Source organism: Alteromonas sp. S005 (assembly GCF_036864475.1).
Lineage (GTDB): Bacteria > Pseudomonadota > Gammaproteobacteria > Enterobacterales > Alteromonadaceae > Alteromonas.
Window position 1 is genome coordinate 576,716 of sequence record NZ_JAZETN010000002.1, and the last position, 48,809, is coordinate 625,524.

The following is a 48,809-nucleotide window of genomic DNA, read 5'->3' on the forward strand; positions in this document are numbered from 1 at the left end:
GGGTAAAACGCGCAAGCATGATTTAGCTATTAATAACGATTTGCTCTATGCACCAGAGCCACTTTTAAAAGCACTAGTAGTACATGAGCTGGCGCACTTTAAAGAAAAGGATCACAACAAAGCTTTTTATAAACTTTGCTGTTATATGGAGCCAGATTATCATCAACTTGAATTAGATTTGCGATTGTTTTGTATAGCTGTTGCTATGGGAGATAACCCATACGTTTAATTTTTGTTTAACCTTTGGTTAGCTAAATTTATGGTGCGTTGAACTACTGAGATAATTTTCCCAGCTGATGCCCTGAGTTGATATACCGAGTTAACAAGCCGAGCTAATGTCCTGAGTTAGGGCTATTATTGATACTCGTAATAATGCTAAGGCAGGGCAGTAAATTGAAAGTAAAAAAGGAGACTTGATGAGCATTGCTAAAATAATGTCTACACGGGTAGTTAGCGTGCACATGGATGATAGCTTGCAGTCGTTACGCGAGCTTTTTGCTGCGACAGGGTTTCATCATTTAGTGGTGGTTCACGATAACAAGCTTCAGGGTATTATATCTGACAGAGACCTAATGAAATCTATCAGCCCCTTTGTAGATACGGTAAGCGAGAGAAGCCTAGATCGAGCCACATTGGACAAGAAAGCGCATCAAATCATGACCCGCGAAGTGATATCATTAAATCCAACAGATTCTGTATTTTCCGCCATAGAGCTATTTAATTCACATAAAATTTCTTGTATCCCCATTATCGACGAAAATAGTCACCCAATAGGCATGGTGTCATGGCGCGATGTTATGAAGTTTATGCAAAGCCGGGTAGAGGCAAAGCGTTAGGGCTTGCTCTACTTGCTCGATTTATTTGACTCGGGTTAGTTGTATCAAGTTAGGGATGCATTGCAACCTCTAGGCATAGAGGCCTTCCTAGTGGAGCAAGAAACGCTTCTCAGTAGAAAGGCCAACTATGATGAATGGTTAACTTTTGCGATAGCTCACTCTAAACATCAGGCTATAAAGCACGGGAACAGCGATTAGTGTAAGCACTGTGGCAAACGCCAAACCGCCCATGATCGTCACAGCCATGTCGGCAAAGAACGCGTCGAACAGCAGCGGCGCCATACCTAAAATAGTCGTGACCGCTGCTAAAGAAACCGGGCGTACACGACTGATAGTAGCGTCAACAATGGCTTGTCTTATTGCTAAGCCTTCTTCTATCTGAAGGTCAATTTCTTCAATAAGTACTATGGCGTTCTTAATAAGCATTCCAAATAAGCTCAAAAAGCCGAGTAGTGACATAAAGCCAAAGGGCATATCAGTACTAAGAAGGCCTGTAACAACACCGACCACGGCCATGGGTACCACAAGCCAAATGATAAGTGGTTGGCGCGCATGACCAAATAGCAATACCGAGATAATAAACATAACTAAAAAGCCGGCGGGCAACCCGGCGCCTAGTGCTTTTTGTGCGTCACTAGAGCTTTCAAACTCGCCGCCCCATTCTAGTGAATACCCTGCCGGTAGCTCAATATCTTCAATAAGAGGGCGAATTCTAGCCAAGGCTTTAGCTGCGGTTTCATGGTCGCCTGGTTCAGCTTCTACGGTAATGTTGCGTACACGGTCGCGGCGATGAATACGCATTTCTTCGGTCATTAGCTCTAAGCCTTGCGACACCTGTGTGAAAGGCACGTACTGTCGCTGTTGAGTAGACCATACTTGCGATTCGCGTATTGACTGAAGTTCAGTATCTTCTGCCTTGCCCATTTTCGCAATAATGTTGTAGGCATAGTCGCCATCTTGTACTGTACCTAGCTGAACGCCGCTGCTTGCATACTGTATGGTTTGGCTAAAGTCACTATGTGAAACCCCAGCAATGCCCGCATTGTAATTGTCAAACTGTGTATTAATAGCAAAGCCTTTCTCACGCCAGTTGTGACGTACGTCTTTAACTTGTCCGTCAGCAAACAATAAGGCTTTAGCTTCTTCAGCTAATTTGCGAAGCATCTCAGTATCAGGGCCTGAGAAACGTGCTTCTAATTTAGCCCCCGAACCGGGCCCAAATTGCATGCGCTCCATGTAAAAGCTCGCGTCGAAATCGAGGTCGGTGAGTTTGTTGGCTAACGCCGACTGAATAGCCGGAATATTGTCCAGTTCGTTGGCACGAACCATGAAGAAGGCATAGTTTTCATTTGCGCTTTTAGGCGCATAAGTGAGGGTAAAACGATCGGCACCTTGCCCGATAAAGGTGGTGACAGCCGCTACGTTTTCCATTTCTAAGATGCGAGCTTCTGCCTCTTTGGCAATAACTTCAGTAGCGCGTATATCTCTATCTTGCGGGCCCCAGTAATGCACAAAAAATAGCGGTGCATTTGATGGCGGGAAGAAGCCTTGTTTAACCATGCCAAAGCTTCCGTAAGCCACAATGGTGATAATAAATAGCACACCAATAGTAACCCAGCGAAGTTTAAGTGCGCCAAGTAACGTGCGTTTAAACCAGCGCTGTGATGCAGAGAGCTCGTTGCCAGTAGTTTGGCCAATACCTTTGCGATAAAAGTAAGCCCCGAGTACTGGTACTAAGGTAACGGCCAATACCCAACTTATCATCAATGAAACCAACACAACGGCAAATAAAGAGTAGAGGAACTCACCGGTAGCGTCGTTTGAAAGGCCGATGCCTGAGAACGCCGCAATACCAATAATGGTTGCGCCAAGTAATGGCCACTGAGTACGTTTTACAATAAAGCTTGCAGATTCCTTTGCTGTAGAGCCGGTGGCCATGCGCAGCATCATACCTTCGGCAACAACAATGGCGTTATCAACCAGCATTCCCATGGCGATAACCATAGCTCCAAGGGATATTCGCTGAAGCTGGATATTCATTAGCCACATAACGAGGATTGTACCTAGCACGGTAACAAGCAGCACAGAGCCAACTACTACACCTGAGCGCCACCCCATGAATAAACACAGGGTTAAGGTAACAACGGCCACTGACATCACGAGGTTATTAATAAAACCTGTTACAGACTCATCGACCACAGAAGCCTGATCATAGATAGGGGTGAGCGTAATACCTACGGGCAGCTCTTGAAGTAGCTTTTCCACCTTTGCATTTACTCGTTCGCCTACATCAACAATATTTACGTCAGTGAGGGCTGAAACAGAGAGTGTTAAGGCTTCTTCGCCATTGTAGCGCACATGTACAGGCTGTATGTCAGCAGGCTCTAATTTCAATGTGGCAATATCAGCAACTCTAAGTGAACGGTTAGTGCCCGGCACTACTACTGAGAGGTTTGAGATTTCTTCAAGCCTGTCTGGTGCGCGCTCAACAATTAAGCGTACATTCTTTTCGTCCACTTTAATCCGACCGCCGTTAAAGGGCCGTAAGTTATCTTCAAAAAGGGCGGCAAGATCGGGGAAGGAAATGCCTAAGCCTGCCAGCTGATAGGGGTTGATGTACGCCACTATCTGCTCTTTTTGAACACCAGTTACATTTACTTTGGCAACCCCTTCTGTAGTAAGTAAGTCACGTCGGATAATACGTGCAAACTCGCGAAGTTCACGAGTGTCAAAATCTGGTGCACTCAAGGCATAGTAAAGACCGTACACATCACCAAAATCGTCGTAAACAATGGGATCTTGTGCGCCGGTGGGAAGTGAACTTGCTGTGTCGCGAAGACGCTTTCTTAGCTCATCCCAAATCTGCGGCAACAAATTACTGTCGTAAGTACTTTTGACTTCAACCGTAATTTCTGAAAGGCCGGGCGATGAAATCGACGTCACTTCTTTTAACTGCGGCATTTGTTGGATGGCAATTTCTAAGCGTTCGGTGACTTCGCGCTCTACTTTTTCGGCACTGGCTCCAGGGTAGCTGGTGTATACCTTTACTTGTTTTATAGTAAATGCAGGGTCTTCCAAGCGGCCTATCTTGCTCATAGCTAAAATGCCGCCTAAAAGCAGAATGACCACCATAAGCCAAATGTTGACGGGCTTATCAATTGAATAACGTGCGATATCCATAAATTACTTCTCTCCTTGGTAAGGAAGTACTTTCATGTCTGCACGCATTTGTGTTGCTCCGGCGGCAACGACCTGGAGATCTAGTGATATATCGCCTTGGCCTTTACTCTTGATAATCGCGAGTTCGTTTTCTATATGTTTTACGTCGACAGGTGTTTTTGCCACCGAACTTGTTTCGTCGTTGTATACCCAAACTGCAAAACCTGAATCTTCGTCGCCTACAAGGGATTTTACCGGCACAACGAAGCCCTCAGGATATAGGCTACCTTGTAAGCTTACTTTTACCACTGCGCGCGCCCCCGGCGTTAACGGCAGCTCTGCGCGAGGTTCCATCGCAAACACCACTTCATAGGTTTGCGACACAGGGTCGGGCTGTGTAGAGTGCTCTACATAATTTACGGGGTACCACTGGTTGCGATTGGTAGCTAAGGTCGCACTAGCTTGTTTGATCCCACGACCAATATTGGCCGTTAGAAGGCGCTCAGGCACATTGATATTAAAGTAGATTTTTGACACATCTTGGAGGCGAGCGATGGGGGTACCCGCAGCAACGAAGCTGTTGTTTTCAACTAGGCGTTGAGACACTTTTGCGTCGAACGGGGCATAGAGCTGAGTGTAACTTAAATCTTGCTCTGCATTTTTTAGGTCGATGACCGCAAGCTCATAAGATGTTTTCGCAGTATCTAGTGCGCTTTGAGCAACTAGCTTTTGCGCAAACATTTTCTCAATTCTATCTAGTTCGCGTTTTGCTTGGTCTAGACGTGTTTTAGATTCATCAACGCGACGTTCAAACGGTTTACGGTCGATAGTGGCCAGCAACCGTCCTTTCTCTATATCGCTACCTGTCACTAAGTCGGTTTGAATAAGTCTACCCGAAACTTCGAAGCTTAAATCCACGGTCTTAACCGCCGAAACAACGGCAGGAAAGGTGAATTCATCAAAATCAGGTATATTGCTAACTGTAGCAAGCTTCACGTAGCGAGGAGTAGCGTTTGACTGCTGCTTTGCAGGCTCTTCTTGCGAACATGCAGTTAAGGTTGAGGCCGATAGAACGCTTAAAAACAGAATGTGAGAGAATCGCATTATGGACATAGGTGTGTGTAATCCATTGTCAGGGTAAATAAAGTATAGAAATGAGAACGTTAAGTAATAACGCTTAAATACGTGAGCGATGAAGCTGTTATTACCTAAAGTAAACTGGTGAGTGCATTTTAGTGCGGTCGCATTGAAAAGTAAACTGTTCGGTGTAAAATGGGAACACACGCGGTCTTGCAAAATGACGGGCAAGACATAGGGGATTTATTTTGAGACTTTCAACATGGTAGGCAATACTAGAACGCGTAGTGATATAAAACGCGAAGCCATCATTCAGGCTGCAACTCAGGCGTTTCAAGAGTTTGGCGTAAATGGCACCAGTATGGATAAGCTGGCCGAACTGGCGAATGTGTCAAAGCGCACTGTGTATAACCATTTTTCTACTAAGGAAGAATTGGTGATGCACTTGGTTACAGAGCAGTGGCAATCGGCTATTCTCAACATTAATAAAGCATACGATAGCGCGCTTGCGCTCGATGAGCAGCTTGAAGACCTTATCTTGCAAGATATAGAGTTTATGGTGAGCGAGTCGCATTTAGACCTAGCGCGGGTGGCTATTGGCCATTTCTTTTACGAGCCGGAAAAGCTAAAAGACGAAGTAGCACAGCTAAAAGCCCAAGAAACGGCAATGCATCGTTTCTTGAAAGATGCTAAAGCAGATAACAAAATTGCTTTTGATGATTTAGACCGGGTCGTTGAGGAAATTGACAGCTTAGTAAAAGGGAAGTGCTTTTGGCCTCAGCTTTTTAAAATTGAAGATACCCTAAGCGATAATGACAAAAAAAATGTAGCGAAGAATACTGTCGCGCTCATTCTAAGCCGTTATGCTACTGCCTAGCGGCTAGTTTTTATTGTAAATACCCTAAAGTTAGTACTCGTTATAAATACGTTAACTAGGTTTCTCATTATCTTATCTGTTACTTCCCAATTCCCTAACTGCTCGCATCACAAAACGTTATAGTAAAAAAATTGATGGCAGCAACAGGCTAAAAGATGCCATTTCAACGTTACCTTCCTCCCATGGCGTCATCAGTTCAGTAGTCCACACGATTTTGTTTATTTATTGCCCTTTTATTGACTGGGGAGCCGATTTTTTAGCCGTTGATTAAGAAAAGTTATAAAGAGTTTTAAAATTTTACTGTATTTGCTCTCGTCATCTTGTCATTTTTTCTATATTATCCAAACCACAAATAGCAACTATTATTATTTGCAATTGCAAAGCGAACTGAATGTTAAGTAGTTAGATGAAACTAGCTACTTAAAAACATCGCGAAAAATAAGCTTCTTGGTTGCCAATAAACACACAACACTTTGAGAACACTTGGAGAGTAGTTTTGAAATTTAAACTTACGAGTATTGCTACTGCGATAATATTAAGCCCAGCTGTGCTAGCTGCTGATATGGAAGACATCGAAAGACTAACAGTAGAAGGTAAGTACCTTTCAGTTAACCAGTCGAACTCTATTAAGAGCCCTACGCCTATCATCGACGTACCGCAAAGCTTGTCAATTGTCACTGCTGAAGAAATTACGGCTCGCGGTATTACAAGTATTGGGCAAATTATCGACTACGCACCAGGTGTTAATACGTCTCAAGGTGAAGGTCACCGCGATGCAGTGGTATTTCGTGGCGTACGTTCAACAGCTGACTTCTACTTAGATGGTAATCGCGACGACGTTCAGTACTACCGTGCACTTTACAACGTTGAGCAAGTAGAAATTCTTCGTGGACCGAATGCATTGTTATTCGGCCGAGGCGGTACAGGCGGTATCTTAAACCGTGTATCTAAAAAAGCGAAAACGGGCGAAAAATTCGTAAATTATAACGTTTCTGCTAACACCTTTGGCGCCTACAACCTTCAGCTAGACACTAATGTTGATACGGGCGACAAGTCTGCGCTTCGCATTAATGCTATGTACGAAAGCCTTGATAACCACCGTGACTTCTACGATGGCGACCGCTATGGTTTTAACCCAACTGCACGCTTTGAAGTAAGCGACGATACAATTGTTGATGTGTCATACGAATATATCGATCATGAGCGCTTCATTGACCGTGGTGTACCAACGGCTAACGGCGAGCCAGTAGAAGCATTTGAAGAAATCGTATTTGGCGACCCAGAAAATAACTACCAAACTCTTGGTGCTGACGTATTTCGCGCAAACGTTGAGCACACGTTCTCTGACAACTTAAAAGGTAACTTCAACGCCTTTTACGGTGATTACGACAAAGTTTATTCAAACTTCTACGCTGCGGCATATGACGCAGACACGGAAGTAGTAACCCTTGATGGTTATGTAGATACTACTCAGCGTGAAAACCTTATCTTGTCTTCAAACTTAGTAGGCGAGTTCGCAACGGGCAGCATTGAACATACGGTTATCTTTGGTGGTGAGGTTATCAACACCAAGTCGAATCAAGACCGTTATAACCCTGTATTTGATTCAACAGATGGCGATAGAGAAGCGTTTAATGTATCTCGTCCACTTAGTTTCAGAGGTCTAACTGGCACTAACTCAGTTGGCGAAACGGTTACTGCTACTTTTAGTGATGTAAACGACGATACACACGTAGAACTTGACGTTTACTCTTTCTACGTGCAAGACGAAATTGCGCTATCAGACAACTTTGACCTAGTGCTAGGCGCACGTTTTGATAGCTTCGATATTGAAGTGTTTAATATTGTAGCGGCTGAAACGCGGAGCAGAAAAGACGAAGAAGTATCGCCACGTGCGGGCCTTGTTTACAAGCCACAAGAGAATATCTCCATCTATGCAAGCTACAGTGAGTCATTCCTACCACGCAGTGGCGAGCAGTATGCGAATATCAACGGTGATGCTGACGCGCTTGACCCAGATACCTTTACCAACCAAGAAATTGGTATTAAGTGGGACTTCAATGACAGCATGAGCTTTACAGCTGCTATTTTTGAAAATGAGCAAACGTCACTTGATAACGATCCTAATGACATAGAAAGCTTCATCGAAGTTGACTCAGATGTATCTGGTTTTGAGCTTCAGCTTCAAGGCTACATTACTGACAAATGGTATGTTACTGCTAACTACAGCAACCTTGATGGCGAAAATGCTGATGGCGTAGCACTTCGCGAGCTACCTGAAAACACTATGTCAGTATGGACAACGTATGAAGTGAATGACGTGTTTGGTTTTGGTATTGGCGCAACTTATCAAGACGAAAGCTTTGTCATTAACGATGAGGACTCGCCCGTACTACCTAGCTATACTCGCGTGGATGCATCAGCGTACTACACGCTTAGCGACAAAACACGTCTTCAGCTTAACGTAGAGAACTTAACTGATACGCTTTACTTCCCTAATGCACACTCTACGCATCAGGCAACAGTAGGTGCGCCTATCAATGCACGTTTATCATTGATTGGTTCTTTCTAAACAAGATTGAAACTATCTTTGATGTAGAGTTTGAAAGCCATTCGCGAAAGCGAATGGCTTTTTTATTTAGCTGACAAGTTGTACCAGGTGCCGTTGATGTTATAAGCGTATTTGCAGCTAATTCTGTTTTACTTTCATACTGACTTAGTTAGCAAGTTAGCAAGTTAGCAAGTTAGCAAGTTAGCAAGTTAGCAAGTTAGCAAGTTAGCAAGTTAGCAAGTTAGCAAGTTAGCAAGTCAGCAAGTCAGCGTTAAGCCTGTTTTGCGAAGTCGATAAGTGTCTGTCCATCCATGCGATAGCCTAGCCATTCACTCTTGGGTTTAGCGCCAAGGGATTCATAGAAATCAATAGCAGGCTTATTCCAATCTAAAACACTCCACTCAAACCGGCCGCAGTCGTTTTCTACCGCTGTTTTCGCTAAATGTTGCAGCAGCGCTTTCCCCGCACCTAGGCCACGGGATTTAGGTGAAACATAAAGATCTTCAAGATAAAGCCCGTTGCGACCCTGCCACGTTGAGTAGTTGAAGAAGTACACAGCAAAGCCAATAGGAGCGCTGTTATTCTCGCAAATAACACAGTGTGCGGTGGAACCTTCTCCAAATAGTGTTTTTAAAAGCGCTTCCTCTGAGGCCTCTACTTCATGCTCAGCTTTTTCATAAATGGCAAGTTCTAAAATAAACTGGCGAATTTGTGAAATATCGCTAGGTGTTGCTGGTCTTATTGAAATTGCGTTGTTCATCGTGTTTTCCTTTCAATAGGCTCGAAAAAAATGAGCCTCGAAGGCTCATTTTTAAAAGTTAAGTGCGCTTATAACGCGTACTTGTGAATGGCTACATAGAAAGTGCTCGTCACTATTCAGCCGAACCCGAAGGGTCAGTCGTATATGCTTCATTCACACCGCTACTTACCACGCCGATGCTTGACTTTTTGCGTGTGATCAACCCTTTTATGTAAGAGAAAGGGCCACGCAAATCTATCAGTATCAGGTACAAACAAGGTACTAAAATTAAAGTCACCAAAGTGGCATAAAGTACAGCAAAGCCAAGTGCTGCCGCCATGGGCACAACAAATGCTGCCTGCAGGCTAGTCTCAAACATAATGGGCAGTACACCCACAAATGTAGTAATTGAGGTTAGCGTAATCGCTCTAAAGCGCGCGGTACCAGCCTCAGTAACTGCTTCTTTAACACTGTAGCCTTGTGCACGACGCTGGTTTACGAAGTCAGTCATAACCAGCGAGTCGTTAATTACCACCCCGGCAGCCGCGATAAGGCCAAAGTTAGACATCATAGATAAGTCTAAGCCTAGTACAAAGTGTCCAAAAACCGCGCCGGTGAAGCTAAACGGAATAACCGACATAATGATAAGCGGTTGCCCATAGCTTTTTAACGGTACGGCTAAAAGGATATACACCATGATCATGGCCGCAATGAAGAAGAGTATTTGCTCATTTTGTTGTGCCTGCTGCTCTTCAATATCACCGCCAAGCTCTGTCATCACAGAAGGAAACGACTCTTTAAGCTGAGGGAGTAGTTTATCTTGAATTTCTGTGACGACCTCATTAGGTTCAACTTTTTCTTCATCAATGTTGCCCCAAACATAAACGCTGCGGTAACCACCTTCTCGGCGAATGTAGCTAATACCTGGCTTTTCTTCTAACGCCACCACGTCACCAAGCATCACTTCTTGGCCGTTAGGCGTTTTGATTAAAGAGTATTTCAAGTCAGCAAAACGTTCGCGGGTAAGTTCAGGGTAGCGAACCATGACCCTAACTTCTTCGCCGTTGCGGATAACACGCTGTGCTTCGCCGCCGTAAAAGCCCGCGCCAACCTGAGAGGCGATATTAGAAAGGGTAAGCCCTAGATCATAGGCAACCGGAAGTAACGTCATTTGCACTTCTTTGCTCGGCGGGTCAATAGTTGAGCTTACGTCAAACAGGCCTTCTTGCTGCTGCAGCATTTCAATGAACTTAAGGCCAGCTGCGTTTAAGGTGTCAATGTCTGGGCCAAAAAGTAGATAACCGAATTCACCGTCGTCACCGTCACCGTTTACATCATCAACCACGGTAAAAGACTTCATACCGGTAATTTCTGGAATGGCTTCGCGCCAGCGTCGTGCAAGCTCAAAGGTGTCGATAGGGCGATCTTCTTCATTAACCAGTGGTGTGAGTATGCGCCCTTCAGTTCTATCTTCGTTAAAAGCCAGACGATCGCGTATCATGCCCTGGCCGAATTCATCTATGATCTGCTCTTCAACGTCCAGAATCGTTTGTTCCACCACTTTAAGCGCATTAATAGTAGCCATATCAGAGACGTTTTCGTTCATCTCTATTTTTACACTAGGGAAGTCGTGTGGCACTTTAGGATTTGGCACCATGCGTACATAGTTTGCGCCAATCAGGCCCATGCTAAGCATTAGCATAGCCACGAACATCATAAGTACAGCCCAGCGCCATTCAATCGCTTTCGTAACAGTTCGCTTATATGGACCATTAACAAAAGCGAAGAAGCCCTTGTTAAAGCGTGCACGCCAGCTGTCTTGGCGCACCGGAGAGAACTTAGTGTGGGCTAAATGCGCGGGTAAGATTAGTTTTGACTCAATTAAACTAAATACCAAACACAAAATAACTACCACGGCGATGTTATAGAAAAATGCGCCTTCAGGGCCGCTACTTAGTGTAAATGGAGCAAATACCGCGATAGTAGTTAATACACCGAAGGTAGCAGGGGTTGCCACGCGTTTAGCGCCGCGAACCACGTTATCGACGCCGCCGCCCTTGCTTTCAATTTCGGTGTAGGCACTTTCTCCAATAACAATGGCGTCATCAACCACAATACCCAGCACCATGATAAACGCAAAGAGCGAAAGAATATTGATGCTCACGCCGAAAACCGGCATAAGCATCATTGCACCTAAGAAACACACCGGTAAGCCGACCATAACCCATAGCGCCAAACGAAAGCGCAAGAAAAGGGTAAGCATAAACGCGACGAGTACAGATCCTTGAACAAGATTCGATAACATCATGTCTAGGCGTGCATTAAGGTAGTAGGTCATATCCACCAAAACTTCTAGACTGACGCCCTGAGGAAGGGTCTCATTTCTCTGGTCGATATAGGCTTTTACAGTTTCCGCTACTGGAATGGTGTTTTGGGTTTTAGTGGCTTTGACAGCAATGTAGATGGCGTTCATGCCGTTGTACTTAAAGTAACGTTCGCCCTCAACAAATCCATCATTGATATAGGCAACATCGCCTAAAGTTACTTTCGCACCTCCAGCGCCAATTTTAATTGGGATTTGTTTGAACTCGTCGCCGCTGTAGTATTGATTTTCAACGCGAACCGACACTATCCCTGAATTAGTTCTTAGCTGGCCCGCCGAAATATTTGCTGAATAACTATTAATGGCTTGGGTAACATCGGAAATGGTTAAGCCGTACTTTCTTAGCGTATCGGGCTTAATTTCAATAGCAATTTCATCATCGGGTGTATTGGCTTCCACCAGTGAAATAGAGCCAAGCTGAAGGAGTTCATCTTCTATTTCTTTAGCCAGCACTTTTAGCTCTGATAAAGGCAAGTCGCCAACAATAGGCATTTCGATAACTTGTTGCTGAAACTCTACTTGCGAAACGTTGACAGGCTCCATACCCGCAGGAAAAGTAGCAATGCTGTCTACGCGAAGCTTGACCTTATCTAGAACGTCGGTCAGTTCAGCTTTAGTATCAATTTCTAAGGTGACTGCACCGCCACCGCGAAATGCTCTGGATACGGTGCGCTTAATTTCAGTGATGTCTTTTACCGCTTCTTCAACTTTGATGAAGATACTTTCTTCAATCTCTTGTGGAGACGCGCCGGGGTAGTTGGCTTCAACGGTAATGTAATTAATTTCGATGTTAGGAAACATCTGACGCTGAATAGTAACGTAGCTGGCAATACCCATGACAATAATAAAAAACATCAGAAGGTTGGCCGCTACAGAGTTTCTTGCAAACCAAGAAATAATGCCGGTTTGAGTATTGTTAAGATTTTCCATGACAGCTCCTTAGTTAGCTTGTGCTGTCACGATTTCAGCCGAGGTCTCGATAACCTTTACCGGCATGCCGTTTTGCGGGTATTCAGGAAGACTCATTACCACTTTTTTTGCATTAAAATCGCCTTGAATAAGAAAGTCGCCATTTTCTTCCCGGACAACCTTAACCTTTTGAGATTTCAAACGGTCTTCACCATCGAGGGTCCACAGTAAACGGTTGGTAACTAGTTCTTGTGGTACACGATATACGTCACTTAACGTTTTACCTTCAAAAGCGATCGTGCTGTAAGAACCAAATTTAACGATAGGTTTTGACGAATTAATTGCGTAAGGGTCTTCAATACGCGCTACGAAATAGCTCATACGTGTGGTGTTATCAACTACACCTGTATCTCTGTGAATGGTGCCTTTAACCGTAGCGCCCTGAACATCGTCAACTTCTATCGCAATTTCACTTCCTATAGTGTTTTCTGAAAGAAAAACGCGGTCAAAACCGGCAATAGGGAAAGTGACCTCGGCGTACTCTATGTTATTAAGAACCGCAACTGGGGAGCCTTGTGTAACATAGTCACCGGTGCTGATGTCTCTTGATACGATAAGTGCATCGTAAGGCGCTTTCACCTTACAGTTATCTAAATCACGTTTTGCAATTTTAAGCTGCGCTTCGGCTGATTTAACACCAGCTTTTGCACTCATAACTTGGGGCTTGCGAAGGTACAGGTCGGTTACCCGTGCGTTCGGCATTGTTTTCGCTTCTTTGGCGGCCACTTCAGCCTGCGCCTCTTCTTGAATGAGTTGCGCTTGGGCACTGGCGAGGTTGGCTTCTGCCAACAAAAGGGCCGCTTCATAGGCATCGGCTTCTATTTCAAACAGGGTTTCGCCACGCCTGACTAAACCACCGCTTACAAACTTGGGGTTCCACCTCTCGACTTCACCCGATACTTGCGCAGCAAGATTCGTTGTCTCAAGGGGCATTATTTCGCCATAAGAGGTCAGTTGAACACGCACGTCTTCTGGCGATAAGGCTTCAATAGTGACAGTTGGGCGAGTATCAACCTCTTCGGTAATAGCACTGTCGGAAGCAGAAGCTTCGATTCCTTTCATACCTAGATAGCCCACCAGTAAGACACCAATAGGTAACGCAACTTTCATCCATTTCATAGCTAGATCTACTTTTATAGCGAATACTTTACATAGTGTAGCGCTAAAGTGTTTCAGGAATACAGCGCAAATGTAACGAAACATGAGTCAATTTTGTGTAAAGGACACAAAATTACTAGCAACTATACTTTAGAAAGGGCTGAGTTAGAGAAAGGAGACGGGCTTATCGATGAGGAGGCACAAATACGATTGCGCCCGTTATCTTTTGCGAAATAAAGCGCCATATCTGCACGGCGTATCGCACTTGAAACATCGGTACCAGCACTGACCTCGCATATACCAAAACTACTAGTGACGTGGACCTTTTTGCCGTCTATATTTAGCGGAGCCTTACTGAGTAGTTCTCTTATACTTTCTAATGCCTTCGCCGCATCGGATTCGCGAGTATCGGCAAAGATAAACATAAACTCTTCACCGCCCCATCGCGCGAGTATATCTTGCCCACGAAGCCGAGAGCTAAATATCTTAGCGATTTGTCGAAGCACCTCGTCACCTTGTTCATGACCGAGGGTATCGTTTATGCTTTTAAATCTATCTACATCGGCAATGGCAACAGAGAACGCTCGTTTACTGCGTAGCATTCTTGCGTATTCTCTGTCTAAACACTGCTGGGCACCACGTCGATTCAACAAATTCGTTAAGTGGTCGTGTTTTGCTTGTCTCTCAAATTGTTCACTGAGATAAAGTGCGGTGTCGTAACTTTTCTGTCTGCTAAATTCGTAAAAAGCAGATAAAAAAGAAACAGTTAGAAAAGAGTAGAGTAGGCGAGTTTTAAACGCATAAGTGTAGTTGGCACTAAAGGCTGCATCATTAAACCCAAATAGAAAGATTGCGCAGGTAATCGTAAAGGCGATGAGCGCTAATAGGCCGCGAACAAACCCAGCAAAAAACATGGTCACAGGCGGAACGAGGTAAATCCAAAGTGGGCCAGTGTTGTCCTTGCCCCCAGTGATGATCAAAAGTAACGTGAGCACCATCAAACAGCTTATTAGTAGCGTAATAGACCATGTGCGAGCGGTAGCAGAAGAAAAGCGTATCTGTAACTGTTGCGAGGCGGCAAATGCAACACTCGCAATATAAAGCGTTGTAGATAGCGAATACTCCGCGTCGATGAAGGCACGAGTTCCAAGCAAAAACGTAATAGACATACCAACGGCGGCAAACAAGTTGACCACAATAATACGCCTGTTAGTTTCGTCTTTATGGTAGCTCTTTACACCACTGAAAACGTATTGCTTGAATCTACTGATCATAATTAATTCGGCTGGTGAACCGCATTGCTGATATCTTTAGCTAACGTTTCAATAGTCGCTCTCATTGCAATTATGCTAGAAGCAAAACCATCGTTGTTGAGCGGAGCTTTGTACATAAATGGGTGGAAACTGGCTTCTTCAGATGTTCGCGTTACAGCATATTCTCCCGAAAATATCACTTCGCCTTCGTAAGTACTCACTAAGTCGTTTATATATAGAGATATGTGCAACGACTCTTCACTTACATAGTGGTCGGGGCGAACCAGTGCTACATTTTGTGATGCTAATGCGCCTTTGAGCGCCTTGGTAAGCCCTTCATCTACAGGCTCTGCCCACAAATGGCTGGTAGAAATATGAAGATTTGTGTCGCTCGTTTGATACACTAAGCCTCTGTGCTTTAGATACTCTGGCAAGGTTACTTTATCTAAAACTACCGTCTGCTTTACCTCGCGGTGCAACACTGATGCATTCTCAGTCGAGTGGAGAAGGTAATAAGTCAGTGCGTTCGGCGTGCTTCCGCATGCAGATAAAAAAGAAAATAATACAGCTAAAATAATGATCTTTAGCGATTTTTTATCCTTGTTGAAAGAAAAAGTCTCAACCTGCATTATCATATAATTTAATCCTTTCTTCCCTGTCTACGGGTACGCGCTGCAATTTTTCCAAAAATAATGTTTAGGGTATATGCCCAATTAGTAGAATTACGGTATTTTTTGTCTATTTACAGGTTTATTCACTTTTAGTATTCATTTTTTGCGCCAAATTGAATGTTTTGCGTACAGCTTTTGTGAGGCAATATTTTAAATGGTCACATCAATTTTTGGCCTTGGGCTGAATATCTGCCTCGTCATCTTTGGAAAATATCAAGCTGTTCGGAGACTGATTTAATTGCAAAAGCAACGGCTGAATATTGCGCATGGTTTCTTGCAAGGCATCAACGGTTTCTTTAATTTCAGATTGATCAAAGCCACCCTCACTGTAATTCTTTAGCAGGCTATCAAGGCTAACAAGAACCTGATTAAGATTACTGTTCAGGGCTTTGGCATCAATATCTGCAATAAGTAAATCGAAGTCGTCACTCGCTGTTTCTACAGATTCAGCCGCTAGCCGCATGTCTTCAACAGCCAGCTGTACATTTTCTACCATTTCTTTTAGCGGTAGCTGATTAATTTTATCTAAGATAGCGTCAGCTTTTTGCGTTAGCTGGGTAAACTCATTACTTACGGTAGGAATAACCTCATAACCATTAATGACGGCAATTTCATTGCCGGCGTCGGCGTCAGGAATATGCTGTAAGTCTACGTAAAGGCCACCGGTCAAAACATTACCCATTCGAAGTGAAGCCCTGAGATCTCGGTGCAGCCAATTTCTAATGGTCTGCTTTATGGCACTTAGTCCTTCTTCTGTATCAGGTTGTCGCGCTTTCCCTGGGTAGATATTGATGAGCACTGGAATGGGGTAGTCCCTTTCCAGAATGTTTCCTTCAACAGCAGGGAAGGAATTAATTGCGGTAACATTTCCAATTTCAATTCCACGGTATTCGACAGGTGCACCGACAGTTAGCCCTCTAACACTTTCATCGATGAGCAACAAATATTCCGCTGCCACTTTATAACGTGCATCTGAAGCAGAGGTACTGTCGCCATAAATAGTGAAAAAGGCATTGTCTAATACTTGTTCACCTTTAGCGACACCTTCAGGAATGCCAAAGGTAATGCCGTTGGCTAATAAGGTTTCTAAACTTCCAGTTTCTACACTGACCCCATTTGATTCTAGTAGAAGTTTTACGCCACTGACATCCCAAAAGCGGGTCGTGTTAGTAATTAACTTGTGATAGGGCGCTTCAATAAAGGCATCGTAATAAACGACACGCTCTTCAATGTTGAATGTGGCGTCTTCAAACTCACCAACTTTAAAGCCCTTATAAATAATGGGATCGCCAGGTTTGTAAGCAAATTCGTCGTCGCTTTTTAGCATAACGTGAAGACCAGGAGTGCCAGGTGGCGTGACGGGTGGACGCTCAAGTGCAGTGAAATGCAGCTGTTCTTTGCCTTTATCGTCAGCCGACATCGCAATATAGCTACCAGATAAAAGGGTATTGAGCCCAGATACTTCCGAAAAACTAATGCGAGGAGCTACCACCCAAAATTTTGCATTTTCATTGAGCAGGTGGGTCGCACTGGCGTCAATTCTGGCCGTGACTAGCACACCGTTCAAATCGGGGTTCAGTGTTATTTTTTTCACTTGCCCAATATCTAGATCGCGCACTTTTATCGGGGTTTTATTAACTTCAATGCCCGTAGCTGATTGCAGTTCAATGGTTATTAGTGGACCTTGGTTTTTCCACTGGTAATAAACCATCCAGCCGCCGATAACGATAACAAGAATTGGAATAATCCAAATGCGAGAAACCGATGAGGTGGGCTTAACTTTTGCCTCGTTAATGTTCGGATCGTTTGTGGTCATGGTAATTGCTTCCACTGCTGCCAAATTAGCCTAGAATCAAATGTCATCGCGGCTATCATTGTTACAAATACTACGGCGCAAAAGGCGAGTGCCGCTTGGCCCGGATAAATAGACATAGTGTTTCCCATTTGTATGAGGGATACCAGTACTGCTACTACGAAAACGTCTATCATCGACCAGCGACCTATCGCTTCGGTAATGCGGTAGTAGCGTATACGTAATTGTTTTGATGTGGTTTTCTCTCGCTGTACAGAAAAATTAAGCCAGGCAAGAATTATAATTTTTGCAACAGGTACCACCACACTGGCAACTAAAATGATTATTGCAACTGGGTACGAGCCAGATTCCCAAAGTGAAATAACGCCGCCGATAATGGTATTTGGCGTTTCTTGGCCAAAAAATTCAGTATACATAATTGGCAGTACATTAGCAGGAATATATAAAATACAAGCGGTTAACAACAGCGCCCACGTGCGTTGTATGCTAACTTGTGCTTGTTTTTCGCATAGCGGTTTGGGTTGAGGGGGCTCTCCTTGTGACATCCACAGGGCGTAACTTGTTGTATCGAACTGATATATACAAAGGGCGGTAAATGCTGAAAAACCAACGAATGCATAAAACGACAGCCCTATAGATACATCGGCTAACTCAGTGATTTTAATAAGGCTTACTAAGGTCCCTACCAGGAATATCTCAGCCATGCTCCATGGCAACAGCGATTTCACTAGTTTGTAGAGCCTTGCCAAGTAAAAAGGACGACGGTTTTGAATTTGAGCTAATGACAGGAGTACCAGGCCAGCGAGAACCATTCCAGGTAGTAAAAGTGTGGCTAAACTGGTTATTATCGCAAGAGACAAATAATCGTTTTCGATGAGTACGGTAATACCGGTAGGCAAATCGATACTATGCTTTTGCCCGCTCGCTTTAAATGTCAAAAAGTTAAAGGGTAGCGAAAGCAATAAAAAAATAAGTGCACTGAAAGCATAAGCGAGTAGCTTTTCGCTGGCTCCGACGCGATAAGAAACTAATGTGTGACTGCAGACAGGACATACAGCCCTTTGTCTGTGACCTAACGCGGGTATGTGGACCTTAGTATGGCATTGCTCACAAACTATAGATAACGTATTAGATTTAGCCATAAAGTTTTAGTGCGCCACTTTTATACAAGGGTCATACATTGGGTGTATGCTCGTGAGTAATCTAATGGAATAACTCGTTGTTTTTTGATTTCAACAGAATAGCTTATTGCGGCCATATCGGGAAGTAAAGTCATTCTTGTTCAAAAACATAACAACAATAACTGACGAGTGAATGATGGAAACAACAAACGAAATTCGCAGCACCTACAGAAAAGTTAAAAAGCAAGGAAATCGGTTGTTGCTAAAAAGGCGTATCGGCTTTCTGCGCTTTTGGGGGAGCATCACCTTTGCACAGCGGTGCTATTTTCTGGCAACTGCAATGCTTCTATTACAGCTATTTTTTGATGTTAATAGTGGCTTGTTTGAAGTGGTCATGTTTGGCTTTGCCCTCACGGGGATTGTAAATGAAACTTGGCCAAGGTTTATGACGCTTTGGAATAGTTTACCGGGTAAAGCCGCAATATTATTTATCTATGCCGTTATCGCTAACTTTGCTCTTGCTTCTGCTAGCGGTTTAGTAAATAGCATAACGGGTGTTTCAGCGGGAGCGTTGCCCTACAGCCACAATTTCGCATTGATCTTGATGGTGCCTGGTTGGTTTTTTGTAACCACACTAATGGCACTCGTTGGCGGAATGCTGGTTATCTTCATTTATTTGTTCTTTCTATTGCTGCTAAAACCTTTTGGCGTACAAAGGTTGTGGCATAAGCCTGGCTATCGCTATGTACTCTCTACCGCCGTGGCGCGGTTCGTTTGGACGCTAGGTGTAGCACTACAGCTTTGCGTTTTAGCAGGGCAAGTAGGGCTACTTTCTGAGTTTGGTGGTGACAACTCTAGTCAGTTAATCACAATCGAAAACGAGACCGAAAAGTCGATTGAGGACAGTGAGGTACCACTGACTGAGGAACAAGCGGGAAATACTTCTGAGCTAGAAGCGGATTTAACCGCGCTTCTCACCGATGCTAAACAAAAAAGTGTTCGCTATAAAAAAACACAGCGACAAGCGTTAGCCAGTTTTATCTATGAGTTTGAGGCGGATTCACGTTCCCGCTGTGCTCACCCTGAAGGAACGCGCGTCATCGAGCTCAATGATTACGAGATATTACAGATAGCACAAGCACCTGAAAATGAAATTGGCTATACGTATACAGTAGAGCCTTGTCGTTCAGCTGCTATTGGGCTCGATTAAAGGGCCTGCTTTTTTCGTTCATAGTTTGCAGGGCCATCGCAGGTTTAGATTAAATGTACAAATGGCGATACCTTGAAAACGCTTTAAGAGTATGTGCCATTTGTATATAGCTACTTGGCATCTCGTACACAACGAACGCTAAACATATAGTCTTTGTTAAGCTTAGCTCTTCTAATTTCGCCCTTATGTGAGTTCCACCACGAATAGGCGAGGGTGCGGGCGTACGCCTCTTTATCCGTGGCACTAGTACTTGTCCAAAACTCGGTGTACATTCCTTGCGTGATATACCAGTTGCCTATTTTTACACCTGCTGGCATAGCGCCAAAGTGAGATTGATTAACTTTAGCCTGATCAAACTTTTTAAATAGGGTATCGGGCTGTTCTGCTTTTAAAGTAATCGCAATATCATTGTTTCCGCGCCAGCCCTCATTCGAAAGCTCGCTTTGTGCTATGCCAATAGCGCGTTCCATGTCTTGCCAATCAAGGTCTGTAGCTATGCGCCATCCTGCAGGACACAGCTTTCGCTCGTCATTTACGTCTTGCCAATGATAAAGCCTTCCATATTTAAGTAGGTTCTTTTTGTCATCTTTTGGAATAAACCCTGATGCAACAGGGCTTCCATCTTGAAATTGAGTAGCTCTTAGGTTCTCTGCAAACCATTCAAGTTTACCTATTTTAACGGTTTTATAGCGATTACCTTCTAAATCTTGAAAAGTACTCACAGTGTTTTCAATTTCTTTGCTTGTGCCATTAATCGAAGCAGGCTCTGCGGGCGTAGATGTCATCATAAAAAATCCTAAGAATAAGGCAGCACTTATCATGTTGTGAAAACTCAATTTAGCAGCTAAAACCACCAGGCAAAGCCTGTTGCTTCTTCTGACACGGCCCAAAGCTTTGTTAGCACTTTTTTGTCTACGGCAAAATCCTCTAATTTACATTCTCCAACGGGGCCGCCAAAATTCATTAGACCCGTTGGACCATAATAGGCACGCTGTTTAATGTTATCTTCGGTGGCACACATCACTTCAGGGTAGGCACCTTTTTCGGCTGACTGCGCCAGCCCTATTTTCACCATAAAAGACCAAGAAATGCGTGTTAAAAAACTAGCGCTTTCTCGTATAAGAGTAGTGTTCGAAGCTCCGGGATGACACACAAATACCTTCACTTGCTTGTTATGTGCTTTTACTCTGTCTTGAAGCTCGTACGCAAACATCATTTGCGCCAGTTTACTCTGACTGTATACCTTATTGGGGTTGTAATTTTTGTCCCAGTTCATGTCGTCAAACTGCATGGTTCTTAAGCCCATTTTATGCCCTTCACTGGCAACGACTACGATGCGTCCCTTCGATTCATTGATACGATCGAATAACAAACCGCACAGTAAAAAGTGCCCGTAGTGGTTAACGCCTAATTGACTTTCAAAGCCATCTTCAGTGAATTGTTGCGTTGAAATCTGCGCAATAGCAGCATTACAAATCAGCGCATCAATAACTGGAACCTGAGCTAAAATTTCTTTAGCCGATTGTCTCACAGCATAAAGGCTGCTTAGATCAAGGCGTATATAGCAGACATTGGCATCGTCGCCAAACTCTTGTTTTAGCGAAGTGATAGCGTCATGGGATTTGCTCGGGCTTCGGTTCAGCATGACTACTTTCGCACCTTTTGAAAGCAAAATTCGTGTTGCTTCATACCCCGCGCCCGTATTAGCGCCTGTTATTAAAAATGTCTTATCTTTTGCGTTTTCAATTCGAGTGGGTGTCCACCCGCCTTTTCCAAATTGATTGCTCTTTGCCATCTGCTTAGCACCTTCTGTCACTAAAATTTGTATATTTGTAATATAATGACTATTGCTTAGCTTAAGTAGGCGATAAGCTCTTTAAAATTTGCCTATTCGTATCACTTTGTTGTTTTAAGTAAATTTTGTTGCTAGATTCGCAAAACGTAAAGCAGAGCAAAGCACGTGACGTAGGTAAATAATGAGGTAGTGGTTTAAAACGCTATGAACAAAACACTATGAGCAAAGCATTAATAAAGCAATTAATTGAAGATAAAGTGGAAAGCAGCGGTTTATACGAAACAGGGATCGACGGTGTTCAATTATTTAAGATAACACAGCCCATCGAATGTGCCCCTGTGGTGTACGAACCGTCACTAACCGCTATTGTTTACGGTGGAAAGGAAGCTATTTTAAATGGAGAAAAGCATACGTTTAATACCAGTAAATACACGTGCTGCACTATGTCTATGCCTGTAGAAGCGGGTATTCCCGACGCTTCGGAAGATAGTCCTCTATTGGGTGTATATATTTCATTAAATAGCAGAATGATGACTGATTTAGCCATAGAGTTTGAAAGTGTAGGCGGTAATTTTCGTCAATCGTCAGCTTCGTCTGTACCCTCGGGTATTGCTTCTGCACATTGGGATGCTGATTTCACCGAAGCTTTATACCGCTTACTTCTGCTCACCGATAACGCTACCGATATAGCTATGTTATCGAGTGCACGCTTACGTGAACTGTATTACTCGGTATTGAAAGGGGAGGCTGGTAACACAGTAAGAGGTAGCTTTGGGTTAGGTAACGCCATAGGGCGCGCTATTGAATACCTGGCCTCCCATGTGGCTGAGAATGTCACTATTGACGATATGGCGAACAAGGTTGGAATGAGTAAGGCTGTATTTCATCGTAAGTTTAAGCAAGCCACCAATATGTCGCCTATCCAGTTTGTAAAGTCGATGAGATTAAATAATGCGGCAAAACGTATAGCTGACGGCACAAATGTGAGTGTTGCAGCGATGGATGTCGGCTATGTAAGCTCATCGCAATTTAGCCGCGACTTTAAGCGAATGTATGGCTTATCGCCAAAGCAATGGGAAAAAGAGAATAAAGCTAGAGCCGCGACTATGTTGCAGTAGTTTAGTCAAAATGAGTTTCTGAATTAAAGCACATAGGCGATGGAGAAATAAAAAAGCTCGCGACAGTAGACTGTAGCGAGCTTTCATTTCATTAGTACAGCAACACTGCTTAGAAGCTAGCGTTACCTGGTGTACGTGGGAATGGGATAACGTCACGTACGTTTTGCATGCCGGTTACATATGCAACAAGACGCTCGAAACCTAGACCGAAACCTGAATGAGGTACAGTGCCGTAGCGACGAAGGTCGCGATACCATGCGTAATCTTCTTTTGATAGCCCCATTTCATCAAGACGAGCGTCGAATACATCTAAACGTTCTTCACGCTGTGAACCACCGATAATTTCGCCGATACCTGGCGCTAGTACGTCCATTGCTGCAACGGTTTTGCCGTCGTCGTTAATGCGCATGTAGAAGGCTTTAATATCTTTTGGATAGTTCTGCATGATGATTGGTGCGCCAACATGTTCTTCAGCAAGGTAACGCTCGTGCTCAGACGATAAATCGATACCCCATTCAACAGGGAACTCGAATTCTTTACCGCAGTTTTGCAGAATTTCGATAGCGTCTGTGTAGTCCATGCGAACAAAGTCAGAACTAACTAGCTTTTCTAAGCGCTCAACCGCATCTTTCTTGATACGCTGAGCAAAGAACGCCATATCATCTGGTAACTCTTCAAGCACGGCCTTACATACATACTTCAGCATATCTTCAGCTAGCTGTGCTACGTCTTTTAATTCAGCAAACGCCACTTCAGGCTCAATCATCCAGAATTCGGCAAGGTGGCGAGAGGTGTTTGAGTTTTCAGCGCGGAACGTAGGTCCGAAGGTGTATACCTTAGACATAGCTGTACAGTAAGTTTCAACGTTAAGCTGACCTGATACCGTTAGGTAGGTTTCTTTACCGAAGAAATCTTCTGAGTAATCAACGTTGCCTTTATCGTCTAGCGGAAGGTTCATCATATCAAGTGTTGATACGCGGAACATTTCACCTGCACCTTCTGTATCGCTAGCCGTAAGAATTGGGGTAGAGATCCAGTAGTAGCCCTTCTCGTGGAAGAAGCGGTGGATAGCCTGAGACAAACAGTTACGTACACGGGTAACCGCGCCAATAACATTGGTGCGCGGGCGTAGGTGTGCGTATTCACGAAGATATTCAATGCTGTGGCGCTTTGCCGCCATTGGGTAGGTATCAGGGTTTTCAACCAAACCTACAATTTCTACCTCGGTAGCGTCAATCTCTAGTGATTGACCTTGACCTTGCGATTCTTTCACTGTACCGGTTACCGACAATGAACAACCAGCAGTAAGGCGCTGGATATCGGCGTAATTTGACAGAGAATTTAGCGCAATAACTTGTACAGGATCGAAGCAACTACCATCGTGTAGTGCAATAAATGATAACCCCGCTTTAGAGTCACGGCGTGTTCTTACCCAACCCTTAACGGTTACCGATTCGCCAACGGCGTACTTACCTTTAAGCACGTCAACTACGGGCGCATGCGTCATGTTAATTTCTCCGTCTTACTGATCTTATGTTGTTGCTCGAATACGCATCGAGTGTATCAACCCAGTGCAATAAACTATGTATGAAAAATTGCACTAAAATTTGCTTTATGGTCAATGTTTTGGATTGCTGTGCCGATAAGTCTTTAATGTCGGTAAAATGCACTTTGAAGTTATGGTTAACTTCTTTATGTCATTTATGTATCGCGAATTATAAAAATAAGTATAAATAACGAGATACTCCGAACGGAATTCGCTTCGGCGATGTAAAAATAACCAATGAAATACAATCCAATAGCACGCTAGTATACCCAACATAAAGCGGGATGCCAGAGAACAGAGTGACAAATGGGAAATAAAAATGATTCAGGCACGTCGGTACGTAACCAGCAGCAAACGCAGGGGGAATCGCAACGGGCGTCACAATCCTCTGCAACTGGCGATATTGATAGGCGTTCTATGACCTATGAGCAACTAGCTGAACGGCGCTCGACACCTCGGTCAAAAACACCTTTTTACAAAGTAATGCTTGGCCTCAATGTCTTCGGATGGGTGGGAATGGTGGTGGTTCTTATATTGTTTCACTACGCAAGGCCCGACTTTATAAGTGGCGTTCAGAAGTACTGGGGAATTGAAGGGGACTCATCTTGGTCTGAAAGTCACTTGTCTGCCATGACTATTATGCTGCAGGTATGCTTAATAGTGACTCTTGTTAGCATTGTGATGCGTGCAAGACGCAACCGTCGACGCACAGACTCTTTCGGCGTAAACCTTATAATCTTGTTTGCTATTGCTGCAATTAGTTTAATTACCCTTGCTACTACATTGGGCTTATAGCGCTGGTTAGCTATCGAAAGTAGCGGCGGGAAATCAAAAAAGCTTGGCACTTTACGTTAGTAGAACGGCCAAGCTTTTTGTTATTACCTAACTATTTTTACCTAAATTGTACAATTCTGTGACTTAAACAAACGCTGCCTGAACTAGCCAATAGGTATAGGCAGCGTAGGCAAGCACAAATGCGCCACCTTCCAGGCGATTAAGGCGGCCTTGACGTTTAATACCGATACAGAAAATGAAAAGGGCGACGGTAGAGACAAACATAACCATAGCGTCACGGTATAAGAACTCAGCCCCTACGGTCATAGGTTGTATCGTCCCTGCAATACCCACAACGGTTAGGGTATTAAACATGTTAGAGCCAATGACATTGCCAATCGCTAAATCATGTTCGCCTTTTTTAACTGCCATTAATGATGAAGCGAGTTCAGGTAGTGATGTACCAATAGCTATCACGGTAAGGCCGATTATTGTATCGCTTACTCCGAAAAAGGTCGCATATTCCACCGCGCCCCATACCAGCATGCGAGAGCTTGCAACAAGTAACAACAAACCCGCTATTAACCACATAACGTGGGTTTTAACGGTGCCTTCGTTACTATTGATTTCTTCATCGTATTCATCGGCGAGGGCGTCTTTATCGCCTTTCATTGCGTGATAGATGCTCCATGAAATCAGCAGTACAAAAAGTCCTAGCAAAGAAAATGCATCATCTTTGGAAACCGTTAAGTCCCATATCTGCCAAACAGCGAAAAAGGTGATACCCAGTAGTACGGGTAATTCTTTTTTAATAATTTCAGATCTAACTGCGATAGGGCTAATGACAGCGGTCAAGCCCAAGATTAACAAAATGTTGGCGATGTTCGAGCCGTAGGCATTACCCAATGCAATGCCAGAGTTACCCTGAAACGCGGCGAATATAGAGACGATGATCTCAGGAGCGGACGTACCAAACCCAATAATAAGCATACCTATCAAGAGGGGAGAAACACCAAAATGGTTCGCGACTGATGCGGCACCGCCTACAAATTTCCCTGCACTCCAAAGCAGTACCGGTAAACCGATCAAAATAGCCAGACTGGCTAGTAACATACTTACTCCTCAAACCATTTGTGTCGTTCTGCCTATCTCTATTTATAGACAGAATTAATAAACAAAAGTTGTATCAATAGATTTTATTGTACATCAGTTTTTATTGTCATTTCGATGAAAAAAAGGCGTGCAGATAGTGCTATGCAAAATGAAAGTTAAGCGTAAACTTCGCGCCTAAATAACTGTGTACGCTATTTGAGCAAAGCAGTTTAAATCTTAACTAACCCACTATCTTTTAGAAGCGAGATTAATGCATAAGACCTTGATTGTTACTGATGACGTTACCCCTTTTCGTAACTCTTCACTAACCGTACTTACTTTTCAAGAATATCTTGCTGAGTTCCCAAAGTTAAACGAACCCAAAACCCGGGTTATCAATATCTGCGATACCACGCGGTATTTGAGTGAAGGCTATTATTGTTCGCTATTGGCTCAGGCTCGCAATCATTCGGTATTGCCTTCAGTTAATACCATCAATGATTTACGTATGGCTGAAGAGAAAAGTATCGATCGCATCGCTTTTTCCTTGCAGGTACCTCAAGACAATACTGAAATTGAGAATGAGCCTTTATTAGTACTTTTCGGTGAAGTGAAAGATCAGCGCTTTAAACGTTTGGCCCGTCAAGCGTTTGAAAAGTATTCGTATCCAGTGTTGGTGTTAAGCCTTGTGGTTACCGACAAAAGTGTATTGCCTAAAACAACGGGTAAAGTGCAAATTGAAGGTTTTGCCACTTTGCAGGCGAGAGCATTTAAAGACCTAGATGCTGTGCAAAAAACTTGCTTTATTGAGCAGCTTGAAAAGCACACAAAAATACAGTGGAAAGCAGGTAAAACAAGTAAGCGCACACGTTGGGATATGGCTATTTTGGTCAATCCAGAAGAAAGTACGCCTCCAAGTGATGAGCGCGCCATCAGAAATTTCGTGAAAGCGGCTGAAAAAGTGGGCTTTCGAGCCGATGTAGTTAGCCGCTTGTCGCCAGAAGAACTAGGTCACTATGATGCACTATTTATTCGTGAAACTACTGCAATTGATCACCACACCTATCGTTTAGCCCGCGCTGCCGAGCGCGAGGGTATTGTGGTAATGGACGACACGCAGTCAATTTTGCGCTGTTGCAACAAGGTGTATTTGCAAGATGCGTTCGCCTATCAAAAAGTGCCAGCGCCAAAAGCAACGTTTGTATCGAGCGCTACCGATGAAGTATGCGATACGCTAATTGCGGACTTTGGTTTGCCGCTAGTATTAAAGCTGCCAGAAAGCTCGTTTTCTCGCGGTGTGCACAAAGCGGAAAATAAAGAGGCGTTAAAAACACGCTTAGAACAAATGCTAGCTGAATCGGCGCTAGTGCTGGTTCAAGAATACATTTTTACTGAATTTGATTGGCGAATTGGAGTATTAGGTGGCAAACCTATCTACGCTTGCCAGTATTTTATGGTGCGCAATCATTGGCAGATATACAACCATCAGGGAGATAGATTCTCTTCGGGCGGTTTTACCACAATGCCCACATTTGAAGTACCTAAGCCGGTATTAAAAGCCGCCATTAAAGCTGCGAAAGCAGTGGGTGATGGCTTGTACGGTGTAGATATAAAGCAAGCCGGCAATGCGGTTTATGTTATTGAAGTAAACGACAACCCTAGTATCGACTCGGGCGTCGAAGATAAATATTTAGGCAAAGAGTTGTACGAATTAATTATGCAGGAATTTGCAGATAGGTTGGAGCTAAGAGGGCGATGATTATATCGGCTGAGCAAGTAAATAATGCAAGTCCACAGCAAAGCGATAATTGTGCAAATGGCTTAATTGAAGACGCAGTGAGTATTAAACCGACAAAAAGTGTTGATGCGTCCTCAACGCAGTCAAGTGTCGCGCTTCGAGTGGCGGAATTAAGGGATCTTGCTTCGCTGCAACATATCGAGCAAACCTGTTTCACAACCGATAGACTAAGTAAGAGCCGCTTCAAGTTTTACATTGATGCACAGCACGCAGAGCTTATTGTGGCCGAGCGTGCAGCCTCGAGTTCAGGCTCAAACTTTGAACAGAATAATCAAGGTTCAAATAGTATAGTAGGCTACGGACTGTTGCTGCTACGACGCGGAACGCAGCTCACTCGACTGTATTCTATAGCGGTTCTACCAGAAGCGCGAGGTCTTGGCGTTGCTGAAAAGCTTATAACTAGCTTGGGGGAGAGGGCGCTGTTACGGGGAAAGCGATTTATGCGCCTGGAAGTAGCAGTAGGTAATGCTGGCGCCATTGCTTTGTATAAAAAGCTAGGGTTTAGTCAGTTTGGTATGTATACCGATTACTACGACGATCACACCGACGCATTACGTATGCAAAAGGTATTGGTGGCAAGTAAGTCGGTTAAGCCAGAAGTTTATCCTTGGTATCAGCAAACTACAGATTTCACGTGCGGGCCGTCAGCATTGATGATGGCACTGTGTGCATTGAACAACCGTTATGAAATGACACAAGAAAAAGAGCTATCCTTGTGGCGTACGGCTACTACGATATTCATGATGTCGGGTCATGGAGGCTGTCATCCGGTGGGGTTAGCGCTTGCCGCAGTCAACGAAGGTTATGTAGCGAAAGTCGTTATTAACCAGGATGTTCCGCTTTTCGTTGATGGCGTAAGAGATAGCAACAAAAAAGCGATAGTCGAAAATGTTGAGTCTCAGTTCATCGCAGAAGCACTGAAAAGAGGCATATCAGTTGAAATATCAGACTGGCCCATGGACGTTATCGACCAAACTCTTAGGGCGGGCGGGGCAGTGCTATGCTTAATTAGCACATACGCATTTGATAAGAAAAAAGTACCTCATTGGGTAGCAATTACAAGCTGCGACCCTCACTGTTACTATCTGCACGATCCAGATGCAAGCGAAGGGCAGCCTATCGAGTACCAACACATTCCGGTTGCTCGCGAAGACTTTCTAAGGCTTGCCAGCTATGGCACGCGTAAGGTAAGAACATTGGTGCTCCTTAAAAACAAAAAGTAATACAAGTCTCGCTCTGGCCTTAGGCACAAAAATGCCCGAGGCCTTAGTGATGCACTTGTGTAACATTAACCTTTTTATTCAGGGTTTTAAGCTGTTTTACTAATTCAGATAGCTCTTTCACCGAACCTGAATAATCAATGTGCTTATTCATTTCTTGGCCTTTTACTGCACTCTTATAGAGCGCTTCACTTTCAAAGCATGCAGTTTGCTTATTTAGCGTATTCCATTCCGCTTCTAAGTCACTTGGGATGCAATGACGTTTTGCAATAATTTTGTCTTTTATTTGCAACACTTTCCCGATCAAAAGTTGAGCATCTGTAGGCATAATAGTATCTCCTTCGCAATTAACTTGGGTAAGTCGCTGATATTTGGTTGTTTACAAGTTTCTTTTTACGAGAAAAATGATGAACCAGTGTTTCGCTTCTAACCGTTACGTTAAAGATTGCATTATTGATGCCACGTTCAATAAAAAGGTAAGAATCCTTTTTCTGCGCGTTTGTAGGTTTTGGAACACCCTCTTAATTCTTGAAACAGCGTTTTAAAAATCAGAAGCAAAGCATGTTTATAAATTTAAAACGCGGAATAAATAGATTTCGACCGAGAACTAAAGAGGGGGCTTTTTATCTTTTAACTGAATTTAGGATGAGATGTTAACCCCATACAATTATTTGGAATTCGGAGGAAAATATTTATGGCGAACCTGCTCTAGTTTTAAGCTTGTGGCGTGACTGTCGCCATGTATAAAAAACTCATCGATGATTGGCATTATTTCAGATGCGAAGGTTTCTTCAGCATCACGATCAAAAAATTGTGAAAAGCCGTCTGCTTCAGAAAGTGCTGAATAGGCCTCTTTAGTAAGTTGTGAAGACTGTGTCTGAGATAGTCTGTGTGGAGATATGACCCCTAACTTATTATTCAGTTTACTTTGAACTTCGTAGTTGGAAGCAAAAGCTAGAAACTTTTTGGCTAGAGAAGTATTGTCTGCGTTTTTGGGGATAAGCAGCACGTCTATAGGTGCTTCTTCGTATTTGGCTACATTTTCATTTATTTCTGGAAAAGGAAAAAAGCCAATTTTCGATTGTATGCTAGGTCTTATTTCTTGTATGACATAATTTCCTATGAGTGACATACCCACTAGACCTCTGGATAATAGAGGTAAGCTTTCACGCCATTCTAAGAACTGATGATCTTCAATGAAATATTGGTTTTCCTTTAAGTCGTGCAATACCTTGAGAGTGGCTTTAATCCGTTTAGTAGTAAAGGCAATTTTTCCTTTTGCGAGGTTCTGTTGAAACTCAATACCGTGCAGCCTTAGGTTAAGGTAATCAAACCACGCCGTTGCCGGCCAGTTACTCTTTGTACCTATAAAAATAGGTGCGACGTTTTCTGCTTTTAAAACCTCACAGACGGCTATAAACGCTTCCCACGTTTTTGGTTCGGACAAAGATAGTCTTTCAAATAGGTCTTTTGAGTAATAAAAACCGATTTGATAATAAGAAATAGGGACCGCGAATGAGTGGCCATCGTAGCTGATATTTTGCGTAACTTTCTGACCGAATGCTTTGGCTAAGTCACCCTTTGTCCACACATCATCTATCGGTTCAATTAAGTCTTTTTCAATAAAGTTAAACAAGCGCTGGCCAGCATGCCAGTATAAAACATCAAAGCGTTTATCATCTGCCAACATCTTTGGAAAAGCGCGTTTATAATCTTCACTACCCAAGGCAGTATATTTTACTTGAATATTGGGGTAGCGCGACTCAAAATCGTGCGCCAAAGTATAAAATGCTTCCCTTTGAGCACTTGTTGATACTGACACGCCTACATTTAGCTGTTCTGCATAAGTGTCTACTATCATCACGCAGCAAGTCAGTAAACAAAAAAAGCGTCTTTCCATAGTGCTCCTAAGCCATCTACGCCGCCTCGCTTAAGTATTTAGCAAAGCGAGTTGCCCGCTATGTCTAACACACTATATTGAGTTTGACCTGATGCCTATTCGACTTTCGTCGCCAGTTAGAAGACGTGAAGCTAGCTTTTGTACTATCTATAAGAATAGCGTTTGGGTTTGTCCTTAATTTTCTTAACCTGACAGTAGCAAAAGTGCGGTGTCCAAATTAATAAATTAAGCAAAATAGCGGTAATAAGGCTAAAAACAATTGAGGAAGGAGTTAGCGGTACGGAAGGACTAAAATTGTCGAGTACGCGATTCAGAGTGCCGTACTGAGAAGGTGAGGCCATAAACACCAGTTTTTCGAAATAGTGACCGTGCTCAAGCTTTCTCATACCTTGCTCAAGTGTGGTGATCTGGGCAAAGCGACTCGCCTTCAATGACGCATTTTCGCGCACCACTGGTTCGCTATTTTTCTGCAAGCTGTCTAGCATGGCCTCTACAGAAGAAAATCCATGCTGTTTGGCGAGTTCAGAAGAACTGGATACTTCATCTCTTAGTGCGTCATAGTAACCGTTCAAGTATTGACGGTAGTGATCCGCTAAAATAGGCACTTGCAGTGTGACAATAAATAAAACTGCAAATACCACTTTATCAAGAATACGCACTACCATTAAAAACTCGCTATAAAATAATCAGTATTGTCGACTCAATAGTGACCCGTCTAATTGCTGACTTCTAACATTCATTGATAGAAGCCTTTGAACGCAAGAGGATCTCGACATTGAATTTATCTCATGTGACAAAAAGTAAGTACTTAGCGTAACAACCTCTCATGCTATTTCAAGGCTGTGTAAATCGCATGGGTTAACCTACTTAATTGCTCGGAAGATATGATATAGGGAGGCATAATGTATACCAGCTTACCAAAGGGCCGTATCCACACGCCTTTTTCGACAAAATGGCGTTGAATTTCGGCAACGTTGACCGATTTTACTGTCTCAACCACTCCAATAGCACCCAGCACCCTAACATCTGAAACACGGGGTAAGTCTGCACATTTTGCTAACTCGGTTTGTAATTGTTTCTCAATAGCAGGAATTTGCTGCTGCCAATGGTTCTCATTAATGAGTGATAAACTAGCGTTAGCCACAGCACAAGCTAACGGGTTGCCCATGTAGGTCGGACCGTGCATAAAAACACCAGGCTCACCCTGGCAAACCCCTAAAGCGACATCTTCGGTACACAAAGTAGCAGCTAACGTCATATAGCCGCCAGTAATAGCCTTGCCTAAACACAAAATATCAGGCGAGATACCCGCATGTTCACAAGCGAAGAGCTTACCTGTACGACCAAATCCAGTAGCAATCTCATCGCAAATTAAAAGTACATCATAGGTATCACAAAGTTGGCGGCAGCGTTTTAAATATTCAGGATGGTAAATACGCATACCACCTGCACCTTGAACGATAGGCTCTAGAATTAACGCCGCCATAGTGTGATGATGCTTCTCAAAAATCTCTTCAAGTGGAAGAATATCGTCTTCACTAAAGGTTTGACCAAACCGAGTTTGAGGGGCCGGTGCAAAAATCTGCTTGCTCAGTACCCCTTCAAATAAACTGTGCATGCCGTTAACCGGATCGCACACGCTCATTGCGGCGAACGTATCGCCATGATAACCATTGCGCGGCGCGACGATACGCGACTTCTCTGTACGTCCTTGGCATGCCCAATACTGAATTGCCATTTTTATTGCGACTTCAACCGACACTGAACCAGAGTCAGCTAAGAACACTCGCTCTAAGCCCGCGGGCACCATACCAAGTAAAGTTTTACACAAATCCACAGCGGGTTTGTGAGTAATGCCACCGAACATTACGTGAGAAAATGCGTCAATTTGCTTGTGCGCAGCATCGTTGAGTACGGGGTGATTGTAACCGTGAATAGCGGCCCACCAGCTAGACATGCCATCTACTAATATTTCAGAGCTTGCTAGGGTAAGTTCAGCGCCTTTTGCGCCGACTACTTCGTAGCAGGGAAGGGGGTTAACCGCCGAGGTATAAGGGTGCCAAATGTGCTGTTTATCAAATTCTATATTGTTCACAAAATAACCGTTGGTAAAGGTTTGTAATTGGTCAGAGTTGACAACTCGATATTGGGGCATAGACTAAGCCAGCAATAATAATTAGTAAAGGACAGTCAATGACACTGGCTAGTGCGCCTTCTGCGCGAACGACAACTATTCGAAACGATTGGACCAAAGCTGAAGTCGAAGCTTTGTTTGCCATGCCATTTAACGATCTACTGTTTGATGCCCAAGTGGTGCATAGACAGCACTTTAATCCTAACGAAGTGCAGGTTAGCACGCTTTTGTCGATTAAAACCGGTGCATGTCCTGAAGACTGTAAGTACTGCCCACAAAGTGCCCGTTATGATACAGGGCTTGAAAAAGAGCGCCTGCTAGAAATTGAAAAGGTCATCCAGCGAGCAAAAGAGGCGAAGCAAGTTGGCTCCACCCGTTTTTGTATGGGCGCCGCATGGCGTAATCCACGCGACAGAGACATGCCTTACATTTTAAAAATGGTTGAAGAGGTGAAAAACTTAGGTTTAGAAACCTGCATGACGCTGGGTATGTTAACCCGCGATCAAGCTGTGGCCTTAAAGCAAGCGGGCCTTGATTATTATAATCACAACCTTGATACCTCTCCAGAATACTACGGCGATATTATTACCACCCGTACTTACCAAGACCGATTGAATACGTTAGAGAACGTGCGTGCTGCAGGCATGAACGTTTGCTCTGGGGGAATTGTTGGCATGGGAGAGACGGTGAGCGATCGCGCTAGTATGTTAGTGCAATTGGCAAATCTTCCTGAGCAGCCTCAAAGTGTGCCAATTAACATGTTGGTTAAAGTAAAAGGTACGCCACTCGATAGCGTAGAAGACTTGGACTATTTTGAGTTTATCCGCACTATTGCCGTTGCTCGTATTATGATGCCTAAGTCACATGTGCGCTTGTCGGCAGGCCGCGAAGCAATGAACGAACAAATGCAGGCGCTTTGTTTTATGGCAGGCGCGAACTCTATTTTCTATGGCTGCAAACTGTTAACCACGTCAAATCCAGATACCCATGAAGATGTAATGCTGTTCAAAAAGCTTGGTATTAATACTGAACGTACAAGAGATTACTCAGACGAAGCACATCAACAAGTGTTAGAAGAAGAAATTGCCCAGCAACAAGAGCAAGGCGACGACAGTAACGACTTGTTTATTGATGCAACCAAGCCTAAGGTAGCGCCAAAGAAACAGCATTTAACGGAGGCGTAATGGCCTTTCACTGGTTAGACGATTCGCTGAGCGCGCGTGCCGAGCAAGGCTTGCTGCGCCAGCGCCACTGCCAACAATACGAAAAAGACAGCATTATTTGTATTAACGGTGAGCACTACCTTAATTTTTCAAGCAATGACTACCTAGGCATGCGCCAGCATGAGGGTGTATTGCAAAGTTGGGTTGAGGGGCTAGCGCAATTTGGTGGTGGCAGTGGTGCATCGTCATTGGTCACTGGGCACACACAGGCTCATTTGGCGCTAGAAGCCTACATTGCCGATGGTTTAAACCGAGAAGCTGCGCTGTTATTTAACTCTGGCTTTGCCGCCAACCAGGCACTGTGCATGGCACTTTTTCCTCACATGTCTAACTCTAATAAAAGCGCGAGAGCAGGGCACATCATTGCTGATAAGCTCATGCACGCTTCGTTTTTAGAGGGGGCACAATGTGTATCTGATAGCGCCAAGCTTCGCCGTTTCAAGCATAACGATCTAAGTCATTTAGAGAGCATGCTATCAAACGGCTATCACAGCCAGTTATCCGATGCGGTTGGTAATTCTGATGCAAACCAGCAAGACATTCTGATTGCCAGCGAAGGAGTGTTTAGTATGGACGGTGACGTAGCGCCTTGCGAAGGTATCGCTGAACTGGCCGCTAAATATAATGCATGGTTCATGTTAGACGATGCACACGGTATGGGCGTATTGGGTGAAAACGGCTTCGGCACAGCAGAAGCACTAAACTTAAGCCAGCAACAAGTGCCTATTGTTATGGGAACATTTGGCAAAGCAGTGGGCACGGCCGGTGCCTTTATTGCAGGAAGCCAAACCCTAATTGATTATCTGGTAAATTTTTCTAAACACTACGTGTATTCCACTGCCATGCCGCCAGCCCAAGCGGTGGCTACTTTGTACTCCCTCACTCATATCGCCAGTGATACTGCCCGCCGCGAAACGCTACAAACCAATATCACCTATTTCAGAGAGTCGTTTCAAAAACGTTTTGGACAGACACTTAATACAAGTGCGATAGACAAGGCACCAATTGAAATCACTTTGGGGCAATCGCAAAGCGCGATTCAGCCCATTATTATTGGTAGCCCAGAACGTGCAATTGCACTAAGTGACGGGCTAAAACAGCGCGGCATTTGGGCAACGGCTATCAGGCAACCCACGGTCCCGAAAAATCAAGACAGACTGCGTATAACACTCACAGCAAATCACACATCACAAGATATTGACGTATTGCTTGACGCGCTAGAACTTTCACTTAATAACTTGGCGTTAAATGCGACTCCAGTAGAAAAAGAGTCAGAAAGCGCTGTGAGTAATCCTGACTCTGTAACTAAACAAGAGATGTAACCATGTCACTAAGTCCTGCTGTAAAAGCTGCTATGCCGGCAGAATCGAGAAGTATCTTCGACGATAAGTTGTCACATGATGCGGCCCAGGCGGCTTTTAAGGCAAACGGGGCTTTTTCGTCCGAGGCACCTCTCGATTTTAAAAGTGCGACCAACGCTAAAGGGACTCTCACAGTTAAAACTGCTTACCCTTCTGATAGTTCTTCCAAAGCTGCGGTACATTTGAATGCTGAGGAAAGCACTAAAACAGAGGACTATATTACAGCTGAAGGCTCTATAACAACTAAAGGCGCTGCAAGAGCTGAACGCAATGATACTGCTTCAGGAATTAACGAGCAGGACGTGGCACATCGCTTTTCAAAAGCAGCAGTGCAGTACAACAGTATTGCGGGTATTCAGCGAATTATTGCTATACAGGCATTAGCGAACCTATCTGTAAACCTACAGGGTAAGGCTCTTGATATCGGCTGTGGTACTGGCATTCATACCCAAACCCTTGAAAATAAAGGTGCAGCTGCAACTGGCGTAGACATTGCCGAGGGCATGTTGGCGCAGGCCAGAAAAATGTACTCTGCCCCCATTTTTGTAGAAGGTAGTGCAGTGGATTTACCATTTTCTGGCAACCAATTTTCAACCGTATTTTCATCTATGGCGCTTCAGTGGGTTAGCGATACTGGGCTTGTCGCTGATGAGATAGCGCGAGTGCTTAAAAAAGGTGGTGTTGCCGAGTTGGCTATCATGGTAGCAGGTTCATTTAGTGAGCTTAAAACGGCGCGCAAAGTAGCGCAGCTTCCACAAGCCGAAACCTATATGCCAACAACCGCACAATGGGTAAATGGCTTTAAGCAATCAGGTCTTTTTTTGCAACGGGTGATTACTAAAGATTATGTCGATTCTCACCACGATATTATGTCGCTACTGCGCTCTGTGAAAGGTGTAGGGGCAGGAGAGACTGGCCAAAAACAGCCGCCGCTCACCCGTCGAGATATTAAAAAATTAGCCATGGCTTACAGCAATATGAGCGGTGTAGAAAGTAAGTTACCGCTTACCTACCGCGTAAGTCATTTTAGATTGGAAAAACGATGAAGCAGTATTTCATTACCGGTACCGACACCGAAGTAGGTAAAACCTATGTTACCTGCCAACTACTACAAGCTGCGCAAAAATCCTCGTTAAGCGCCATCGGCTACAAGCCTATTGCAGCCGGATGCGAACAGATAAACGGCGAGTGGGTTAACGAAGATGCGCTAAATATTCAGAAAGCGTGCTCCAAAATACGCGCAAATAAAGCCATTAAAATTACAGACAATAACGAGCTAAAAAGCGTAAATGAAAACAAAGAAGAAAGTGGACAGACACTTCCTTTGCATCAAATAAACCCAATTGCACTAAAGCCGGCTATTGCACCACATATTGCTGCCCTTGAAGAAGGTGTTGCGTTAACGTTTGACGAGATTGCAAAAGGGCTTGACGAACTGCACGCCTATCAACCAGAACTTCTGTTAATGGAAGGTGCAGGTGGGTGGCGTTTACCGCTAACGGTAGGTGATGAGTATACGCCCACTTACTATCTTTCTGATGTCGTGAAAACACTCAAAATGGATGTGGTTTTAGTTGTAGGCATGCGACTAGGTTGCTTGAATCATGCGCTATTAACGGCAGAAGCAATTCGTGCCGATGGACTTACCATTAAAGGATGGGTTGCGAACGACATCACAGGTAACATGGCGCGATACCAAGAAAATCTGCACTCTCTTAAAGCCATGTTACCCGAGCCGCTACTGGCAGAAATTCCTTACCAGGTAGCGCCCAACGATGAAGTGCTATTCGCCGCTATTAAGCAAATAAGTTAAATCATCACCTGAATGAATTGGCGTTTTTTCTTCACCTAGAAAGATAAAGCCGTCCTTTTCACCTACTAGGCTAAGTTGGTTATTTGTAAGGCGCAGCGCTGTACCTTCGCGAATAGCAACTACTGGCGTTGTTGGATTAAGCGCGGTGAACTCTGCCAAGCGCTGATCGCGGGTTTCACCATTATGGCCAGGAGGCTGATAATCGGTGTAGTGCGGGTTCAACTGGAACGGCACGATATCTAGCGCATCAAAACTCGGCGGCTCAATGATAGGCATATCATTAGTGGTTCTTATTGATTCACCACAGATATTCGAACCCGCGCTCCATCCAATATAAGGTGTGCAATCGGCGATGGCATGCTTTATCGGTACAATAAGCGCGTTCGCATAAAGTGTTGAAAGCAGGTGAAAGGTGTTTCCACCACCTACTACAATAGCTTGGCCGTTTTTCTTTGCATTGTTCACGGCGGCCACAGGGTCTTCTGTAGTGTGTAGCCCGGTGACATTGCACTCTGGCAGTGCAGTAGCGACAGCATCTACATAACTGTCGTACGATTGAGTTACAGCAGCGTAAGGAACAAATAGAAGGTCGCGAATTTCGCCTAAGTGTGCAAAAATAAACGCTCTAGCGTGCTCTAAGTAAGCTTCGTCGCCTTGACGAGAGCTACTTAGCATAAGTACATGTGCGGTCATACTAACTCCACAATTTTTCTGACGGCGTATCATACGCGAAACTGGGTACAAAGTTTAGTCGCGCTCCGTCACTGCGTTTAAATAGGATTTTGAATGAAACAATCTACATCGGTGTTGTTCGTGTGTTTGGGTAATATTTGCCGTTCTCCAACCGCAGAAGCGGTGTTCAAGCACAAAGCTGTACAAGCCGGGTTAAATATTGAAATTGATTCTGCGGGAACCCATGGTTACCACATTGGCAACCCGCCCGACAAGCGTTCACAGGCAGCTGGAGTAGAGAGAGGTTATAGCTTTAAGGGGCTTAAATGCCGCCGTGTGGATGAAAGTGACTTTGAGCGCTTCGACTATATCTTAGCTATGGATAACAGCAACCTTGCAAATTTGCATGGTATGTCGCCAAGCCAGTACCAGGATAAAATTAAGTTATTTCTTGATTTTGCAAACGCAGAAGACAAAGAAGTGCCTGATCCATACTACGGAGGAAAGCGCGGCTTTGAGTTGGTGTTAGATTTAATTGAAGAAGCGTCGGACGGTTTGATTGCGCACATCAAACAAACCCAGCAATTATAACCGGAAGCCATATTCAGAACCTGTATAAAAAGCCAAAATTGAAAAGCGGCATTGCGAGCCAAACCTAGAACGCATATTGAGAAGCGATTTTGATAAACGATGTTGAGAGCCGATTTTGAGAGCCATAGAAACTAAACGCAGAGGCCTTTCTTTGGTTGTAATAACGCTACTTTGTTTATTAGCCGTTGGCGTGGTGGGAATCATTGGCGTGACAGGGGTTGCTAATACGGCTGCTGACTTAAAGCAGCATATTATCGTACAGCTTCAAATACCGCTTATACTTACCGCATGCTTAGTAGGCGCCGCGCTTTCTGTCAGTGGGGCCACATTACAGGTGGTACTTCGTAATCCGCTAGCCGATCCAGGAATCATAGGTATAACCAGTGGAGCAAGTTTAGTTGCTGCACTATTGCTATTGTTAACGCCTCAATGGGCTACAGCGTACCTGCATTATTTACTGCCCTTTGGGTGCTTTGTAGGTGCTCTGTTATCTACATTTATTATCTACCGGTTAGCTAGAAAACTTGTCGGCTCTTCCACTGCTGTTATTCTTGCCGGTATAGCCATATCTACTCTTAGCGGGGCGGTTATTGCCTGGCTTTATATGTTCAGCGACGCTAATGCCCTTCGCAACCTCACTTTTTGGCTAATGGGCAGCTTATATCAAACTAACTGGTTAATTTTATCGGTTGGAGGCCCGTTGATAGTTATCGCTGTGGGTTTGCAACTTTTTTTTGCAGGTGATTTAAATAAGCTATATGCAGGTGAACTGGCGGCAAAAAGTAGTGGTGTGGATGTGGAAAAACTTACCGAACGCGCCCTAATTATTTGCGCTATCGCGGTGGGTACGGCGGTGTCGATGGCTGGGTCTATTGCGTTTGTAGGCTTACTTGTACCTCATATTTTGCGTCTGATCATCGGGCATAACAATCGCTATTTGTTGCCGTTAAGTGCGTTGAGCGGTGCAAGCCTTTTAATGTTGGTAGCGCTATGCTCTGAAATGACTCGAGCTATTACACTTCCTGTCTCTATGGTTACAGCAACGTTAGGTGGCCCGTTACTAATTTGGGCGCTGGCAAAAGGCCAGCTCAAAGGCTGATGAAATGACGTCCCCGAATCCTTTTACGCAAAAGCAACCTGATTCTTATCGTAATGAAGAGCAAAGCACTGGTGAACGTCATGCAGTCAGCTACAACAGAGCGTCTTGCGTCAACAGTAGCGAAAAAGCTTCGGATGCCCCATTGATTTTAAGCCTGCAGAACGTAAGCATTGGGTCACGGCTGCGGGTGGAAGACTTAAGCGCGAAAAAGGGCGAATGTATTCATATCATAGGGCCAAACGGGGCAGGGAAGTCAACGCTGCTACTCACCCTTGCGGGTCTTATTGAAGCTGATGAAGGTAAGGTGATGCTGTATGGCAAACCAATGAATAGTTGGTCTATTGCCACGCTTGCCAGCGTACGTACTTTATTAGCTCAGCAAAGTGAAAGTGGTTTTCACCTTTCAGTTAAGGAATACTTAAGTTTTTATACAGTAGAAAACCAGGCTTCGCTCATTCCTCCGGTTTTAGAAAAGGCCCTCGAAGTGTCAGGCTTTTTAAACAAAATCCTTACCCAGCTTTCTGGCGGCGAGCGGCAGCGGGTAGAAATTTGTCGAGCGCTCTTACAAATTTGGCCCCAGTTAGAGCGGGGTGAAGGTATAGCGTTTTTAGATGAGCCTCTGCAGGGGCTTGACATTAGGCATCAATACGCATTGGCTAGCTTGGTGAAATTCCTTTGTGGTAAAGGAAATACGATACTCATGACGTCTCACGATATCGCACTGAGCGCAAATTACTGCGATAGTCTATGGTTAATGCACAAAGGTAGTATGGTAGCGCTGGGAGAGCCACAAGAAGTAGCGACTCAGGCAAACCTAGAGAAGGTATTTGAATGCTATTTTGCTATAAGCAAGCACGATAACTTTCTAGAAATTCAAGTTTGCGCACCTATTTCCTTAGAATAAATGTGGTAAAGTGCCATCACAATTTAAGATTCGTATTTTCACATTAGGCTGATTATAAAAATGCGCTACAGGCATACTGTGAAGCGCGCTACAGTCTTTTTATTCGAAGCATTGAGTTTCAATAATTATTTTCAGTAAAACGTTTGCCCTACGTTTTTTATTCAGGAGAACACCGTTGAGTAATTGGCAAGTAGACAGTTGGAGAAATAAACCTATTCTTCAGCAACCAGAGTACGATGACAAAGTACGTTTAAATGAAGTAGAGCAAACACTAAGTTCTTATCCTCCACTCGTATTCGCTGCTGAAGCCCGTGAACTTAGACGTCAGCTAGGCGAAGTGAGCTTGGGGAAAGGCTTTCTTTTGCAAGGCGGTGACTGCGCAGAGTCGTTTGACGAATTTAATGCGCCTAAAATTCGCGATACGTTCAAAGTAATTCTTCAAATGGCTATTGTGCTTACGTTTGCTGGTCGTTGCCCGGTAACCAAGGTTGCCCGTATGGCTGGACAATATGCTAAACCGCGTTCATCAGATTTTGAAACCCGCGGTGGCGTGACCTTGCCAAGCTATCGTGGTGATATCATTAATAACTTTGAGTTTACTGAAGCGGCCCGTCGACCAGACCCTGATCGCTTACTAGAAGCGTATCATCGCAGCGCTTCAACCTTGAACCTTCTTCGCGCGTTTGCCCAAGGTGGTTTGGCCGACCTTCACGAAGTGAACCGTTGGAACATGGCATTTGTTGAAAATAACCCGCTTAAAGAGCGCTATTCGGATATGGCTAACCGTATTCAAGATACGCTTGAATTTATGGACGTTATTGGCATTAACGCACAAACCAGTTCTACACTACATGAAACCTCGCTGTTTACGTCGCACGAAGCCTTACTCTTGAACTACGAGCAGGCGCTTACGCGTGTTGATACGCTTACCGGTAAACCGTACGACTGTTCAGCGCATATGGTATGGATTGGTGAGCGTACACGCCAGCTTGATCATGCTCACGTAGAGTTTTTTCGCGGCATTCACAACCCAATTGGTGTGAAAGTTGGGCCAAGCATGCAGGAAGACGAGCTTATTCGTTTAATTGATGCGCTTAACCCGCTAAACGATCCGGGTCGTTTAACGCTTATTACGCGTATGGGCGCCGATAATCTAGCTGACAACTTGCCACGCTTATTGCGCAAAGTAAAAGCGGAAGGCAGACACGTAGTGTGGAGCTCTGACCCGATGCACGGCAACACGTTCTCGGCGTCTAGCGGCTATAAAACCCGTAACTTCGATGCAATTTTGAAAGAAATTAAGCAGTTCTTCCAAGCTCACGAAGCAGAAGGTACTCACGCAGGTGGTATTCACCTTGAAATGACCGGCCAGCATGTAACGGAGTGTACTGGCGGAGCTTATGAAATTAGCGATGATGATTTAGCCCAGGCATATAAAACACAATGTGATCCGCGCCTAAATGCGGACCAGGTGCTTGAGATGGCATTCTTGGTAGCTGATCATTTGCGTAATGCGTAATGCGTAATGCGTAATGCGTAATGCGTGAATCGCAGTAAAACTTAAAAACGGGCAGCGAAACAAACGCTGCCCGTTTTTTTATAGCAGCTGTTCTCTTTCTTCTTCACTTAAAATTCCGGTGAAGATAGTTTCTCTTCTCAAATTGGCGGTGCGCTCGTCATCGGCCAACAATAAAGCTTTAAATACATCGGGTTCATTGCGGGCTTCTATAATGCCCTTCCATTGCAGGTAGCTACCATAACGCATCATTTTGTTTTGATATCGGGTTTCTAAAGTGTGTTCAGCTTGTTCAAAAAGTTCTGGATGAGATAGCAATTTGTTAGCTATCGCGTTGTGAATCTTTTTGATGCGCTCGTTTACGTCACTTCTGCGTTGTTTTCGGGGTCTTGCAAACATAAATCTTCTTGCTGTTTTGGTGTGCCTAACACGCGGATTTAGGTAAAAATACGGCAACCAGAATAAAAACTACGGAAATAAGGCAATGCTCGTTATAAGGCAGTTGCTAGTCATCATCTAGCAGGGGCTCTACAACAGATTCTAAGCCGTTTAACTTTATTTCATACATTAAAGCGAGCTGTTCACCTAGCTTGTTTTCGGGAAAGCCCTGTTTGTGAAACCAAACGAGGTAAGGCTCTGGTAAATGGAAAAGGCGTCTTCCAGCATATTTTCCGAACGGCATCACTTGATTAATGGCGGCTTTGATAAGCGTTGGGTCCATCTTCTAACTACCTTTTGCATCTTTATTCGAACTAACTTCGTCGTCTTCACGCTGTTGGGCTTGCCATAGGGTTGCGTATTCCCCGCCTTGTTCAAGTAAGTAAGTGTGTGTCCCTTCCTCTACTATGGTACCGTTTTTAAGTACGAGGATCTTGTCGGCATCAACAATAGTGGACAGTCTATGGGCTATGACCAAACTAGTATGCCCCTTGGCCGCATCGCGAAGGGCTGACAAAATTGCTCGTTCTGATGTGCTGTCTAATGAGCTGGTGGCCTCGTCGAAAATCATAATGGGCGCACCTTTCAGTAAGGCTCGTGCGATAGATACGCGTTGTTTCTCGCCGCCAGAAAGCTTTAGTCCTCGCTCACCTACGGTTGTTTCTAGCTTATCAGGCAAGCTTTCTACAAAGGTTTCAAGATGTGCAAGCCTAATCACTTGTTTAATATCTTCGTCGCTGGCATCGGGGTTACCGTAGCGAATATTTTCTAGCAAAGTGGTGTTAAATAGTACTGTATCCTGAGGGACAATGCCGATATGTGAACGCAGACTTTGTTGCGTAACCGATCCGATATCTTTTCCATCTATAGTGATGTCGCCCTGTTGAGGCTCATAAAACCGAAAGAGTAGTTTCATCAGCGTTGATTTTCCCGCGCCGCTTTCACCTACTACTGCTACCTTGGCACCAGGCGGTACGTCAAAGCTCAACCCGTTTAATATTTGTCTATTTTCGTTGTAGGCGAAATACACTTTATTAAAGCGTAGTGCTGGGTTGGCGCAGGTTAATTCGGTGGCGTTGTCTGCATCTTTGATAGCTGGGGTTTGCGATAGAAGGTCGAATAACTTATCGATATTGGCAAGGCTGCCACGAATTTCACGGTATACAAAACCCAAAAAGTTTAAGGGCATGAAAATCTGCATAGTAAAGGCGTTGATAAGTACAAAGTCGCCAATGGTCATTTCGCCATTTATAACCCCGAAAGCAGCGTTTGCCATCATTGAAGTCATGGCAATGGCAATGATGGCGGCTTGACCACCGTTTAATGCGAATAGCGATAAGCGGTTTTTCCGTCGCGCTTTCTCCCATGCTGCTAAGTCGGTATCGTACCGATTGGCTTCAAACGATTCGTTATTGAAATACTTTACTGTCTCAAAATTAAGCAGGCTGTCTACCGCTCTTGAATTCGTAGTTGAGTCTGCTTCGTTCATTTGTGTGACAAAGCGTGTGCGCCAGTCGGTGGCTTTCATCGAAAAGCCAATGTACGCCACTACGCTAATCACAATTATTAGTGCGAAAGATACGCCAAACTGGAATAAGAGCAAACCGACGACAAGGGCGATCTCTAAGAGAGTGGGGACAATATTAAACACCATAAAGCGCATTAAAAAGCTTACGCCGTTGGTGCCTCGCTCGATATCTCTTGATAAACCGCCTGTACGCCGATTTAGATGAAAGCCTAAGTCAAGGTTGTGTAGATGTTTAAAAACCTTAAGCCCAAGACGACGCATGGCGCGCTCAGTAACGCGACCAAATAGCGTATCTCGTACTTCGCCGAGTAAAACATTGAGTAAGCGCAGCGTCCCATAAGCAACGATTAAGCTAATAGGAACCGCTAAAGCTAGCGTAGTTAAATCTCCATTTAAGCTATCAACGGTATACTTCAGCACATAGGGAAGACCAATACTGGCAAGCTTTGCTGCTACTAGGCACAGCAGGGCTAAAAATACACGCTGCTTAAACTCGAGAAGATAAGGCCAAAGTTGCGATAGAACGTGCCATTTAACAGGTTCATCGGTATTCGTAGGAAAACGGTTTTTTCTCATTTTATAGTGTGCTTTATTGTTTGGCTTACTGTACTAAGAGCGGGAAGATTCGGAAAATAATTTGGTGTAACACCTTTACTAGGAATTGAACAAGCTTGCCCATATACAATTATTCTCGCCTTTTGTGGTACGTTTTGAAATAGGCTAGAGATTAAAATGGTCTTATTTATAGCAACGAATGTGTTTAATTTTTATTTCTCCCCGCGTACACTAGAGGTAGTTTAATTTAGTTACCTTGTTATTTATTCAATGGTTCGCTAGGTTTTGTAACGTCAAAAACCTTTTTAGCGACTCATAAAGCAGCAAAGGATTAAGGAGTTGGTTTGTTAGAAGATAGTTTCGGTAGACAGTTTCACTATTTGCGTTTGTCAGTGACCGAAGCGTGCAACTTTCGCTGTCAGTACTGTTTGCCAGATGGGTATGAAGGCCCAACGAGCGATCAGTTTATGACACTAAGCGAAATTGATACCTTGCTCAAAGCGTTCGCTAAGCTAGGTACCTCGAAAGTGCGCCTAACAGGTGGCGAGCCAACGCTGCGAAGAGACTTCCTTGATATCTTACAACTAACGAGTAATACGCCGGGTATAGAGCGTGTAGCGATGACAACACATGGGGCGCGAATGGAAAAGTTTGCCCACCAATGGAAAAATGCAGGCTTAGATCAAGTAAACGTCAGTATCGATAGTCTAGACCCCCGGCAATTCGCCGCTATAACAGGACAGGATAAGTTAAAAGCTGTGCTGCGAGGGTTGGATGCGGCCATTGATGCCGATCTTGATGTGAAAGTTAACTCTGTTTTACTCAACGACTTTTCTGATAGCCGCCTACATCGGTTTCTTGCTTGGCTCAAAGATATGCCGGTAACACTCCGTTTTATCGAGTTAATGGAAACAGGTGATTTAAATCAATTTTTCAATAAACAACATCAAAGCGGTTCACCATTGAAAACGACCCTGTTAGATATGGGGTGGCAGCCGTTATTGCGCAGGAAAGATGCTGGGCCAGCGCAAGAGTTCTATCACCCGGACTATGCGGGCAAGATTGGTTTAATCATGCCGTACAGCAAAGATTTTTGTAAAACTTGTAATCGTCTTCGTGTCTCCGCGCCAGGCAAGTTACACCTTTGCTTATTCAGCGAAAATGGCATAGACATGAGGCATCTTCTTGCAAATGGTAATGTGGATGATGTGGTTGTCTTCCTACAAGATGTGCTGGGGCAAAAGCACGAAACCCATTATCTCCATGAGGGAAAAACTGGGGCAACGAAGCACCTAGCCATGTTGGGAGGTTAGCAAACTACTCCTGCGTTAAAGGAAAATTAAGGCCGAAATAAAAAACATAGAATAAGTTTGGTTTGTTGTAAAAATAAGCTATATTCTGCGGTGAGAACATATTAAGAATAATAAAGACAAAGGAAGTATATGCATATCAAGGACAGTGCGCGTCTTTCCTACCACTATATCACCGAAAAAGACGCTGACTTCCTATGGGAGCTCGACCAAGACGAGCTTGTTATGAAGTACATAAGTGGCGGTAAGAAGTCTTCAAAAGAAGATATTCGAGACATATTCGTTCCCCGTTTCCAAGCTTATTCCAATCCAGCTTTAGGCTGGGGGCTTTGGCGCGTAGAAACGCTGGCTGAAAAAGAAAGTATAGGGTGGGTTTTGGTTCGTCCTTTTGGCTTTTTCACTCAACACCCTGAAAGTGACAACATGGAATTAGGTTGGCGGTTTAAACGTCATACTTGGGGCAATGGATATGCCACTGAGGCTGCGCAGACAATAAAAGACGCCTTATATGACATTGGCGTGGAAAAGTTTTCGGCCATCGCTAATCCAGAAAATAGCGCGTCTATCAATATTATGAAAAAGCTCGGAATGACATTTAGCCACGAACTTGAATACATAGACAAACTCTTTCATGAGACAGTGGTAGTTTATACTAACTAAACAGGCCCGTCGTAAAACCAAAAAACGGTAGTTGAAGTTATTTATTCTTCAATATGTTCTTCACGCTCTGATAGCGCGCATTCTGGTCTTCAGATAGGGTCGTTGTTTCAAGTGTTTCTCTGCATTTGTTAATAGCAGCCACTGTGTCAGAAAGCATAGGCGCGTTTGCCTTTCTCGCTCTAATAATGGCTTGAAGATAGTTTAGTGCAATTGAGGGATTTTTAGGCATAACCCGAAATGCTTGAGCAAAGGTGGTATAAGATTGCTCCAGATTGCCTCGTTTATACTGGGCGACAGCCGTGTTGTTGAGCGTTTTAGGACTTAGCGTAATCGTTTCTTTTTCTTCTTTTTCCTGCTTTAAGTACGTCGCCATTAGATTTAACTCATCAGCATTCTCATTCTGCCTTGAAGAAATAGCATCTAAGATTGCTATAGATTCTTTTTTCAGTCCAACCTCATGAAGCGCTTTGGCTCTATCAAGTAATGCTTCCGTGGAGTGATGTTGAGCGTGGTCTGTGTGAAAATCTGACAGCAGCATTTGGGCTTTTACTGTGTCATCCTTTAAGTAGTGAAGTCGGGCATCGATCACTGTCAATTCATCATTTACCGCTGCTTTAGGGTGAGCTCTTTTCAACTGACGTAAATATTCATTGGTTTGTTTAACAACGCTGTTTATGTATTCTGGCTCAGACGTCATCGCAAAATCAACACCGGCTCTTGCTGCTGTTAGATAAATATCTGGTTTATCGTAGATAGAGTTTCTTGCATAGCGTACAACTTTCTTCGCACTGTTAAACTGGCTTTCATAGTCGTGTGTGATGCGAGCAAGGTTTATCGCCATCTGATGTCGAGGAATATTCTGGGGAGAAATATTGCATGCAAGCGTAGTACACTCAAGTGCATCATCAAACGCTGATTGCTTAATCTGCAGTTTGGCGAGTAAGTCGTATGCTTCTAATGCAGAATCGGGGCGCATTGCCAGTTGGATAATTTCTCTTTCTGCATCATCAAGCTCATTAAGCGCTAGAAAGCTTTTTGCTATCCCCATTTTGGCCCAGCTAAAATCTTGAATGTTTATTATTGATTCAAAGAAAGGGATAGCTTCCTGAAACCTCTCGGTGATAAGAAACAAATCACCTTTTATCTTCATTGCTAAAGGAAAGTGTTCAGCGTTCTCGGGTTGCAATAAGAAATACTCAACCTCAGCTAGGGCTTTTTCATAGTCCTGTTTGTCCATGAATGAATAAACATTTTTAAAGGCTTTTTTCCTTGCTAAAACGCGGGAAAGTCGACGGTCTAATTCGTTAACGGAAAATGGCTTGGCAATGAATTCATCTGGCTGTAACTCGATAATCGCGTGAACAATATCTGCTGAAGTGTCTGCGCTAGTGAAGATAAATGCGCTAGTGAGGGGCAGTATGTGAGACTCGTTGAGTTGCTCGAGTAAAAAATAACCGCCTTGTTCCGAGCGTAAGTTATAGGAACAAATGATGGCGTCGTAAGTGTGTTCTTGTAACGCTGACAGGGCATGAGAGGGTCTATCAACATAGTCCATATTCCTGAAACCTAGCTGCTCAAGCGCGTAGTGCATGTGGCTTTTTGCCAGCACCTGATCTTCGGCAATTAACAACTTAGTATTTCTAGCTAAGTGGAGCTTCATTAAAGGGTAGCCTTTAGGACGTTATGGTTTTCACCATACCACGATAATTATTTTTAAAGTATAGCTCGTCAGCGAGACTATCGCATAGTTGAGGTTATTTTGGGATGAATTTAGGTAAACAAATTTTGCGATGAATTGGGCGGTTGAGTGCTTGTTTACACTTTTTTAAAAAGCTGAGTGATAACCATGTGCATTATGGGCGCAGACATTTCTATAAAAGGTTAGGTCGGTTTTGTGAGTGAATTAATTTTCTGAAATTGCTACACAAACAAGTGACGATTCTAGCTTACACGATGATATAGGTGTTAGATTTTGGAAAGACTAAGAAGAGATGGTGGACGCTAC

The 48,809-nt window shown here is 44.0% G+C and carries 41 protein-coding genes (1 of these 41 cut by a window edge); 19 read left to right on the top strand and 22 right to left on the bottom strand.

Translation table 11 applies throughout. The annotated features are described in order from the left end of the window. Both V7R55_RS05125 and V7R55_RS05130 read left to right on the top strand, forming a co-directional pair. Positions 1 to 229: the 3' portion of a M48 metallopeptidase family protein gene (locus tag V7R55_RS05125; RefSeq protein WP_334057881.1), read on the top strand. It extends 269 nt beyond the left edge of the window; the window shows 229 of its 498 coding nt (coding positions 270-498); the start codon falls outside the window, past its left edge; the stop codon is at positions 227 to 229. A 187-nt stretch (positions 230 to 416) separates the two neighbouring features. Continuing rightward, positions 417 to 836, top strand: coding sequence for a CBS domain-containing protein (locus V7R55_RS05130; RefSeq protein ID WP_334057882.1), 420 nt, complete (start codon positions 417 to 419; stop codon positions 834 to 836). A 138-nt stretch (positions 837 to 974) separates the two neighbouring features. Here V7R55_RS05130 and V7R55_RS05135 read toward each other — a convergent pair whose 3' ends face one another. Together V7R55_RS05135 and V7R55_RS05140 are read right to left on the bottom strand one after the other, a co-directional pair. Next, positions 975 to 4,016: an efflux RND transporter permease subunit gene (locus V7R55_RS05135; protein WP_334057884.1), complete on the bottom strand. Its 3,042-nt coding sequence runs from the start codon at positions 4,014 to 4,016 to the stop codon at positions 975 to 977. A 3-nt stretch (positions 4,017 to 4,019) separates the two neighbouring features. Next, positions 4,020 to 5,108 (bottom strand): efflux RND transporter periplasmic adaptor subunit, encoded by a 1,089-nt coding sequence (locus V7R55_RS05140; RefSeq protein WP_334057886.1) that lies wholly within the window; start codon positions 5,106 to 5,108, stop codon positions 4,020 to 4,022. A 226-nt stretch (positions 5,109 to 5,334) separates the two neighbouring features. Here V7R55_RS05140 and V7R55_RS05145 point away from each other — a divergent pair, with 226 nt between their 5' ends. Continuing rightward, positions 5,335 to 5,949, top strand: a complete 615-nt coding sequence (locus V7R55_RS05145) for a TetR/AcrR family transcriptional regulator (protein WP_334057888.1) — start codon at positions 5,335 to 5,337, stop codon at positions 5,947 to 5,949. A 496-nt stretch (positions 5,950 to 6,445) separates the two neighbouring features. After that, positions 6,446 to 8,521, top strand: a complete 2,076-nt coding sequence (locus V7R55_RS05150) for a TonB-dependent receptor (protein WP_334057890.1) — start codon at positions 6,446 to 6,448, stop codon at positions 8,519 to 8,521. A gap of 250 nt (positions 8,522 to 8,771) precedes the next feature. Here the strand turns inward: V7R55_RS05150 and V7R55_RS05155 are convergent, their stop codons facing one another. The 7 genes from V7R55_RS05155 to V7R55_RS05185 all read right to left on the bottom strand — a co-directional run bounded on the left by V7R55_RS05155 (position 8,772) and on the right by V7R55_RS05185 (position 18,568). Continuing rightward, positions 8,772 to 9,260, bottom strand: a complete 489-nt coding sequence (locus tag V7R55_RS05155) for a GNAT family N-acetyltransferase (RefSeq protein WP_334057892.1) — start codon at positions 9,258 to 9,260, stop codon at positions 8,772 to 8,774. 112 nt (positions 9,261 to 9,372) lie between these two features. After that, entirely contained in the window at positions 9,373 to 12,552 is a 3,180-nt protein-coding gene (locus tag V7R55_RS05160; protein ID WP_334057894.1) for an efflux RND transporter permease subunit, read from the bottom strand. Between the two features lie 9 nt (positions 12,553 to 12,561). Then, on the bottom strand, positions 12,562 to 13,710 hold the full coding sequence (locus tag V7R55_RS05165; protein ID WP_334057896.1) for an efflux RND transporter periplasmic adaptor subunit: 1,149 nt from the start codon (positions 13,708 to 13,710) through the stop codon (positions 12,562 to 12,564). A gap of 122 nt (positions 13,711 to 13,832) precedes the next feature. Next, a complete protein-coding gene (locus V7R55_RS05170; RefSeq protein ID WP_334057898.1) occupies positions 13,833 to 14,963 on the bottom strand; it encodes a GGDEF domain-containing protein in 1,131 nt (376 codons plus the stop codon). A 2-nt stretch (positions 14,964 to 14,965) separates the two neighbouring features. Further along, positions 14,966 to 15,577 (bottom strand): PqiC family protein, encoded by a 612-nt coding sequence (locus V7R55_RS05175; protein WP_334057900.1) that lies wholly within the window; start codon positions 15,575 to 15,577, stop codon positions 14,966 to 14,968. 199 nt (positions 15,578 to 15,776) lie between these two features. Then, positions 15,777 to 17,429 (bottom strand): intermembrane transport protein PqiB, encoded by a 1,653-nt coding sequence (gene pqiB, locus V7R55_RS05180; protein WP_334057902.1) that lies wholly within the window; start codon positions 17,427 to 17,429, stop codon positions 15,777 to 15,779. Further along, positions 17,426 to 18,568, bottom strand: coding sequence for a paraquat-inducible protein A (locus V7R55_RS05185; protein WP_334057904.1), 1,143 nt, complete (start codon positions 18,566 to 18,568; stop codon positions 17,426 to 17,428). Before V7R55_RS05185 ends, pqiB begins: the two co-directional genes overlap by 4 nt. A gap of 172 nt (positions 18,569 to 18,740) precedes the next feature. On the opposite strand from V7R55_RS05185, the gene V7R55_RS05190 reads away from it, so the two are divergent. After that, a complete protein-coding gene (locus tag V7R55_RS05190; RefSeq protein ID WP_334057906.1) occupies positions 18,741 to 19,757 on the top strand; it encodes a hypothetical protein in 1,017 nt (338 codons plus the stop codon). A 110-nt stretch (positions 19,758 to 19,867) separates the two neighbouring features. Here V7R55_RS05190 and V7R55_RS05195 read toward each other — a convergent pair whose 3' ends face one another. Together V7R55_RS05195 and V7R55_RS05200 are read right to left on the bottom strand one after the other, a co-directional pair. Beyond that, entirely contained in the window at positions 19,868 to 20,545 is a 678-nt protein-coding gene (locus V7R55_RS05195; protein WP_334057907.1) for a fibrobacter succinogenes major paralogous domain-containing protein, read from the bottom strand. A gap of 56 nt (positions 20,546 to 20,601) precedes the next feature. Further along, positions 20,602 to 21,552, bottom strand: a complete 951-nt coding sequence (locus tag V7R55_RS05200) for an SDR family oxidoreductase (protein ID WP_334057909.1) — start codon at positions 21,550 to 21,552, stop codon at positions 20,602 to 20,604. 218 nt (positions 21,553 to 21,770) lie between these two features. Between V7R55_RS05200 and V7R55_RS05205 the strand changes: the two genes are divergently transcribed. Continuing rightward, positions 21,771 to 22,670 (top strand): AraC family transcriptional regulator, encoded by a 900-nt coding sequence (locus V7R55_RS05205; protein WP_334057911.1) that lies wholly within the window; start codon positions 21,771 to 21,773, stop codon positions 22,668 to 22,670. A 109-nt stretch (positions 22,671 to 22,779) separates the two neighbouring features. Here V7R55_RS05205 and asnS read toward each other — a convergent pair whose 3' ends face one another. Continuing rightward, positions 22,780 to 24,177, bottom strand: coding sequence for an asparagine--tRNA ligase (asnS, locus tag V7R55_RS05210; protein ID WP_334057913.1), 1,398 nt, complete (start codon positions 24,175 to 24,177; stop codon positions 22,780 to 22,782). Positions 24,178 to 24,633: 456 nt separating this feature from the next. Here asnS and V7R55_RS05215 point away from each other — a divergent pair, with 456 nt between their 5' ends. Then, complete coding sequence (locus V7R55_RS05215) at positions 24,634 to 25,011, top strand: hypothetical protein (RefSeq protein WP_438823576.1); 378 nt, start codon at positions 24,634 to 24,636, stop codon at positions 25,009 to 25,011. A 123-nt stretch (positions 25,012 to 25,134) separates the two neighbouring features. Here the strand turns inward: V7R55_RS05215 and V7R55_RS05220 are convergent, their stop codons facing one another. Continuing rightward, positions 25,135 to 26,103, bottom strand: a complete 969-nt coding sequence (locus tag V7R55_RS05220; protein ID WP_334057915.1) for a calcium/sodium antiporter — start codon at positions 26,101 to 26,103, stop codon at positions 25,135 to 25,137. A gap of 250 nt (positions 26,104 to 26,353) precedes the next feature. On the opposite strand from V7R55_RS05220, the gene V7R55_RS05225 reads away from it, so the two are divergent. Both V7R55_RS05225 and V7R55_RS05230 read left to right on the top strand, forming a co-directional pair. Next, positions 26,354 to 27,841, top strand: coding sequence for a RimK family protein (locus tag V7R55_RS05225; protein ID WP_334057917.1), 1,488 nt, complete (start codon positions 26,354 to 26,356; stop codon positions 27,839 to 27,841). Further along, complete coding sequence (locus V7R55_RS05230) at positions 27,838 to 29,103, top strand: GNAT family N-acetyltransferase/peptidase C39 family protein (RefSeq protein WP_334057919.1); 1,266 nt, start codon at positions 27,838 to 27,840, stop codon at positions 29,101 to 29,103. The genes V7R55_RS05225 and V7R55_RS05230 overlap by 4 nt, the downstream gene beginning before the upstream one ends. Positions 29,104 to 29,146: 43 nt before the next feature. On the opposite strand, the gene V7R55_RS05235 is transcribed toward V7R55_RS05230, so the two are convergent. The 4 genes from V7R55_RS05235 to bioA all read right to left on the bottom strand — a co-directional run bounded on the left by V7R55_RS05235 (position 29,147) and on the right by bioA (position 33,095). After that, on the bottom strand, positions 29,147 to 29,428 hold the full coding sequence (locus tag V7R55_RS05235; RefSeq protein WP_334057921.1) for a hypothetical protein: 282 nt from the start codon (positions 29,426 to 29,428) through the stop codon (positions 29,147 to 29,149). 339 nt (positions 29,429 to 29,767) lie between these two features. After that, complete coding sequence (locus V7R55_RS05240) at positions 29,768 to 31,000, bottom strand: ABC transporter substrate-binding protein (RefSeq protein WP_334057924.1); 1,233 nt, start codon at positions 30,998 to 31,000, stop codon at positions 29,768 to 29,770. 143 nt (positions 31,001 to 31,143) lie between these two features. Further along, positions 31,144 to 31,665 (bottom strand): DUF2937 family protein, encoded by a 522-nt coding sequence (locus V7R55_RS05245; RefSeq protein ID WP_334057926.1) that lies wholly within the window; start codon positions 31,663 to 31,665, stop codon positions 31,144 to 31,146. A gap of 164 nt (positions 31,666 to 31,829) precedes the next feature. After that, the gene (bioA, locus tag V7R55_RS05250) at positions 31,830 to 33,095 is read right to left on the bottom strand and encodes an adenosylmethionine--8-amino-7-oxononanoate transaminase (protein ID WP_438823577.1); all 1,266 of its coding nucleotides are present in this window, start codon (positions 33,093 to 33,095) and stop codon (positions 31,830 to 31,832) included. 98 nt (positions 33,096 to 33,193) lie between these two features. Between bioA and bioB the strand changes: the two genes are divergently transcribed. The 4 genes from bioB to bioD are packed head-to-tail and all read left to right on the top strand — an operon-like array spanning position 33,194 to position 37,531. After that, positions 33,194 to 34,318, top strand: coding sequence for a biotin synthase BioB (gene bioB / locus V7R55_RS05255; RefSeq protein WP_334057930.1), 1,125 nt, complete (start codon positions 33,194 to 33,196; stop codon positions 34,316 to 34,318). Beyond that, positions 34,318 to 35,679 (top strand): aminotransferase class I/II-fold pyridoxal phosphate-dependent enzyme, encoded by a 1,362-nt coding sequence (locus tag V7R55_RS05260; RefSeq protein WP_334057932.1) that lies wholly within the window; start codon positions 34,318 to 34,320, stop codon positions 35,677 to 35,679. Before bioB ends, V7R55_RS05260 begins: the two co-directional genes overlap by 1 nt. 2 nt (positions 35,680 to 35,681) lie before the next feature. Further along, positions 35,682 to 36,764 (top strand): methyltransferase domain-containing protein, encoded by a 1,083-nt coding sequence (locus tag V7R55_RS05265; protein WP_334057934.1) that lies wholly within the window; start codon positions 35,682 to 35,684, stop codon positions 36,762 to 36,764. Next, complete coding sequence (gene bioD / locus V7R55_RS05270; protein WP_334057936.1) at positions 36,761 to 37,531, top strand: dethiobiotin synthase; 771 nt, start codon at positions 36,761 to 36,763, stop codon at positions 37,529 to 37,531. Before V7R55_RS05265 ends, bioD begins: the two co-directional genes overlap by 4 nt. On the opposite strand, the gene pepE is transcribed toward bioD, so the two are convergent. Then, positions 37,502 to 38,224, bottom strand: coding sequence for a dipeptidase PepE (pepE, locus tag V7R55_RS05275; protein WP_334057938.1), 723 nt, complete (start codon positions 38,222 to 38,224; stop codon positions 37,502 to 37,504). The genes bioD and pepE overlap by 30 nt on opposite strands. Before the next feature lie 93 nt (positions 38,225 to 38,317). Between pepE and V7R55_RS05280 the strand changes: the two genes are divergently transcribed. From V7R55_RS05280 to V7R55_RS05295, 4 genes are all read left to right on the top strand, one after another. Beyond that, positions 38,318 to 38,794 (top strand): low molecular weight protein-tyrosine-phosphatase, encoded by a 477-nt coding sequence (locus V7R55_RS05280; protein WP_334057940.1) that lies wholly within the window; start codon positions 38,318 to 38,320, stop codon positions 38,792 to 38,794. A 151-nt stretch (positions 38,795 to 38,945) separates the two neighbouring features. After that, entirely contained in the window at positions 38,946 to 39,893 is a 948-nt protein-coding gene (locus V7R55_RS05285; protein ID WP_334057989.1) for a FecCD family ABC transporter permease, read from the top strand. 4 nt (positions 39,894 to 39,897) lie between these two features. Beyond that, positions 39,898 to 40,797, top strand: coding sequence for an ABC transporter ATP-binding protein (locus V7R55_RS05290; protein ID WP_334057942.1), 900 nt, complete (start codon positions 39,898 to 39,900; stop codon positions 40,795 to 40,797). Positions 40,798 to 40,972: 175 nt separating this feature from the next. Further along, complete coding sequence (locus tag V7R55_RS05295) at positions 40,973 to 42,316, top strand: class II 3-deoxy-7-phosphoheptulonate synthase (protein WP_334057943.1); 1,344 nt, start codon at positions 40,973 to 40,975, stop codon at positions 42,314 to 42,316. 78 nt (positions 42,317 to 42,394) lie between these two features. Here the strand turns inward: V7R55_RS05295 and V7R55_RS05300 are convergent, their stop codons facing one another. The 3 genes from V7R55_RS05300 to V7R55_RS05310 all read right to left on the bottom strand — a co-directional run bounded on the left by V7R55_RS05300 (position 42,395) and on the right by V7R55_RS05310 (position 44,855). Then, positions 42,395 to 42,712, bottom strand: coding sequence for a hypothetical protein (locus V7R55_RS05300; protein WP_334057944.1), 318 nt, complete (start codon positions 42,710 to 42,712; stop codon positions 42,395 to 42,397). 106 nt (positions 42,713 to 42,818) lie between these two features. Then, positions 42,819 to 43,034 carry a DUF3820 family protein gene (locus V7R55_RS05305; protein WP_025254677.1) on the bottom strand — a complete coding sequence of 72 codons (216 nt, stop codon included), beginning with the start codon at positions 43,032 to 43,034 and terminating at the stop codon, positions 42,819 to 42,821. Positions 43,035 to 43,037: 3 nt separating this feature from the next. Continuing rightward, positions 43,038 to 44,855 (bottom strand): ABCB family ABC transporter ATP-binding protein/permease, encoded by a 1,818-nt coding sequence (locus V7R55_RS05310; protein WP_334057946.1) that lies wholly within the window; start codon positions 44,853 to 44,855, stop codon positions 43,038 to 43,040. 323 nt (positions 44,856 to 45,178) lie between these two features. Here V7R55_RS05310 and moaA point away from each other — a divergent pair, with 323 nt between their 5' ends. Then, positions 45,179 to 46,147 (top strand): GTP 3',8-cyclase MoaA, encoded by a 969-nt coding sequence (gene moaA / locus V7R55_RS05315; protein WP_334057948.1) that lies wholly within the window; start codon positions 45,179 to 45,181, stop codon positions 46,145 to 46,147. A gap of 129 nt (positions 46,148 to 46,276) precedes the next feature. After that, positions 46,277 to 46,804 (top strand): GNAT family N-acetyltransferase, encoded by a 528-nt coding sequence (locus tag V7R55_RS05320; protein ID WP_334057949.1) that lies wholly within the window; start codon positions 46,277 to 46,279, stop codon positions 46,802 to 46,804. A gap of 37 nt (positions 46,805 to 46,841) precedes the next feature. Here V7R55_RS05320 and V7R55_RS05325 read toward each other — a convergent pair whose 3' ends face one another. Further along, positions 46,842 to 48,464: a response regulator gene (locus V7R55_RS05325; RefSeq protein ID WP_334057951.1), complete on the bottom strand. Its 1,623-nt coding sequence runs from the start codon at positions 48,462 to 48,464 to the stop codon at positions 46,842 to 46,844. Positions 48,465 to 48,809: the final 345 nt, after the last annotated feature.

Coding starts and splice junctions, on each gene's coding strand:
- V7R55_RS05130 (WP_334057882.1), top strand. CDS start 417: ATGAGCATTGCTAAAATAATGTCTACACGGGTAGTTAGCGTGCACATG.
- V7R55_RS05240 (WP_334057924.1), bottom strand. CDS start 31,000: ATGGAAAGACGCTTTTTTTGTTTACTGACTTGCTGCGTGATGATAGTA.
- V7R55_RS05320 (WP_334057949.1), top strand. CDS start 46,277: ATGCATATCAAGGACAGTGCGCGTCTTTCCTACCACTATATCACCGAA.
- V7R55_RS05200 (WP_334057909.1), bottom strand. CDS start 21,552: ATGGCAAAGAGCAATCAATTTGGAAAAGGCGGGTGGACACCCACTCGA.
- V7R55_RS05325 (WP_334057951.1), bottom strand. CDS start 48,464: ATGAAGCTCCACTTAGCTAGAAATACTAAGTTGTTAATTGCCGAAGAT.
- V7R55_RS05225 (WP_334057917.1), top strand. CDS start 26,354: ATGCATAAGACCTTGATTGTTACTGATGACGTTACCCCTTTTCGTAAC.
- V7R55_RS05280 (WP_334057940.1), top strand. CDS start 38,318: ATGAAACAATCTACATCGGTGTTGTTCGTGTGTTTGGGTAATATTTGC.
- V7R55_RS05310 (WP_334057946.1), bottom strand. CDS start 44,855: ATGAGAAAAAACCGTTTTCCTACGAATACCGATGAACCTGTTAAATGG.
- V7R55_RS05215 (WP_438823576.1), top strand. CDS start 24,634: ATGACCTATGAGCAACTAGCTGAACGGCGCTCGACACCTCGGTCAAAA.
- bioD (WP_334057936.1), top strand. CDS start 36,761: ATGAAGCAGTATTTCATTACCGGTACCGACACCGAAGTAGGTAAAACC.
- V7R55_RS05220 (WP_334057915.1), bottom strand. CDS start 26,103: ATGTTACTAGCCAGTCTGGCTATTTTGATCGGTTTACCGGTACTGCTT.
- V7R55_RS05245 (WP_334057926.1), bottom strand. CDS start 31,665: ATGGTAGTGCGTATTCTTGATAAAGTGGTATTTGCAGTTTTATTTATT.
- pepE (WP_334057938.1), bottom strand. CDS start 38,224: ATGACCGCACATGTACTTATGCTAAGTAGCTCTCGTCAAGGCGACGAA.
- V7R55_RS05145 (WP_334057888.1), top strand. CDS start 5,335: ATGGTAGGCAATACTAGAACGCGTAGTGATATAAAACGCGAAGCCATC.
- V7R55_RS05265 (WP_334057934.1), top strand. CDS start 35,682: ATGTCACTAAGTCCTGCTGTAAAAGCTGCTATGCCGGCAGAATCGAGA.
- V7R55_RS05290 (WP_334057942.1), top strand. CDS start 39,898: ATGACGTCCCCGAATCCTTTTACGCAAAAGCAACCTGATTCTTATCGT.
- V7R55_RS05140 (WP_334057886.1), bottom strand. CDS start 5,108: ATGTCCATAATGCGATTCTCTCACATTCTGTTTTTAAGCGTTCTATCG.
- V7R55_RS05175 (WP_334057900.1), bottom strand. CDS start 15,577: ATGATAATGCAGGTTGAGACTTTTTCTTTCAACAAGGATAAAAAATCG.
- V7R55_RS05230 (WP_334057919.1), top strand. CDS start 27,838: ATGATTATATCGGCTGAGCAAGTAAATAATGCAAGTCCACAGCAAAGC.
- V7R55_RS05170 (WP_334057898.1), bottom strand. CDS start 14,963: ATGATCAGTAGATTCAAGCAATACGTTTTCAGTGGTGTAAAGAGCTAC.
- V7R55_RS05190 (WP_334057906.1), top strand. CDS start 18,741: ATGATGGAAACAACAAACGAAATTCGCAGCACCTACAGAAAAGTTAAA.
- V7R55_RS05185 (WP_334057904.1), bottom strand. CDS start 18,568: ATGGCTAAATCTAATACGTTATCTATAGTTTGTGAGCAATGCCATACT.
- V7R55_RS05205 (WP_334057911.1), top strand. CDS start 21,771: ATGAGCAAAGCATTAATAAAGCAATTAATTGAAGATAAAGTGGAAAGC.
- V7R55_RS05195 (WP_334057907.1), bottom strand. CDS start 20,545: ATGATGACATCTACGCCCGCAGAGCCTGCTTCGATTAATGGCACAAGC.
- V7R55_RS05305 (WP_025254677.1), bottom strand. CDS start 43,034: ATGGACCCAACGCTTATCAAAGCCGCCATTAATCAAGTGATGCCGTTC.
- V7R55_RS05165 (WP_334057896.1), bottom strand. CDS start 13,710: ATGAAATGGATGAAAGTTGCGTTACCTATTGGTGTCTTACTGGTGGGC.
- pqiB (WP_334057902.1), bottom strand. CDS start 17,429: ATGACCACAAACGATCCGAACATTAACGAGGCAAAAGTTAAGCCCACC.
- V7R55_RS05300 (WP_334057944.1), bottom strand. CDS start 42,712: ATGTTTGCAAGACCCCGAAAACAACGCAGAAGTGACGTAAACGAGCGC.
- V7R55_RS05155 (WP_334057892.1), bottom strand. CDS start 9,260: ATGAACAACGCAATTTCAATAAGACCAGCAACACCTAGCGATATTTCA.
- V7R55_RS05235 (WP_334057921.1), bottom strand. CDS start 29,428: ATGCCTACAGATGCTCAACTTTTGATCGGGAAAGTGTTGCAAATAAAA.
- V7R55_RS05135 (WP_334057884.1), bottom strand. CDS start 4,016: ATGGATATCGCACGTTATTCAATTGATAAGCCCGTCAACATTTGGCTT.
- V7R55_RS05260 (WP_334057932.1), top strand. CDS start 34,318: ATGGCCTTTCACTGGTTAGACGATTCGCTGAGCGCGCGTGCCGAGCAA.
- bioB (WP_334057930.1), top strand. CDS start 33,194: ATGACACTGGCTAGTGCGCCTTCTGCGCGAACGACAACTATTCGAAAC.
- V7R55_RS05160 (WP_334057894.1), bottom strand. CDS start 12,552: ATGGAAAATCTTAACAATACTCAAACCGGCATTATTTCTTGGTTTGCA.
- asnS (WP_334057913.1), bottom strand. CDS start 24,177: ATGACGCATGCGCCCGTAGTTGACGTGCTTAAAGGTAAGTACGCCGTT.